The 46,196-nt window shown below is 59.3% G+C and carries 45 protein-coding genes (1 of these 45 only partly in view); 21 read left to right on the top strand and 24 right to left on the bottom strand.

The features are described 5' to 3' along the window. Positions 1–41 precede the first annotated feature (41 nt). Both mobB and mobA read right to left on the bottom strand, forming a co-directional pair. Positions 42–560 carry a molybdopterin-guanine dinucleotide biosynthesis protein MobB gene (mobB, locus tag ADK28_RS18430; protein ID WP_033639114.1) on the bottom strand — a complete coding sequence of 173 codons (519 nt, stop codon included), beginning with the start codon at positions 558–560 and terminating at the stop codon, positions 42–44. Beyond that, positions 557–1,147, bottom strand: coding sequence for a molybdenum cofactor guanylyltransferase MobA (gene mobA, locus ADK28_RS18425; RefSeq protein ID WP_033639115.1), 591 nt, complete (start codon positions 1,145–1,147; stop codon positions 557–559). Before mobA ends, mobB begins: the two co-directional genes overlap by 4 nt. A gap of 148 nt (positions 1,148–1,295) precedes the next feature. Here mobA and ADK28_RS18420 point away from each other — a divergent pair, with 148 nt between their 5' ends. The 3 genes from ADK28_RS18420 to dsbA all read left to right on the top strand — a co-directional run bounded on the left by ADK28_RS18420 (position 1,296) and on the right by dsbA (position 3,303). Beyond that, the gene (locus tag ADK28_RS18420) at positions 1,296–1,565 is read left to right on the top strand and encodes a YihD family protein (protein ID WP_004931268.1); all 270 of its coding nucleotides are present in this window, start codon (positions 1,296–1,298) and stop codon (positions 1,563–1,565) included. A gap of 98 nt (positions 1,566–1,663) precedes the next feature. Further along, entirely contained in the window at positions 1,664–2,650 is a 987-nt protein-coding gene (locus tag ADK28_RS18415) for a serine/threonine protein kinase (RefSeq protein ID WP_048796327.1), read from the top strand. Positions 2,651–2,679: 29 nt separating this feature from the next. Further along, complete coding sequence (gene dsbA / locus ADK28_RS18410) at positions 2,680–3,303, top strand: thiol:disulfide interchange protein DsbA (RefSeq protein ID WP_004931264.1); 624 nt, start codon at positions 2,680–2,682, stop codon at positions 3,301–3,303. A gap of 41 nt (positions 3,304–3,344) precedes the next feature. On the opposite strand, the gene ADK28_RS18405 is transcribed toward dsbA, so the two are convergent. After that, positions 3,345–4,241 (bottom strand): acyltransferase, encoded by an 897-nt coding sequence (locus ADK28_RS18405; RefSeq protein WP_033639117.1) that lies wholly within the window; start codon positions 4,239–4,241, stop codon positions 3,345–3,347. A gap of 497 nt (positions 4,242–4,738) precedes the next feature. On the opposite strand from ADK28_RS18405, the gene polA reads away from it, so the two are divergent. Then, on the top strand, positions 4,739–7,537 hold the full coding sequence (polA, locus tag ADK28_RS18400; RefSeq protein WP_033639118.1) for a DNA polymerase I: 2,799 nt from the start codon (positions 4,739–4,741) through the stop codon (positions 7,535–7,537). A gap of 517 nt (positions 7,538–8,054) precedes the next feature. Here the strand turns inward: polA and yihA are convergent. Further along, the gene (gene yihA / locus ADK28_RS18395; protein WP_004931258.1) at positions 8,055–8,699 is read right to left on the bottom strand and encodes a ribosome biogenesis GTP-binding protein YihA/YsxC; all 645 of its coding nucleotides are present in this window, start codon (positions 8,697–8,699) and stop codon (positions 8,055–8,057) included. 734 nt (positions 8,700–9,433) lie between these two features. Here yihA and yihI point away from each other — a divergent pair. Together yihI and hemN are read left to right on the top strand one after the other, a co-directional pair. Then, on the top strand, positions 9,434–9,976 hold the full coding sequence (gene yihI / locus ADK28_RS18385; protein ID WP_015379455.1) for a Der GTPase-activating protein YihI: 543 nt from the start codon (positions 9,434–9,436) through the stop codon (positions 9,974–9,976). A 182-nt stretch (positions 9,977–10,158) separates the two neighbouring features. Next, the gene (gene hemN / locus ADK28_RS18380; RefSeq protein WP_048796326.1) at positions 10,159–11,532 is read left to right on the top strand and encodes an oxygen-independent coproporphyrinogen III oxidase; all 1,374 of its coding nucleotides are present in this window, start codon (positions 10,159–10,161) and stop codon (positions 11,530–11,532) included. Between the two features lie 34 nt (positions 11,533–11,566). Here the strand turns inward: hemN and ADK28_RS31685 are convergent, their stop codons facing one another. The 4 genes from ADK28_RS31685 to glnA form a co-directional block, all read right to left on the bottom strand. After that, positions 11,567–11,689: a YshB family small membrane protein gene (locus ADK28_RS31685; RefSeq protein WP_004931250.1), complete on the bottom strand. Its 123-nt coding sequence runs from the start codon at positions 11,687–11,689 to the stop codon at positions 11,567–11,569. Between the two features lie 113 nt (positions 11,690–11,802). Further along, entirely contained in the window at positions 11,803–13,215 is a 1,413-nt protein-coding gene (glnG, locus tag ADK28_RS18375; RefSeq protein WP_015379452.1) for a nitrogen regulation protein NR(I), read from the bottom strand. A gap of 8 nt (positions 13,216–13,223) precedes the next feature. Further along, the gene (glnL, locus tag ADK28_RS18370; protein ID WP_048796325.1) at positions 13,224–14,273 is read right to left on the bottom strand and encodes a nitrogen regulation protein NR(II); all 1,050 of its coding nucleotides are present in this window, start codon (positions 14,271–14,273) and stop codon (positions 13,224–13,226) included. A 194-nt stretch (positions 14,274–14,467) separates the two neighbouring features. Continuing rightward, positions 14,468–15,877: a glutamate--ammonia ligase gene (gene glnA, locus ADK28_RS18365; RefSeq protein ID WP_004931244.1), complete on the bottom strand. Its 1,410-nt coding sequence runs from the start codon at positions 15,875–15,877 to the stop codon at positions 14,468–14,470. A 370-nt stretch (positions 15,878–16,247) separates the two neighbouring features. On the opposite strand from glnA, the gene typA reads away from it, so the two are divergent. The 5 genes from typA (at position 16,248) to fabY (ending at position 21,176) form a co-directional block, all read left to right on the top strand. Beyond that, entirely contained in the window at positions 16,248–18,071 is a 1,824-nt protein-coding gene (typA, locus tag ADK28_RS18360; RefSeq protein WP_004931243.1) for a ribosome-dependent GTPase TypA, read from the top strand. A 166-nt stretch (positions 18,072–18,237) separates the two neighbouring features. Next, positions 18,238–18,828 (top strand): glucose-1-phosphatase, encoded by a 591-nt coding sequence (gene yihX, locus ADK28_RS18355; RefSeq protein ID WP_004931242.1) that lies wholly within the window; start codon positions 18,238–18,240, stop codon positions 18,826–18,828. Positions 18,829–18,879: 51 nt separating this feature from the next. Beyond that, a complete protein-coding gene (locus tag ADK28_RS18350) occupies positions 18,880–19,773 on the top strand; it encodes a virulence factor BrkB family protein (protein WP_016929643.1) in 894 nt (297 codons plus the stop codon). Next, a complete protein-coding gene (gene dtd, locus ADK28_RS18345; RefSeq protein ID WP_016929644.1) occupies positions 19,770–20,207 on the top strand; it encodes a D-aminoacyl-tRNA deacylase in 438 nt (145 codons plus the stop codon). The genes ADK28_RS18350 and dtd overlap by 4 nt, the downstream gene beginning before the upstream one ends. Before the next feature lie 21 nt (positions 20,208–20,228). Beyond that, positions 20,229–21,176: a fatty acid biosynthesis protein FabY gene (gene fabY, locus ADK28_RS18340; protein WP_025304711.1), complete on the top strand. Its 948-nt coding sequence runs from the start codon at positions 20,229–20,231 to the stop codon at positions 21,174–21,176. A 38-nt stretch (positions 21,177–21,214) separates the two neighbouring features. Here the strand turns inward: fabY and ADK28_RS18335 are convergent, their stop codons facing one another. Together ADK28_RS18335 and ADK28_RS18330 are read right to left on the bottom strand one after the other, a co-directional pair. After that, positions 21,215–22,876 (bottom strand): AsmA family protein, encoded by a 1,662-nt coding sequence (locus tag ADK28_RS18335; RefSeq protein WP_048796324.1) that lies wholly within the window; start codon positions 22,874–22,876, stop codon positions 21,215–21,217. Between the two features lie 128 nt (positions 22,877–23,004). Further along, positions 23,005–24,405, bottom strand: a complete 1,401-nt coding sequence (locus tag ADK28_RS18330; protein ID WP_019452186.1) for a nucleobase:cation symporter-2 family protein — start codon at positions 24,403–24,405, stop codon at positions 23,005–23,007. Positions 24,406–24,645: 240 nt separating this feature from the next. On the opposite strand from ADK28_RS18330, the gene gltS reads away from it, so the two are divergent. Further along, positions 24,646–25,857: a sodium/glutamate symporter gene (gene gltS, locus ADK28_RS18325; protein ID WP_025304708.1), complete on the top strand. Its 1,212-nt coding sequence runs from the start codon at positions 24,646–24,648 to the stop codon at positions 25,855–25,857. A gap of 42 nt (positions 25,858–25,899) precedes the next feature. Here gltS and recG read toward each other — a convergent pair whose 3' ends face one another. The 6 genes from recG to ADK28_RS18295 all read right to left on the bottom strand — a co-directional run bounded on the left by recG (position 25,900) and on the right by ADK28_RS18295 (position 32,587). After that, positions 25,900–27,978 (bottom strand): ATP-dependent DNA helicase RecG, encoded by a 2,079-nt coding sequence (recG, locus tag ADK28_RS18320; protein ID WP_048796323.1) that lies wholly within the window; start codon positions 27,976–27,978, stop codon positions 25,900–25,902. Further along, the gene (gene trmH, locus ADK28_RS18315; protein ID WP_033639122.1) at positions 27,975–28,670 is read right to left on the bottom strand and encodes a tRNA (guanosine(18)-2'-O)-methyltransferase TrmH; all 696 of its coding nucleotides are present in this window, start codon (positions 28,668–28,670) and stop codon (positions 27,975–27,977) included. Before trmH ends, recG begins: the two co-directional genes overlap by 4 nt. 5 nt (positions 28,671–28,675) lie before the next feature. After that, positions 28,676–30,787 carry a bifunctional GTP diphosphokinase/guanosine-3',5'-bis pyrophosphate 3'-pyrophosphohydrolase gene (gene spoT, locus ADK28_RS18310; protein WP_015379445.1) on the bottom strand — a complete coding sequence of 704 codons (2,112 nt, stop codon included), beginning with the start codon at positions 30,785–30,787 and terminating at the stop codon, positions 28,676–28,678. Positions 30,788–30,805: 18 nt separating this feature from the next. Next, positions 30,806–31,081, bottom strand: a complete 276-nt coding sequence (rpoZ, locus tag ADK28_RS18305; protein WP_004931221.1) for a DNA-directed RNA polymerase subunit omega — start codon at positions 31,079–31,081, stop codon at positions 30,806–30,808. Positions 31,082–31,135: 54 nt separating this feature from the next. Then, complete coding sequence (gene gmk / locus ADK28_RS18300; RefSeq protein WP_004931218.1) at positions 31,136–31,759, bottom strand: guanylate kinase; 624 nt, start codon at positions 31,757–31,759, stop codon at positions 31,136–31,138. Positions 31,760–31,969: 210 nt separating this feature from the next. Beyond that, positions 31,970–32,587, bottom strand: a complete 618-nt coding sequence (locus ADK28_RS18295) for a trimeric intracellular cation channel family protein (RefSeq protein WP_025304704.1) — start codon at positions 32,585–32,587, stop codon at positions 31,970–31,972. Between the two features lie 253 nt (positions 32,588–32,840). Between ADK28_RS18295 and ADK28_RS18290 the strand changes: the two genes are divergently transcribed. Beyond that, the gene (locus ADK28_RS18290; RefSeq protein ID WP_048796322.1) at positions 32,841–33,275 is read left to right on the top strand and encodes a DUF3574 domain-containing protein; all 435 of its coding nucleotides are present in this window, start codon (positions 32,841–32,843) and stop codon (positions 33,273–33,275) included. A 34-nt stretch (positions 33,276–33,309) separates the two neighbouring features. Here ADK28_RS18290 and ADK28_RS18285 read toward each other — a convergent pair whose 3' ends face one another. Beyond that, positions 33,310–34,494 (bottom strand): NupC/NupG family nucleoside CNT transporter, encoded by a 1,185-nt coding sequence (locus tag ADK28_RS18285; RefSeq protein ID WP_004931212.1) that lies wholly within the window; start codon positions 34,492–34,494, stop codon positions 33,310–33,312. 371 nt (positions 34,495–34,865) lie between these two features. Between ADK28_RS18285 and ADK28_RS18280 the strand changes: the two genes are divergently transcribed. After that, the gene (locus ADK28_RS18280) at positions 34,866–35,255 is read left to right on the top strand and encodes a hypothetical protein (protein WP_048796321.1); all 390 of its coding nucleotides are present in this window, start codon (positions 34,866–34,868) and stop codon (positions 35,253–35,255) included. Positions 35,256–35,310: 55 nt separating this feature from the next. On the opposite strand, the gene ADK28_RS18275 is transcribed toward ADK28_RS18280, so the two are convergent. Continuing rightward, positions 35,311–36,174, bottom strand: coding sequence for a YicC/YloC family endoribonuclease (locus ADK28_RS18275; protein ID WP_015379441.1), 864 nt, complete (start codon positions 36,172–36,174; stop codon positions 35,311–35,313). Positions 36,175–36,300: 126 nt separating this feature from the next. Between ADK28_RS18275 and rph the strand changes: the two genes are divergently transcribed. Both rph and pyrE read left to right on the top strand, forming a co-directional pair. After that, entirely contained in the window at positions 36,301–37,017 is a 717-nt protein-coding gene (gene rph / locus ADK28_RS18270; protein ID WP_025160305.1) for a ribonuclease PH, read from the top strand. 96 nt (positions 37,018–37,113) lie between these two features. Beyond that, positions 37,114–37,755 carry an orotate phosphoribosyltransferase gene (gene pyrE, locus ADK28_RS18265; RefSeq protein ID WP_004931204.1) on the top strand — a complete coding sequence of 214 codons (642 nt, stop codon included), beginning with the start codon at positions 37,114–37,116 and terminating at the stop codon, positions 37,753–37,755. A gap of 31 nt (positions 37,756–37,786) precedes the next feature. Here pyrE and slmA read toward each other — a convergent pair whose 3' ends face one another. The 3 genes from slmA to coaBC form a co-directional block, all read right to left on the bottom strand. After that, positions 37,787–38,383 (bottom strand): nucleoid occlusion factor SlmA, encoded by a 597-nt coding sequence (gene slmA / locus ADK28_RS18260; protein WP_025304700.1) that lies wholly within the window; start codon positions 38,381–38,383, stop codon positions 37,787–37,789. A gap of 250 nt (positions 38,384–38,633) precedes the next feature. Then, positions 38,634–39,092 (bottom strand): dUTP diphosphatase, encoded by a 459-nt coding sequence (gene dut, locus ADK28_RS18255; RefSeq protein ID WP_016929680.1) that lies wholly within the window; start codon positions 39,090–39,092, stop codon positions 38,634–38,636. Continuing rightward, positions 39,070–40,287, bottom strand: coding sequence for a bifunctional phosphopantothenoylcysteine decarboxylase/phosphopantothenate--cysteine ligase CoaBC (gene coaBC / locus ADK28_RS18250; RefSeq protein ID WP_033641334.1), 1,218 nt, complete (start codon positions 40,285–40,287; stop codon positions 39,070–39,072). The genes dut and coaBC overlap by 23 nt, the downstream gene beginning before the upstream one ends. Before the next feature lie 183 nt (positions 40,288–40,470). Between coaBC and radC the strand changes: the two genes are divergently transcribed. The 4 genes from radC (at position 40,471) to mutM (ending at position 42,729) form a co-directional block, all read left to right on the top strand. Further along, positions 40,471–41,154 (top strand): RadC family protein, encoded by a 684-nt coding sequence (gene radC / locus ADK28_RS18245; protein ID WP_016929682.1) that lies wholly within the window; start codon positions 40,471–40,473, stop codon positions 41,152–41,154. A 262-nt stretch (positions 41,155–41,416) separates the two neighbouring features. Beyond that, a complete protein-coding gene (rpmB, locus tag ADK28_RS30290) occupies positions 41,417–41,653 on the top strand; it encodes a 50S ribosomal protein L28 (RefSeq protein ID WP_004931195.1) in 237 nt (78 codons plus the stop codon). Positions 41,654–41,664: 11 nt separating this feature from the next. Further along, positions 41,665–41,832, top strand: a complete 168-nt coding sequence (gene rpmG / locus ADK28_RS18240) for a 50S ribosomal protein L33 (RefSeq protein WP_002442576.1) — start codon at positions 41,665–41,667, stop codon at positions 41,830–41,832. Between the two features lie 81 nt (positions 41,833–41,913). Continuing rightward, on the top strand, positions 41,914–42,729 hold the full coding sequence (mutM, locus tag ADK28_RS18235) for a bifunctional DNA-formamidopyrimidine glycosylase/DNA-(apurinic or apyrimidinic site) lyase (RefSeq protein ID WP_048796320.1): 816 nt from the start codon (positions 41,914–41,916) through the stop codon (positions 42,727–42,729). Positions 42,730–42,732: 3 nt separating this feature from the next. Here mutM and coaD read toward each other — a convergent pair whose 3' ends face one another. From coaD to waaA, 3 genes are read right to left on the bottom strand one after another with little or no spacing between them, the layout of a single operon-like run. Beyond that, a complete protein-coding gene (gene coaD, locus ADK28_RS18230) occupies positions 42,733–43,218 on the bottom strand; it encodes a pantetheine-phosphate adenylyltransferase (RefSeq protein WP_004931181.1) in 486 nt (161 codons plus the stop codon). A 3-nt stretch (positions 43,219–43,221) separates the two neighbouring features. Continuing rightward, positions 43,222–43,995, bottom strand: coding sequence for a glycosyltransferase family 2 protein (locus tag ADK28_RS18225; RefSeq protein ID WP_016929684.1), 774 nt, complete (start codon positions 43,993–43,995; stop codon positions 43,222–43,224). Beyond that, complete coding sequence (gene waaA / locus ADK28_RS18220; RefSeq protein ID WP_016929685.1) at positions 43,996–45,273, bottom strand: lipid IV(A) 3-deoxy-D-manno-octulosonic acid transferase; 1,278 nt, start codon at positions 45,271–45,273, stop codon at positions 43,996–43,998. A gap of 125 nt (positions 45,274–45,398) precedes the next feature. Here waaA and ADK28_RS18215 point away from each other — a divergent pair, with 125 nt between their 5' ends. After that, positions 45,399–46,196 carry the 5' portion of a glycosyltransferase family 9 protein gene (locus ADK28_RS18215; protein WP_033639127.1) on the top strand. Its footprint extends 216 nt past the window's final position, so 798 of the gene's 1,014 nt are visible here — the first part of the coding sequence; its start codon is at positions 45,399–45,401; its stop codon lies off the right edge, out of view.

Here is a 46,196-nt window from a genome sequence, read left to right as displayed (position 1 = left end):
TCAGGGCTTTTTGCTATGTGCAATACATAAAAAAAGCGCAGCTACGCTGCGCCTTTCAACCATTCGACAATAAAGTCGGCGATGCTTTCCGGTCGGTTGAGATCCAGCTGCTTAGCCGAAATGGATAGCGGTCGGTCGCTGGCTACCGCCACCACAAACCGATCCAGCATGTCTTCCAACGGTCTGCCGATCTCGGCCCGATAAAGCAGGATTTTGCTGACCGGCTCATGTTTAAACCCTTCCACCAGAATCAAGTCGACCTTATCGGCGTCAAAACGCTCTGCCAGGTAGCGTAGATCCAAAGATTGTTGCTCCGGCGTTTCGGTCATCAATGCCCAGCGGCGATCGCTGGCGACCAGCGTTTGTTCGGCGCCTGCTTTACGCAGCTCATAGCTGTCTTTACCCGGCGTATCCACATCCATGTCGTGATGCGTATGTTTGATCAGTCCAATCCTTACCTGGCGTTGTTTCAGCAACGGGATCAGCTGTTTGAGCAGGGTCGTTTTCCCCGTTCCGCTGTAGGCGCCGATAGCCAGCAAGGGAGGCAATGAACGATTCATTTTTTGAGCTCTCGCGTTTGTTGCCAATTCAGGCAGTCAGCCGGCGTATTAAGGTTATGAAATGCCGCTTGCTGCCCGCTGAACACTACGCGTTGTGCGCCAATTTGATGCAAGAACAGCATCAGCTTGCGTTCACCGCGCGCCAGATAGTCGGCCAGCTGCGGCGCTATTTGGCTATGCAGTAACGCCAGGGTGGGGTGATCTCGTTCACCATCGCTGGCAAAGGCCGCCTGCGCCGCGCCTTTTTGCTGCCATAGCTGAGCGACTAAGTCGGCGGGAAAGTCGGGGACATCACAAGGGACGAAGGCCACCCATTCGCTGGAAGATTGCTTGAGCCCGGCCAGCATGCCGGCCAGCGGCCCGGCGAAATCGGGCGTCAGATCGCCAATCACCGGCAAACCGCTCGCCTGATAACATGCCTGATTGCGATTGGCGCTGATGACGATGGAAGTCACCTGCGGCCGTAACCGAGCCAATACGTGTTGATAGAGTGCGATCCCGCCAATCGACACCAGGCCTTTGTCTTCACCGCCCATGCGCGTGGCCCGTCCGCCGGCCAAAATGACGCCGCTGATTTCTTTATGCATCTCGTTTATCCCGCCTTGTCGATGGGCTGATTGTAGCGCTAAAGCAGACGTGACATCAGGATTTACCTTTATTGACAAGCCGGTTCTTTCACTGCGTGGGTAAGCCTGTTACTTTGTGAGTTTATTCATGCTATTGGACGATATTGAGATGAAAACGCATCGCGTAAACGAGTTGATCGAGCTGTTGCACCCGGCCTGGCAGGAAGATCCCGATCTCAATTTGATGCAGTTTTTGCAAAAGCTGGCGAAGGAAGCGGGCTTCCAGGGCGAGTTGTCCGAACTGAGCGACGATATTCTCATTTATCACCTGAAAATGCGCGGTAGCGCCGGCACGGATCAGATCCCGGGTCTGAAGAAAGATTACGAAGAAGATTTTAAAACGGCGCTGCTGCGCGCTCGCGGCGTTATCAAGGACTGATCCTCGTGCGGTGCGAGAAAGCATAGCGCGTGAAATGCGCCATTAATGCTACTATTTCTCATTCCCGGCACCGTGCTGTCAGCGATCAAACGAACGTTATGAATAACTCTGCTTTTAATTTCGACACCCTGTCGCCCGATTTGATTATGGACGCGCTAGAAGGAGTTGGCCTGCGCGTCGATTCCGGCCTGACGGCGCTGAACAGCTACGAGAACCGTGTCTATCAGTTTATGGACGAAGATCGCCGGCGCTACGTGGTGAAGTTTTACCGCCCGGAGCGCTGGAGCGCCGCACAGATCGGTGAGGAACATCAGTTCGCTCTGGATCTGGCCGGCGCGGAGATCCCGGCGGTGGCGCCGTTGGCGCTGCAAGGCGCTACGCTGCATACGCACGGCGGCTTTTTCTTTGCCCTGTTCCCCAGCGTGGGGGGCCGGCAATACGAGATAGACAATCTGGATCAGTTGGAATGGGTGGGCCGTTTTCTGGGGCGTATCCACCAGGTCGGCGGTGAGCGTTTGTTCGCCGAGCGGCCAACGATGGGGATTGAAGAGTACCTCACCGCCCCGCGCCAGGTGCTGGCCGATTGCGAGCTGCTACCGGCAACGCAGCGTGACGCGTTCCTGCAGGCGACGGATAATCTGATTGCGGCGATCAAGTCGCACTGGCATCTGAACTGGCAGCCGCGCCGTTTGCACGGTGATTGCCATCCGGGCAATATTCTGTGGCGCGATGGCCCGCTGTTCGTCGATCTTGATGATGCGCGCAACGGCCCGGCAGTGCAGGATCTGTGGATGTTGCTGCACGGCGAACGTCGCGATCAACTGATGCAGCTGGATGTCTTGCTGGAGGCGTATAGCGAATTTGCCGAGTTTGATCAGCGCGAGCTGGCGTTGATTGAACCACTGCGGGCGATGCGCATGGTGTATTACCTGGCCTGGGTCGCTCGCCGTTGGCAGGATCCGGCCTTCCCCAAGAGTTTTCCGTGGATGGCGGAGTCTGATTTCTGGTTGTCTCAGACTGCGGCCTTCACCGAACAGGTTAAGCTGTTGCAGGAGCCCCCTCTGCAGCTGACGCCAATGTATTGAAGCTTTAACACAATGGAGAGTTTAGTCTTATGAAAAAAATATGGTTGGCGCTCGTTGGCATGGTGATGGCATTCAGTGCCTCGGCAGCACAGTTTAGCGATGGCGCTCAGTATGTGACCCTGGACAAACCGGTGACTGGCGAGCCGCAGGTGTTGGAGTTCTTCTCCTTCTACTGCCCGCACTGCTACCAGTTCGAGCAGGTCTATCATGTGTCTGAGAACGTAAAGAAAGCGCTGCCTGCCGGCACCAAAATGACCAAGTACCACGTTGAATTCCTGGGGCCGTTGGGCAAACAGCTGACTCAGGCATGGGCGGTAGCGATGGCGCTGGGCGTGGAAGACAAGGTGAGCCCGCTGATGTTTGAAGCGGTGCAGAAAACCCAGACCGTGCAAACGCCGGATGATATCCGCAATGTCTTCGTGAAAGCGGGTGTGACCGCAGCAGATTATGATGCGGCCTGGAACAGCTTCGTGGTGAAATCTCTGGTGGTTCAGCAGGAGAAAGCCGCAGAAGATCTGCAGCTGCGCGGCGTGCCGGCGGTATTCGTCAACGGCAAATACATGGTTAAGAACGATGGCCTGGACACCAGCTCGATGGACGCTTACGTGAAGCAGTTCGCCGATGTGGTTAAATTCCTCAGCCAGCAGAAATAAGCCAGACCCCATGCGAAAACGCCGGCATCGCCGGCGTTTTTTTATCCATATTGCCGTTTCAATTTATCCAGCAACCGATCTTTTTCCTGCCATAGCGTATTCAGCCACAGCTGGAAGCGCCGCTTGAACTGCTTGTCGTTGAAGTAGTCCCCGTGCAGGGTTTCATCGATCGGCAGCGTCTCTATTCTCACCACGATACGCGTCAGCCGCCCGCACAGCATATCCCTAAAAGGCCGTTGGTTATTTTCCGGATAGAGCAGAGTAACGTTCAATATTTTGTCGAACTGATTGCCCAACGCGCTGAGCGTAAACGCGATGCCGGCGGCTTTAGGCGCCAGCAAATTGCGATACGGCGAATTGCTTTTAATTTTCTTGGCTTCGGTGAAGCGTGAACCCTCGACGAAATTGACGATGGTGGTTGGACGCTGGCGGAATTTTTCGCAGGAACGGCGCGTCGTTTCGATATCCTTGCCGCGCTTTTCCGGATGCTTGAGCAAATAGGCGCGGGAGTAACGCTTCATGAATGGCATATCCAGCGCCCAGCAGGCCAGGCCGACAAAAGGCACCCAGGCGAGCTGTTGCTTGAGAAAATACTTATTCATTGGAATATGATTTCTGAACAGCACGCACAGTACGACAATGTCCGACCAACTTTCGTGGTTGCTGATCAGCAGATACCAGTTTTTGCGGTCCAGCCCTTCCAGCCCTTCAATATCCCAACGCAATTGCCCGTTAATGCGCAATAACAGCGCCAGCCCTTGGCACCAACACCACATCATGAAATCGGCGAAAGCCGAGATATATCGCCAGACGGCGGGTATGGGCACCAGGAGTTTCACGATGCCGGCCAGCGTGATGGGGATGGAGCACAACACCGTCACCAGAATGGTAAGTATGACGGAAATGATAAAGATAACAGGCGTTAACAATCTTGGCATGATTATGGGCTGACGGTTGTTGGGAACATCGTTGCATGCCAAAACGCATGAACAAAAACGCATTTTAACAGAAATCGCCGGGGTAAAGCGCCGCTAAAAATCACTGTTTTTCGTCTCATCGGATAACCATTTGCTGAGTTTTCGTGCAACTTGTCCAGCTTGTGCTATGGTAATTGAGGCGCCGAATTTGATGAATAGTGCGATTAAAATCCGGCGAAAGTTATATCCACAAATCCAATAAAAGCCAATAATAAAGCGTCGCCGGAATTCGTTCTTTTAACGCGGTGATTTAAATAGGAATTTTATTCGCCGTTATAACGATAATCGCAGCGTTATAATTCGGTCTCTTTTCTATGCACAAAGTTATCCACAGGTAAGATCTTGCGGATCCTCGCACACAATCACATCATTTTCGTCCGCAATGCACGCTAAGGTTCGTCTCCGACGGCCAGCTATGGCATGCTTACCCCTATGTCCGATCACGATAAAGAAACGCTATGGCCCAGATTGCAGAAAACCCACTAATCCTGGTTGACGGTTCCTCCTACCTCTACCGCGCTTATCACGCCTTCCCGCCGCTGACCAACTCGGCGGGCGAGCCGACCGGCGCGATGTACGGCGTGCTGAATATGCTGCGCAGCCTGCTGCTGCAGTATCAACCGAGCCACGTTGCCGTGGTGTTTGATGCCAAAGGGAAGACCTTCCGCGATGATCTCTTCGCTGAATATAAGTCACACCGGCCGCCGATGCCGGACGATCTGCGCGCGCAGATCGAGCCGCTGCACAGCATGGTCAAGGCGATGGGCCTGCCGCTGCTGGTGACGCCCGGCGTTGAGGCGGACGACGTTATCGGTACGCTGGCGCTGGAGGCCGAAAAGGCCGGCCATGCGGTGCTGATCAGCACCGGCGACAAAGACATGGCGCAGCTGGTGACGCCGAACGTCACCCTGATCAACACCATGAACAACACGATCCTCGGTCCGCAGGAAGTGTGCGACAAGTACGGCATTCCGCCGGAGTTGATCATCGACTTCCTGGCGCTGATGGGCGATTCATCGGACAACATTCCCGGCGTACCGGGCGTGGGCGAGAAAACCGCCCAGGCGTTGCTGCAGGGTATCGGCGGGCTGGATGCGCTGTACGGTAATCTGGAGAACATCGCCACGCTGAGCTTCCGCGGCGCCAAAACCATGGCGGCCAAGCTGGAACAGAATAAAGAGGTCGCGTACCTCTCCTATAAGCTGGCGACGATCAAAACCGACGTCGAGCTGGATCTGACCTGCGCGGACCTGACGGTCTCCGCGCCGGATGTCGACACGTTGCAACAGCTGTTCAAACAGTACGAGTTCAAACGCTGGCTGGCGGACGTGGAAGCCGGCGTCTGGCTGGAACACAAGAAAGGCGCGGGCGCGAAAGCTGCCGGCGCCGCCAAACCGGCTGCCGCCGTGGAAGCGCCGAAAGCCTTGGCGGAAGCCAAGCTGTCCCAGGACGGGTATGTCACTATCCTGGACGAAGCGACCTTTACCGACTGGCTGGCGCGGCTGAAAAAGGCCGACGTGTTTGCCTTCGATACCGAAACCGACGGTCTGGATACCCTGACCGCCAACCTGATCGGCCTGTCCTTCGCGATCGCGCCGGGCGAAGCGGCTTATTTGCCGGTGGCGCACGATTATCTGGATGCGCCGGCGCAGCTGGATCGCGCTTATGTGCTGGAGGCGCTCAAGCCGCTGCTGGAAGACGAGAAGGCGCTCAAGGTCGGGCAAAACCTGAAGTTCGACATGAGCCTGCTGGCGCGCTATGGCATCGAGATGCGCGGCATCGCCTACGACACCATGCTGGAGTCCTATGTGCTGGACAGCGTCGGCGGCCGTCACGATATGGACAGCCTGGCCGATCGCTATCTGGGCCACAAAACCATCACCTTTGAAGAGATCGCCGGCAAGGGCAAAAACCAGCTGACGTTCAACCAGATCGCGCTGGAGCAGGCGGCGCCTTACGCCGCCGAAGACGCCGATGTCACGCTGCAGCTGCATCTGGCGATGTGGCCGCAGCTGAAACAGAGCGCGGAACTGCTGACGGTATTCAATGAGATTGAAATGCCGCTGCTGCCGGTGCTGTCACATATCGAACGCACCGGGGTACTGATCGATCCGGCCATTTTGTCGGCCCACTCCCAAGAGCTGGCCAAGCGTCTGGCTGAGCTGGAAGCGCAGGCCCACGAGCTGGCGGAAGAGCCGTTCAACCTGGCGTCGACCAAGCAACTGCAGGCGATCCTGTACGAAAAACAAAAGCTGCCGGTGCTGAAGAAAACCCCGGGCGGGGCGCCGTCCACTAACGAAGAGGTGCTGGCCGAGCTGGCGCTGGACTACCCGCTGCCGAAGGTGATCCTGGAATACCGCGGCCTGGCGAAGCTGAAGACCACCTATACCGACAAGCTGCCGCTGATGATCAATCCGGTCAGCGGGCGGGTGCATACCTCGTACCATCAGGCGGTGACCGCCACCGGCCGCCTCTCCTCGAGCGATCCGAACCTGCAGAACATCCCGGTGCGCAACGAAGAAGGGCGGCGTATTCGCCAGGCCTTTATTGCGCCGGAAGGTTACCGCATCGTCGCGGCCGACTACTCGCAGATCGAGCTGCGCATCATGGCGCATCTGTCACAGGATGAAGGGCTGCTGAAGGCCTTTGCCGAAGGGAAAGACATTCACCGCGCCACGGCGTCGGAAGTCTTCGGCGTGCCGCTGGATAAAGTGACCGGCGAGCAGCGCCGCAGCGCCAAGGCGATTAACTTTGGTTTGATTTACGGCATGAGCGCTTTCGGACTGGCGCGTCAGCTGGGGATCCCGCGTGGGGAAGCCCAGCGCTATATGGATCTCTACTTCGAGCGTTACCCGGGCGTGCTGGATTACATGGAGCGCACCCGTCAGCAGGCTTCCGAACAGGGCTATGTCAGCACGCTGGACGGCCGCCGTCTGTATCTGCCGGACGTCCGCTCCAGTAACGCCATGCGCCGCAAGGCGGCCGAGCGCGCCGCCATCAACGCCCCGATGCAGGGCACGGCGGCCGATATCATCAAGCGTGCGATGATCGAGGTCGACGCCTGGCTGCAGGGGCAGGAGAAGCCGTTGGTGCGCGCGATCATGCAGGTGCACGATGAATTGGTGTTCGAGGTGCATGAATCGGTGATCGACGAAGCCAGCCAGCGTATCCGCCAACTGATGGAAGGCAGCATGACGCTGGCGGTGCCGCTGAAGGTCGATGTGGGCGTCGGCATGAACTGGGATGAGGCGCACTGATCGCCGGGTTATCGCCGTATGCGCTAACTGGCGATAACCTAAGCACTTTTCGTAATTAAGCTACAAGATGCGGCGATAGTTTCCCCAACTTCGCCGTTCTTGCGCCGCAAATTGTGTAAGTAAACTACAAAAAATTCTTTTGCCCTGCGAAAAAATGATGTAGAGTTACAGGCGTAGGGTACAGAGGTAAGATGTTCTATCTTTCAGACCTTTTACTTCACGTAATCGGATTTGGCTGAATATTTAGCCGCCCCAGTCAGTATTGACTGGGGCGTTTTTTATTGTAAAAACAGCAGCAAACCATACGTTTTTCCTATCGCTCGGCTCCGCTTTTCATTTCAGCTTCCGCTCCCTCAATCCGCGTAATTCGGCGAAACAAGCCCGTTTTGGCGATAAGTCTTTATGATGGCTTTATTTCAAAAATGTAATTAGATAACGAAAAATCCCGCCTGCGGCCGATCTGCGGGCATAAAAAAGCCGATGCGGCGAGGCATCGGCTCAAACGTGCGATCAGGGCTTATTCGCCGATGTCCTCTTCCGGCAGCACTTCCGGCGGGATCTCGTTAAACCAGGTGTCCAGCTTCTGGCGCAGCTTGTCGACGCCGATCTTTTTCAGCGATGAGAAGGCTTCGACTTGGATATCCCCCATAAACGGCAGCACCGCTTCACGCACCATGTTGAGCTGCGCCTTGCGTGCGCCGGAGGCCAGCTTGTCGGCCTTGGTCAGCAACACCAGCACCGGCGTGCCGACGTCGACCGCCCACTGGATCATCTGCTGGTCGAGATCTTTCAGCGGATGGCGGATATCCATCAGCACCACCAGCCCTTTCAGGCTGTTGCGCATCTGCAGGTATTCGCCCAGCGCGCGTTGCCATTTGCGCTTCATTTCTTCCGGCACTTCGGCGTAGCCATAACCCGGCAGGTCGACCAGACGAATGCCGTCTTCCACTTCGAACAGGTTGATCAGCTGGGTGCGCCCCGGCGTCTTACTGGTGCGCGCCAGGCTTTTTTGATTGGTCAGCGTATTCAGCGCGCTGGATTTACCGGCGTTGGAACGGCCGGCAAAGGCGACTTCAATTCCTGCATCCCCCGGCAGATGGCGAATATCGGGTGCGCTGGTGACGAAATGGGTCACATGATAGTTGTAGTTCTTGCTGGTCAAAATTTTTCGTCTCCGTGAGGATGGCTAACTGGTTGGCGATTATAACTGCATCAGCGGTAAAAATGGCGTGTTTCTCCGTTTTTAAGCGGCGGGGCGCGATAAAACGGCAGTTATGCCGACCGTACGTTGTGAGACATTTGCCATTCGAATCGCGGGTAATGTCGCTTTATTCGAAAGCGATATTTCTGTTTCTATTTTAAAAACAATGTGTTGTTTTTTCGTTGTGTGGAAATGTCAGTCAAATCGGCGTCAGGTGCCTTGAGCCTTCGCAACAATAACGTAAAGTACTCGTTAACGCAGGGTTGCGCAGGATTAGGGAACATCCGGGAAGGATGACAAATCTCAGGGAATGCACAGGGCGTGCAATGAGTGCCAGGATGAACGCAAAAGGAAGTGACCCTTTCGCACCGGAATAGGCGGCAGGCACATCGGATGGTGAAGTATTGGCAGTTTGGATGCCCGCAGGAAGCACGCTCGGGAAGAGCGGATGCGAATGGATTGCGCCATGGACGATTTTCCTTTCAGGATGAAGGACGTAGTGGCAGGGAATGCGGTTATAGCAGAAGGAAAAACCGGGATGTTGCATGTACGCAAGGAGCGCGTAACAGGAATACCCTTCGCAAGAAGGTGCGAAATAGGCGGCAGGTTTAACCTGCCGCCTTTTTTCTTTGTCCGCTTTCTGCTAGATTCCGCCGCAATTCTATACTGAATCTACATACCTAAGAGCACACGCTATGAACCAGCCATCAAAAGCACCTCGCGGCAGCGCGGCGAAGTCAAAAACGAAAAAGAAAAGCCGTATGGAGCTCGATCAGGAAGCGCGCGAGCGCAAACGCCTGAAAAAGCGCCGCGGCCACGCTTCCGGTTCACGCACCCAGGTTGAGTCCGGCAGCCAAAAAAACAAATCGGCGGCGGAAGCCAAAGATCCGCGTATCGGCAGTAAAGTGCCGGTTGCGCTGGTGGTCGACGAAACCAAAGTGAAGGCCAAACCGCAGCCGAAGCCAAAGGCCGAAGCGAAACCGCGCCTGTCGCCGGAAGAAGAGCTGGCGAAGCTCGAAAATGACGAACGCCTGAACGCGCTGCTGGATCGCATCGACGATGGCGAAACGCTGAACGCGCAAGAACAGGCGTATGTCGATAAGACGCTGGATCGTATCGATGTGCTGATGGACGTGCTGGGCATCGAGCTGGGCGATGAAGACGACGAGGAAGAAGAAGAGAAGCAGGAAGATATTCTGAAGCTGCTGAAAGGCGGCAACCCGAAAGACGCCTTTTAACGCGCCATGTGGCTGATCCCGACAATAGCCCTACTCTTGATGTGTTATCTGCTGTGGTTATTCGGTAAACTATGGCGGCTGTCTAAGCGCAAAGCGCGTTTTCGCAGCGCTTCCGTGGCCAGACAGCGCAGACAACCGCCCCTCTCCCGGCCCGGTAGAAAAAGATATCGGAAGGAGTGAGCATGTCAGAGCAGACGATTGTCTGGGATTTGGCCCTGATCCAAAAATATAACTACTCAGGGCCGCGTTATACCTCATACCCCACGGCGCTGGAGTTTAACCAGCGCTACGACGAAGCGGCGTTTCAATGCGCCGCTGCGCGCTACCCTGAGCGGCCGCTGTCGCTGTACGTGCATATCCCTTTCTGCCATAAGCTGTGCTATTTCTGTGGCTGCAACAAGCTGGTGACGCGCCAGACGCACAAGGCCGACGAATACCTGAACGTTTTGGCGCAAGAGATCGCCAGCCGTGCGCCGCTGTTCGCCGGCCGCAAGGTTGGCCAGATGCACTGGGGCGGCGGTACGCCAACCTACCTGGACAAAGCGCAAATCAGCCGGCTGGTGGCGCTGCTGCGCGAACATTTTGATTTTCTGCCCGATGCGGAGATGTCGATCGAAGTCGATCCGCGCGAGATTGAGCTGGATGTGCTCGATCATTTACGTGCCGAAGGCTTTAACCGTTTGAGCATGGGGGTGCAGGATTTCAACAAGCAGGTGCAGCAGTTGGTCAACCGCGAGCAGGACGAAGCCTTCATCTTCGCTCTGATCGAACGGGCCAAAGCGCTGGGCTTCCGCTCAACCAATATCGATCTGATCTACGGCCTGCCGAAACAGACGCCGGAAAGCTTCGCTTTCACGCTGCAGCGGGTGGCCGAACTGAATCCCGATCGCCTCAGCGTGTTCAACTACGCGCATATGCCGAATTTGTTCGCCGCCCAGCGCAAAATCAAAGACGCCGATCTGCCCAGCGCGCAGCAGAAGTTGGATATCTTGCAGCAAAGCATCGCGTTCCTGACTGACGCCGGCTATCAGTTCATCGGTATGGATCACTTTGCGCATCCGGACGACGAGCTGGCGATCGCCCAACGCGAAGGCAAACTGCACCGCAATTTCCAGGGCTACACCACTCAGGGCGACAGCGATCTGCTGGGGTTGGGCGTGTCGGCTATCAGCATGCTCGGCGACAGCTATGCGCAGAATCAGAAAGAGCTGAAGCATTACTATGACAGCGTGCAAGCGCAGGGCAACGCGCTGTGGCGCGGGCTGGCGCTGACGGACGACGATTGCCTGCGGCGCGATCTGATCAAAACCCTGATCTGCAACTTCCGGTTGGCGTATCAGCCGCTCGAACGGCAATACGGCATCGATTTTACCGCCTATTTCGCCGAAGACCTGCAGCTGCTGGCGCCGTTTGAACGCGATGGGCTGGTGGAGCGCGATGAGCAGGGCATTCGTGTTACGCCGCGCGGGCGCCTGCTGATCCGCAATATCTGCATGTGTTTCGACCGCTATCTGCGGCAACAGGCGCGCAGCCAGCAGTTCTCTCGGGTGATCTGAGGATGAAAAAACAGCCGCTGATGCGGCTGTTTTTTTAACTGAAGAAGTTAATCAGCGCGGCGCACAGCACCGCGGCGACCGCCGCCTGCGGAGTGTGGCTGGCGGCGGAGCCCAGCTCCGCGCCCTGAGAAATGAATGCGATGAATGAGTCCAGCATCGTCAACCTCCAGAGTGTGCGACACGATCATACTGCGCCCGCACCGGCTGTAAAGCCTGCGGTTGGCGTTTTTTTGTGCGCCGGACTGCGTTTTTCATCATCCATCCCCGTTCCTATTCCATACCCAGCTCTTTAAGCTTGCGGGTGAGGGTATTGCGCCCCCAGCCCAGCAGGCGCGCGGCTTCCTGTTTGTGCCCCTGGGTATGGCGCAGGGCGGTGGTGAGCAGCGTGCGCTCCATTTCCGGCTGGGCTTCCGACAGCAGGTTTTGATGACCGGAACGCAGCGCGCGATCGGCCCACTGCGCCAGCAGCGTGGCCCAGCTGTCCGGCAGACTGTGGCTGGGGCTCTCCGGCGCGGCGGTTTCGAACAGCTCACCCGGCAGATCCTGAATCAGCACTTCCTGGCCGGCGGCCATCACCGTCAGCCAGCGGCAGGTGTTCTCCAGCTGGCGCACGTTGCCCGGCCAGGGCAGGCGGGTCAGCGCAGTTTCGGTTTCCGGATGCAGGTTCTTGGCCTCGACGCCCAGCTCTTTGGCGGCGATCTGCAGGAAGTGGCGCGCCAGCCGCGGGATGTCTTCACGGCGCTCGCGCAGCGGCGGCAGGTGTACGCGGATCACGTTCAGGCGGTGGAACAGATCCTCGCGGAACTTGCCTTCCTGTACCCGCAGCTCCAGGTTCTGGTGCGTGGCGGCGATGATGCGCACGTCGACCTTCACCGGCGCATAGCCGCCGACCCGGTAGAACTGGCCGTCCGCCAGCACCCGCAGCAGGCGCGTTTGCACGTCGAGCGGCATATCGCCGATCTCGTCGAGGAACAGCGTGCCGCCGTCGGCCTGTTCAAAGCGCCCCTGGCGGATTTGGTTAGCGCCGGTGAAGGCGCCTTTCTCGTGGCCGAACAGCTCCGATTCGATCAGATCCTTGGGGATGGCAGCCATGTTCAGGGCGATGAACGGCGACTTGGCGCGCGGGCTGTGGCGGTGCAGCGCATGCGCCACCAGCTCCTTGCCGGTGCCGGATTCGCCGTTGATCAGCACGCTGATCGACGAACGCGACAGCCGGCCGATGATGCGAAACACGTCCTGCATCGCCGGCGCCTCGCCGATGATGTCCGCCGCCGGATCGCTGGCCGGCTGGCTGCGCACCGGCTGCTGCTGCTCCTGATAATGGCTGATGGCGCGCTCGACCAGCGCCACCGCTTCGTCGATGTCGAACGGCTTCGGCAGGTAGTCGAAGGCCCCTTGCTGATAAGCGCTGACGGCGGCGTCCAAATCCGAATGCGCGGTCATGATGATCACCGGCAGCATCGGATGGCGCTGTTTGATCTGCTTGAGCAGCGCCAGACCATCAATGCCCGGCATGCGGATATCGGACAGCAGCACGTCGGGGGTTTGCGTGGCCAAGGCTTCCAGCACGTCATTGCCGCCTTCGAAGGTGGCGCAGCTCAGGCCCGCGCCGGTGAGCGCGCGCTCAAGCACCCAGCGGATGGAGCTATCGTCATCGACGATCCAGACTATCCCTCGTTGCATTGCAAACCTCACTGACGAATGGGCAGGTAGACCGAGAATTCGGTATGACCTGGCCAACTGTTGAATTCAATTTTTCCGCAATGCTGATCGATCAGATTGCGGGCGATGGATAATCCCAGGCCGGTACCGCCTTCACGGCCGCTGACCATCGGGTAGAACAGCGTGTCCTGCAGCTGCGCCGGCACGCCGGGGCCGTCGTCTTCGACGTCGATGCGCGCCGCCAGTCGGTAGCGGGTGCCGTGCAACGTAATCTGAAACGCGGTGCGGGTGCGCAGCGTGATGGTGCCGCCCGCCTCGCCCAGCGCCTGCAGCGCATTGCGGGTGATGTTCAGCAGCACCTGTTCTATCTGATCCGGGTCGTGGGCCATTTCCGGCAGGCTCGGATCGTAGTCGCGCACCAGCGTGACGTTATCCTGCATTTCCAGCGACACCAGTTGGCAGACGCGCTCCGCGACCTGATGGATGCTTTGGGTGATGTGCTGGCCGGGCCGTTGCGGCCCGAGCAGGCGATCCACCAGATTGCGCAGCCGATCGGCCTGCTCAATGATCACCTTGGTGTATTCGGTCAGCGCCGGATCGGGCAGCGCCTTGGCCAGCAGCTGCGCCGCGCCCCGCAGGCCGCCCAGCGGGTTTTTGATTTCGTGCGCCAAACCGCGCACCAGATCGCGGGCCGCCACCTGTTGGGCATGCTGCAGCTGTTCCTGGCTCAGGCGGCGCTGATTGTCCATCGGCGCCAGCTCGACCAGGATATAGCCTTCCGGCAGCGCCTGAGCGGTCAGGGAAAGGATATGCGCGCGGCCGTCGACCACCAGGGTCACTTCGTTATCGGTGAAGCCCTGCCCGGCGCGCAGGCTTTCGCGCATCAAAGAGACGTTCAGCGAAAAATAACCGAGCAAATCGGGCAGCGGCGTACCGAACAGCTTGCGGGAGCTTTGCGCCAGCAGCTGCTGTGCCGCCGGGTTGGCGTAGTGAACCGCCAGTGAGTCATCCAACAGCAGGATGCTGTTGATGAGTGAATTGAGGATCTGCCCAGCATCGGGCAGCTTGCCAGTTGCCATACAGCAGACTCCTGCACCTTTTTAGTGCATCTATCCTACTCCATCCGGGATCGACACGGTATGGAATAGTTTTGCAGAAAATACGGTGGAGAAAAAAACCCATCCGAAGATGGGCTGAAAGTTTCCACGGCAACAAAAAAGCGATAACAAAAATTGTGGGCGCCGTCCGCCAGGGCAGACGGCGCGGGTAGAACTTAGACGCTGTAGTACAGTTCGAACTCGACCGGGTGTGGCGTCATGCGAATGCGGTCCATCTCTTCTTTGCGCAGTTCGATGTAGGCATCGATCGCATCGTCGGTGAACACGCCGCCGCGGGTCAGGAACTCGCGGTCTTCGTTCAGTGCGGCCATCGCCTCGTCCAGCGAGCCGGCCACTTTTGGGATCTCGGCTTCTTCTTCCGGCGGCAGGTCGTACAGGTTTTTGTCCATGGCGTCGCCAGGGTGGATCTTGTTGATGATGCCGTCCAGGCCGGCCATCAGCAGCGCGGCGAAGCACAGGTATGGGTTAGCCGCCGGATCCGGGAAGCGGGCTTCGATGCGGCGCGCTTTCGGGCTGGCGACTACCGGGATACGGATGGACGCGGAGCGGTTACGGGCGGAGTAAGCCAGCATCACCGGCGCTTCGTAGCCCGGCACCAGACGTTTGTACGAGTTGGTGGTCGGGTTGGCCAGCGCGTTGATCGCCTTGGCGTGCTTGATGATGCCGCCGATGTAGAACAGCGCGGTTTCAGACAGGCCGCCGTATTTGTCGCCGGCGAACAGGTTGGTGCCGTTCTTGGACAGCGACATGTGGCAGTGCATGCCGGAACCGTTGTCGCCGAACATAGGCTTCGGCATGAAGGTTGCGGTTTTACCAAAGGCGTGCGCCACGTTGTGCACTACGTACTTGTAGATCTGAATTTCGTCGGCTTTCTTGGTCATGGTGTTGAAGCGGGTCGCCACTTCGTTCTGACCGGCGGTCGCCACTTCGTGGTGGTGCGCTTCAACCACCAGGCCCATCTCTTCCATGGTCAGACACATGGTGGAACGCAGATCCTGCGAAGAGTCGACCGGTGGAACCGGGAAGTAACCGCCTTTCACCGCCGGACGGTGGCCTTTGTTGCCGCCGTCGTATTTTGTGCCGGAGTTCCAGGCGCCTTCGATATCGTCGATCGCCACGTGGGAACCGCGGATGCTGCTGCCGAAGCGGATGTCGTCGAACAGGAAGAACTCAGGCTCTGGCCCGAACAGCACAGTGTCCGCGATGCCGGAGGAGCGCAGGAAGTCTTCGGCGCGTTTGGAAATGGAGCGCGGGTCGCGATCGTAGCCTTGCATGGTGCCCGGCTCGAGAATGTCGCAGCGAATGATCAGCGTAGGTTCTTCGAAGAATGGATCCAGAACCGCCGTGCTGGCGTCCGGCATCAGCACCATGTCAGATTCGTTGATGCCCTTCCAACCACCGATAGAGGAGCCGTCAAACATTTTACCTTCTTCGAAGAAGTCGGCGTTTACCTGGTGAGCCGGGATAGTCACGTGCTGTTCCTTACCCTTGGTGTCAGTGAAACGCAGGTCTACGAATTTCACTTCATGCTCATTCAGCATCGTCAAAACGTGTTCAGCGGACATACTTAACTCTCCCGGTTTATCATTGTCGTCGTCGTGGAACGAATCTGTGGAACTGGCTTTTTTTCGCCTTGAAAAGACTAAAGCGAAAAGCGTGCCAACTTTTAAAAAAGGCTTTCATCGCCTTTCTGCGCGGGTTTTACCCAACCCCAGTATGCACCATCAGTGATAAATTGCACCGAAGTGGTGCAATCGGAGTGAGTGAGGGCACTGAAATGGTGCAAAAGTGCAACGATTGCGGCTTTTTGCACCGTGAAAGGGATCACAAACTGACCGGTACGCGGTTGTTTATAAGAGATGGTTGTGATCTTGTTTAGTCCCTCGCTTAATACGTGTACAATAGCGCGCTATTTCTAATGCCCGAGGCAAAGCTGTGATCGAAAATTTGCGTAACATCGCCATTATTGCCCACGTTGACCATGGTAAAACCACCCTGGTTGATAAGCTGCTGCAACAATCCGGTACTTTCGGAGAGCGTGCGGAAGCCACCGAACGCGTAATGGACTCCAACGATTTGGAGAAAGAGCGTGGGATTACCATCCTCGCAAAAAACACCGCCATTAATTGGAACGGTTACCGCATCAACATCGTGGATACCCCAGGACACGCCGACTTCGGCGGCGAGGTAGAGCGCGTGATGTCGATGGTTGACTCGGTGCTGCTGGTTGTGGATGCAATGGATGGCCCTATGCCGCAAACCCGCTTCGTGACCAAGAAGGCCTTCGCCAATGGTCTGAAGCCGATCGTGGTCATCAACAAGGTTGACCGCCCTGGCGCGCGCCCTGACTGGGTTGTGGATCAGGTGTTCGACCTGTTCGTGAACCTCGATGCGACCGACGAGCAGCTCGACTTCCCGATCATCTACGCTTCTGCGCTGAACGGCATCGCCGGCGTCGACCACACCGACATGGCGGAAGACATGACCCCGCTGTATCAGGCGATCGTCGACCACGTGTCTGCGCCGCAGGTTGAGCTGGAAGCGCCATTCCAGATGCAGATCTCCCAGTTGGACTACAACAACTACCTGGGCGTTATCGGCATCGGCCGCATCAAGCGCGGTAAAGTGAAGCCGAACCAGCAGGTCACCATCATCGACAGCGAAGGCAAAACTCGCAACGGTAAAGTGGGTAAAGTGCTGGGTCACCTGGGTCTGGAGCGTATCGACAGCACCCTGGCGGAAGCGGGCGACATCATCGCCATCACCGGCCTGGGCGAGCTGAACATCTCCGACACCATCTGCGACACCAACGCCGTAGAAGCGCTGCCGGCGCTGTCCGTCGACGAACCGACCGTCACCATGTTCTTCAACGTCAACACCTCGCCGTTCTGCGGTAAAGAAGGCAAGTACGTGACGTCGCGTCAGATCCTTGACCGTCTGAACAAAGAGCTGGTGCACAACGTGGCGCTGCGCGTTGAAGAAACCGACGATGCGGACGCCTTCCGCGTATCCGGTCGTGGCGAGCTGCACCTGTCGGTGCTGATCGAAAACATGCGCCGTGAAGGTTTCGAGCTGGCGGTTTCCCGTCCGAAAGTTATCTTCCGCGAAATCGATGGCCGCAAGCAGGAGCCATTCGAGAACGTGACGCTGGATATCGAAGAGCAGCATCAGGGTTCCGTGATGCAGGCGATGGGCGAGCGTAAAGCCGACCTGAAAAACATGGATCCGGACGGTAAGGGCCGCGTGCGTCTCGACTACGTGATCCCAAGCCGCGGTCTGATCGGCTTCCGTAACGAATTCATGACCATGACTTCGGGTACCGGTCTGCTGTACTCCACCTTCAGCCACTACGACGACGTGCGTCCGGGCGAAGTGGGCCAGCGTCAGAACGGCGTGCTGATCTCCAACGGCCAGGGCAAAGCGGTCGCGTTCGCGCTGTTCGGCCTGCAGGATCGCGGCAAGCTGTTCCTGGGCCACGGTGCGGAAGTGTATGAAGGCCAGATCATCGGTATTCACTCACGTTCCAACGACCTGACCGTAAACTGCCTGACCGGTAAGAAGCTGACCAACATGCGTGCTTCCGGTACTGACGAAGCGACTACCCTGGTTCCGGCCATCAAAATGACCCTGGAGCAAGCTCTGGAGTTCATCGATGACGACGAACTGGTAGAAGTGACGCCAACCTCGATCCGTATCCGTAAGCGTCACCTGACGGAAAACGATCGTAAGCGTGCCAGCCGCGGTCCAAAAGACGCTTAATCGCTGATTGAGTGTCTCATGCTTAGGGCGCGGTTCTCGCGCCCTGAGTTTTTTCCTCTGTTGTTCCCCGTTTGTGCGGCGCGCTATGCGCTTTTCCGTTCGCTCCCTGTTCAGCTGTTCCTTTTCCCGCTACAGTGAAATCTCACCGGCCCATCAGGAGAGGACTATGCTGTATATCTTTGATTTAGGTAATGTGATCGTCGATATCGATTTCAAGCGTGTGCTGGGCGTGTGGAGCAATTTGAGCGGCACGCCGTTGGCGGTGCTGTCCGATCGTTTCGCCATGGGTGAGGTGTTCCAGCAACATGAGCGCGGTGAAATCAGCGACGAAGACTTCGCCGGCAAGCTGTGCGATGAAATGGGCATCGCGCTCAGCTTCGAACAATTCGCCACCGGCTGGCAGGCGGTATTCGTCGCGCTGCGCCCGGAAGTGATCGACATCATGCAGCGCCTGCGCAACGAAGGCCACCGGGTGGTGGTGCTGTCGAACACCAACCGTCTGCACTGCAACTACTGGCCGCAGCACTATCCTGAAGTGGCCGCCGCCGCCGATCATCTCTATTTGTCGCAAGATCTTGGCATGCGCAAGCCGGAGGCCGATATCTATCAACATGTGCTGGCCGCGGAAAACACCGCCGCCGCAGACGCGGTGTTCTTCGACGATCACCCGGCGAACGTCCTCGCCGCGCAGGCGTTGGGGATCAAGACGGTGCACGTCACCGATCGCGACGTGGTGCCGGCCTATTTTGCCCAATGAGCGCAGGGCGCGTTAAGCTTAAGGCGTATCAACGGACATCAAGGAGTGACCATGTCGTTTTTCCGCCGCAAGAAGCTGCCCCCTGCGATTAAGCCCGGCGTTACTTTTGGGCGTTTGCTGTACCAGCGCATCGACAACGATGGCCTGACGATGCTGGCGGGCCATCTCGCCTATGTTTCTCTGCTGTCGCTGGTGCCGTTGGTCACCGTGGTGTTCGCGCTGTTCGCCGCTTTCCCGATGTTTGCCGACATCAGCGAACAGCTGAAGCGCTTTGTTTTTGCCAATTTCGTGCCGGCCGCCGGCAATGTGATCCAGAACTACCTGGAGCAGTTCGTCGCCAACTCCAACAAGATGACCGCCGTCGGCACCTGCGGGCTGATTGTCACCGCGCTATTGTTGATCTCCTCGGTGGACAGCGTGCTGAACACCATCTGGCGCAGCAAGAACAAACGGCCGATCGTCTTCTCCTTCGCCGTGTACTGGATGGTGCTGACGCTGGGGCCGCTGCTGGTGGGCGCCAGCATGGCCATCAGCTCCTACCTGCTGTCGCTCAACTGGCTGGCGCAGACCGGGGTTAACGGGCTGGTGGATCAGGTGCTACGCATTTTCCCGCTGATTTTGTCGTGCATCTCCTTCTGGCTGCTGTATTGCATCGTGCCGACGGTGCGCGTGCCGCCCAAAGACGCGCTGATCGGCGCGGTGGTGGCCGGATTGCTGTTCGAGCTGGGCAAGAAGGGATTCGCGCTGTACGTCACCATGTTCCCTTCCTATCAGCTGATTTACGGCGTGCTGGCGGTGATCCCGATTTTATTCCTGTGGGTCTACTGGAGCTGGTGTATCGTGTTACTCGGCGCGGAAATCACCGTGACCATCGGCGAATACCGCGACTACCGCCGGCAGAAGGCGGAGCAACAGGAACCAAAACCAGAAGGGCAGCAGGAATGATTGCGTTGATTCAACGGGTGTTAAACGCCAGCGTCACGGTAGGTGGCGAGACGGTAGGCAAAATTGGCCCCGGTTTGTTAGTGTTATTGGGCGTGGAGCAGGGCGATAACGAGCAAAAAGCGCAGCGCCTGTGCGAACGCGTGTTGGGATACCGCATTTTCGGCGACGAGAACGACAAGATGAACCTCAACGTCCAGCAGGCCGGGGGCAGCGTGCTGGTCGTTTCGCAGTTCACCCTGGCGGCGGACACCCAGAAGGGCATGCGGCCCAGCTTCTCGCGCGGCGCCGCGCCTTTGGTCGCCGATCGGTTGTATCAATATTTTGTTGGCCAATGCCGCGAACGCGGCGTAGAGACCCAGACCGGCGAGTTCGCCGCCGACATGCAGGTGGCGCTGGTCAACGATGGTCCGGTGACATTCTGGCTACAGGTCTAAGCATTCGGAGAACAGGCGTCTATGTATCACCTACGAGTACCCGTAACAGAGCAAGAACTGAAGGAATATTACCAGTTTCGCTGGGAAATGCTGCGCAAGCCGCTGCACCAGCCGGTGGGTTCGGAAAAGGATGCCTATGACGCCATGGCCCATCACCAAATGGTGGTGGACGAGGCCGGTAAAATCGTCGCCATTGGGCGGCTGTACATCAATGCCGACAACGAGGCGGCGATCCGTTTTCTGGCGGTAGACCCGACGTTGCAGGATAAAGGGCTCGGGACGCTGGTAGCGATAACGCTGGAGTCCGTCGCGCGGCAGGAAGGCGTGAAGCGGGTGGTATGCAGCGCCCGTGAAGACGCGGTGGATTTCTTCGCCAAGCTGGGGTTCGTCAATCAGGGCGAGATCACCGCGCCGCAGACCACCCCGATCCGTCACTTCTTGATGATTAAACCGGTAGCGACGCTGGACGATATCCTGCATCGCCCCGACTGGTGCGGCCAATTGCAGCAGGCCTGGTATGAACATATCCCGCTGAGCGAAAAGATGGGCGTGCGCATCAGCCAATACACCGGCCAGCGCTTCGTCACCACCATGCCGGAGATCGGCAACCAGAATCCGCACCATACGCTGTTTGCCGGCAGCCTGTTCTCACTGGCGACGCTGACCGCCTGGGGGCTGATTTGGCTGCTGTTGCGCGAGCGCCATCTCGGCGGCACCATCATTCTGGCGGACGCGCACATTCGCTACAGCAAACCGATCACCGGCAGGCCGCGGGCGGTGGCGGATCTTGGTTCGCTGAGCGGCGACTTGGCGCGTCTGGCGCGTGGCCGCCGCGCGCGCGTGCACGCCGAAGTGCATCTGTTCGGCGATGAGGATAAGGGCGCGGTGTTCGAAGGCACTTACATGGTGTTGCCGGCCGAGCCGGATGTGCCGCTGGATCAGGGCGGCTCTGAAGCGCTGGAGGAGTAAGGCGGCGGCCCTGCCCTGAGGGCGGGCCGCGCAGTGCATTACGGCAGCTGTTGGTTCACCGTCTGGCCGTCGCCGGCGGTGGCTTGCAGAGTCCCCTTCAATGAAGCTTTGAACGGCCCGTCGCTGTTCAGCAGCCCTTTCAACTGCAGCTCAAGGTTGCCGTCGCCCGTCAGCGGCACCGGCTGCCATCCCCATTGCTGCAAGGTATTGAGCGGTACCGAGCGGCCGTGCAGCATCAGCTGGAACGGCTTGCCCGGCAACTGATCGACGGTCGCTTTGGCCTCAAGCAACCCATTAGGCATGAAGGCGCTGAGTTCGGTGACGGCGATCTGGCTGGCGTCGGCGTTCAGCGCCAGCGAAGGGCGCCGCACGTCGATCTTGTTGAAGGTCGCCTCGCTGCCGTTCAGGTTCAGCGAACCGGACCATATGCCCCACTGGTGGTCGCGCGCCAGCAGCAGGTTGCTGCCGTAACCGTCCAGCGCGGTGATCTGGAACGGGAATGCCGGGTTGATATCGATAATCAGATTGCGGTTGGTGGTCAGCTTGGTGACGTACACCTCGGCCAGCCAGTCCGGCAGCGGTTTCAGCCACAGCTCGCGCCAGTCGATAGGCAGGGTGTACTCCAGCGCCGCCATGGCCACTTCATCCAGCTGCAGGCGTTTGCCGGCGCGCAGCCAATTGCCGGAGGTGCGCAGCAGCCCGCCTTCCCAACGGGTGGTGAACTGCTGAATGGCGATGCCGGCGGAGGAGAGGCGCAGGGTGGCGATCGGGTCGATCAGATGGAAACCGCCGTTGATCACATCACTGGCGTTGACGTTGAGTGAGCCGTCTTCGCTGCGCCAATCGCCTTTTTCGATGCTGACGTTTTGCAGCGACAGATCGAGATCGTTAAACGCCCACGCCTTGCCTTCCAGGCGCGCGTCGATCAGATCGAAACGCTTGAGGGTGACCGGCGGCAGGGCGGTAAAGCGCCGCATGAATTCCGCCAACGTCATCGGGGTCTGCAGGCGCACGCCGCTCAGCCGCAGGCGATCCACCTGCCAACTGCCGTCGGCGGCGCGGCTGGCTACGCCGGTCAGGTCGCCCTGCGCCAGATCGGCGCCGAAATTGTTCAACAGCAGCTGACCCTGCTTTTGCTCCCCCTGCACCAACACCTTCGAAGCGGGGATGCCGTTCAGCGTCATCGAACCGGCGCTGAACTGGAACTGATTGTTGTCCCCCAGCAGATGGCCGGCCAGCGGGCGCCACGGCGTGATGCCGGCATTGACCTGCTGCGCGTTGAGCTGCCACGCGTTATCGTTGGATTGCAGCGCCATGTTGCTCAGTTGCAGCACGTCGGCCTGTACAGGCAGCGCCGCAGTCTGCGGCTGCACGTTCAGCGTGCCGTCACGCAGCGTGACGCTGTGGAAATAGCGCGGTTCGGTGATTTGGCGCAGGCTGAGGCCGAGATCGACGCGTTTGGCGACCAGCGCCTGCGGCTGGCCGCTGCGCGCCAGCTGCACGTCTTCCAGAGCGATCTGGTCCGGTTGGCGCCACGAATGGGTGATTTTTCCTATCGACAGGCGGTATTCGCTGTTGTCGCTGATCCAGGCGCTCAGGCGGCCTGCCGCCCAGCGGGTTTGCCCGACCAGGTACAGCAGCACCACCGCCAGCACGATCAGCAGCAGCAACGTCAGCAACAGCTTTCCGATAAATTTCATCGTCTACATCCGCATCGGTCAAAAAAGATACCCTGTTTATGCCGCAATTGGCTGGGCATCTCAAGGGCAATGGTCTGATAGACAATAAAAAACGGCCGCAAGCGGCCGTTTGAACGCCAATGGGCGGGTTACTTTTTCTCGTGTTCCTGCGGAAACACCAGGTTCAGCACGATGGCGGTAATGCCGCCGGCGGCGATGCCGGAAGAGAGCAGGGTTTTCAGCCAGTCCGGCGCGAACTGCAGGATCAGCGGCTGCTGGGAGACGCCCATGCCGACGGCCAGCGACAGCGCCATGATCATGATGGCGCGGCGGTTCAGGCGCTCGCGCGACACGATGCGCACGCCGGAGGCGGCGATGGTGCCGAACATCACGATGGTCGCGCCGCCCAGTACCGGCTCGGGGATGTGCTGCACGAAGCCGGCCACCGCCGGGAACAGCCCCAGCGCGATCAGCATCAGCGCCACCACGAAGCCGACATAGCGGCTGGCGACGCCGGTCAGCTGGATCACGCCGTTGTTCTGGCCGAAGCAGGAGTTGGGGAAGGTGTTGAACACCGCCGACAGCATCGAGTTCAGGCCGTTGGCCAGTACGCCGCCCTTCAGGCGCTTCATGTACAGCGGCCCGCTGACAGGCTGTTCGGAGACGTCGGAAGTGGCGGTGATGTCGCCGATGGTTTCCAGCGAAGTGACCATAAAGATCAGCATCAGCGGCAGCAGCAGGTTCCAGTCGAAGCCCAGGCCGTAATAGAGCGGCGTGGGGATGGTGATCGCCGCCGTTGGAGCTGCCGGTGCGTCGGCGGGCAGCATGTCCATCGCCCAGGCCAACAGATAGCCGACCGCCATGGCGATCACCAGCGAAGCGACGCGCAGGTAAGGGTTGCGCTGGCGGTTCAGCAGGATGATGACCGCCAGCACCGCGCCGGCCAGCAGCAGGTTTTTCGGTGAGCCGAAGCTGTGATCGTTCATCGCGGCATAACCGCCGCCGATCGAGGTCAGACCGACCTGAATCAGCGACAGGCCAATGATCATCACCACGATGCCGGAAACCAGCGGGGTGATGATGCGGCGCGCCAGATGCAGCACGCGCGACAGTAAAATTTCGGTGCAAGAAGCGACCATCAGGGTGCCGAACAGCGCGGCCATCATGGTCGGCACGTCGGCGCCGCCGTTTTTCAGCGCCAGACCGCCCATGATCAGCGGCGAAACGAAATTGAAGCTGGTGCCCTGAATCGACAACAGCCCGGAACCCACCGGTCCCCAGGTTTTGATTTGCAGAATGGAAGCCAGACCGGAGGCGAACAGCGACATGCTGATGATGTGCTGGGTATCCTGTGCCGGCAGGCCCAGCGCCTGGCAGATCAGCAGAGCCGGTGTGATCACCGCGACGAACATCGCCAGCAGATGCTGGCCGGCGGCAAACAGCGTTTGCGGCAGCGGCGGGCGATCTTCCAGGCGATAAATCAGTTCACTGGCGCGGGGTTCTGAGGCGGCTTGGCGCGCGGCATCAAGCTCGGAGGATGACATGCTCATGGTGTGGCGTTTCCAGATACGGCAAAGCAGGCATTTTAATGCCCCGCCCCGCAAAAGCAAACGGTTGCGCGCAAATATTATGTTGCCGACTTTCTCGTTTATGTCGCATTTTCATTCATTTTTTCTTGTCATCTCAGCGTTTTTTACTTCTAATCCTGCACTCATCAAGTTTAAAAACTAAGTGGTTTTCTATAACTTATTATTTTTATTTGGATCTTTTCCCTTACATGGAGTACCTGGATGTTTCATCTTGATACTTATGGCACGTTAGTCGCGGCGACGCTGGTTTTGCTTCTCGGAGGCAAGTGCGTCAGAAGCATTCCCCTGCTGCGAAAATATACCATTCCCGCTCCCGTCGCCGGCGGTTTGCTGGTGGCCCTCCTGCTGTTAGCCCTGAAAAAGTTCGCCAACTGGGAAATCAGCTTTGACATGTCGCTGAAGGATCCGCTGATGCTGGCCTTCTTCGCCACCATCGGCCTGAACGCCAACCTGGCGCGGTTGCGCGCCGGCGGCAAGGCGCTGATGGTATTCCTGTTCGTGGTGCTGGGGCTGCTGCTGGTGCAGAACGCCATCGGCATCGGCATGGCGAAAATGCTGGGGTTGGATCCGCTGATGGGCCTGATCGCCGGGTCGATAACCCTGTCGGGCGGCCACGGCACCGGGGCGGCCTGGAGCAAGCTGTTCATCGAGCGCTACGGCTTTGAAAACGCGACGGAAGTCGCCATGGCCTGCGCCACCTTCGGCCTGGTGCTGGGCGGCCTGATCGGCGGCCCGGTGGCGCGCTATCTGGTCAAACACTCCTCTACGCCGGAAGGCACCCCGGAAGACAGCGTGCAGCCGAGCGGTTTCGAGAAGCCGGAAAGCGGCCGCCTGATCACCTCGCTGGTGATGATCGAAACCATCGCCATGATCGCCATCTGTCTGAGCCTGGGGCAGCTGATTGCCGGCCTGCTGAACGGTACGGTGTTTGAGCTGCCTAACTTCGTTTGCGTGCTGTTCGTCGGGGTGATCCTCAGCAACACCCTGGCCTTCACCGGTTTCTATACCGTGTTCGAACGGGCGGTATCGGTGCTGGGTAATGTCAGCCTGTCGCTGTTCCTGGCGATGGCGTTGATGAGCCTGCGCCTTTGGGAGCTGGCTTCGCTGGCGTTGCCGATGCTGGCGATCCTGGCGGTGCAGACGCTGGTGATGGCGCTGTACGCGATCTTTGTTACTTACCGGGTGATGGGCAAGAACTACGACGCGGCGGTGCTGGCCGCCGGCCACTGCGGCTTCGGCATGGGCGCCACGCCGACGGCGATCGCCAACATGCAGGCGATCACCGATCGCTTCGGCCCGTCGCATCTGGCGTTTCTGGTGGTGCCGATGGTGGGGGCGTTCTTTATCGATATCGCCAACGCCATCGTCATCAAGCTGTATCTGCTGCTGCCGGTGTTCCCGGCGGTGGGGTGATATCGCGAGTCATCACGAAAAGGGCGCCGCAGGCGCCCTTTTTTATGCGTTGGAGTAGCGCGCCTTCTCCGGCAGCCAGCGTTCGATCAGCGCCTGGGCGTGTTCCGGATAGTGCTGATGGAGATGGCGAGCGACGCGCTGCACTTCGGGGATCATCGCCTGGTCGCGCAGCAGATCCGCCACCTTGAATTCGGCGCTGCCGGTCTGGCGGGTGCCCAGCAGCTCGCCCGGGCCGCGGATCTCCAGATCGCGCTGCGCGATGACGAAGCCGTCGTTGCTGTCGCGCAGCACTTGCAGGCGCGTTTGCGCGGTTTTGCTCAGCGGCGTTTTGTACAGCAACACGCAGTGTGAGGCCACGGCGCCGCGCCCTACGCGGCCGCGCAGCTGGTGCAGTTGCGCCAGGCCCAGCCGTTCCGGGTTTTCGATGATCATCAGGCTGGCGTTCGGCACGTCGACGCCGACTTCGATCACCGTGGTGGCGACCAACAGCTGCAGCTCGCCCTGTTTAAACGCCTGCATCACCGCCTGCTTTTCCTGCGCTTTCATGCGGCCGTGCACCAGCGCCACCTTCAGCTCCGGCAGCGCGGCTTTCAATTCTTCCCAGGTGGCTTCCGCCGCCTGAGCTTCCAGCAGCTCGGACTCTTCGATCAGCGTGCACACCCAGTAAGCCTGTCGCCCCTCTTCCAGACAGGCGCTTTTCACCCGCTGAATGATGTCGGCGCGGCGGGTATCGGGAATGGCGACGGTGGTCACCGGCGTACGGCCCGGCGGCAGCTCGTCGATGACCGAGGTATCGAGATCGGCGTAGGCGGTCATCGCCAGCGTGCGCGGGATCGGCGTGGCGGTCATGATCAGCTGATGGGCGTGGAAGCCTTGCTCTTCGCCTTTCTCCCACAGCGCCAGCCGCTGATGCACCCCGAAGCGGTGCTGCTCATCGATGATCACCAGCGCCAGGCCGTTGAACTGCACCTGCTCCTGGAAGATGGCGTGGGTGCCGACCACCATCGACACCTGGCCGCTGGCGATGGCCTCCTGCTGTGCAATGCGCGCCTTGCCTTTCTGCTTGCCGGCCAGCCAGCCGACTTCCAACCCCAGCGGTTCGAACCACTGGCGGAAGTTGTTGGCATGCTGTTCGGCCAGCAGCTCGGTCGGCGCCATCAGCGCCACCTGCTTGCCGTGCGCGATGGCGCGAAGCGCCGCCAGCGCCGCCACCAGCGTTTTGCCGGAGCCGACGTCGCCCTGCACCAGCCGCATCATCGGGAAGTCTTTTTGCATATCGGCTTCGATGTCGGCCACCACGCGCGTTTGCGCGCCGGTCGGCGAGAACGGCAACTGGGCGAGAAAACGGTTTTTCAGCCGATCGTCCGGCAGCAGCGGCTGCGCATGATAGCTCTGCGCGCCGGCGCGCACCGCCAGCATGCTGAGGTTATGCGCCAGCAGCTCTTCGAGGATCAGACGCTTTTGTGCCGGGTGTTTGCCCAGCTCCAGATCCGCCAGCTGGATGTCCGGCGGCGGGCGGTGCAGGGTGTGCAGCGCCTGCGGCAGGCTCATCAGGCCGCCGCTTAGCTCCGGCGGCAGCAGCTCGGCGATGGCGCAGGTATCCAGCAGCGCCAGCGCCTGATCGGTCAGCTTGCGCAGCGTGGCCTGCCGCACCCCTTCGGTGGTGGGGTAAACCGGCGTTAGCGACTCCTGCAGCTCAACCTCGCTGGTTTCGCCCTGAATACGGTATTCCGGATGGATGATCTCCGCGCCGTGGTTGCCGCGTTTGATCTCGCCGTAGGCGGTCACGCGGCGGCCGGTGGCCAGGCTGTTTTTCATTGCGGCGTTGAAGTTGAAGAACCGCATGGTGAGGATGCCGGTGCCGTCGCTGATCTGGCAGGTCAGCATGCGGCGGCGGCCGAAGCTGATGTCGCTGCGCAGCACTTCCCCTTCTACCGTGGCGTAGATGCCCGGCAGCAGATCGTTGATCGGGTAGAGNGTGCGGTCTTCGTAGCGCAGCGGCAGGTGCAGCAGCAGATCCTGAATGGTGTCGAGGCCAAGCTTGGCCAGTTTGCCCGCCTGGCTGGCGCCAACCCCGGAAAGCGTGGTGAGTGGGACAGCATCCAGCAGGCGGCCTTTCATTTGCGCACCGTCGCCTGCATGGCCGCCCACCATTCGGCGCTGGCGACCACCTGGCCCTGTTCGTCGATCTGCGGACGCGGTAGCCCCTTGCGCTTGGCCACGTTGGCCAGCACCGGATAGCCGCCTTCGAACAGCAGACGCTGCTGCTCTTCTTCGTCCAGCATGCTGTTGTCGCGGCGATACAGACCGGCGTTCTGCCGCTGGCGCTGCGCCTCATACAGGATCAGCGCGGAGGCCACGGAGACGTTGAGCGATTGCACCATGCCGATCATCGGAATGACGATGTCTTGATCGGCCAGCGCCAGCGCTTCTTCGGTGATGCCGGTTTTTTCCTGGCCGAGCAGCACGCAGGTTGGCCGGGTGTAGTCCACCTCGCGGAAATCGACCGCGCGCGCAGACAGGTTGGTGGCCAGAATTTGCATGCCCTGCGCTTTCAGGTGACCGACCGCGTCGCCGATGGTGGGATGGGTTTTAACGCTGACCCAGCTGTTGCTGCCGGCGGCGGAGGAAACCAGGGTGCGCATGCGGGTGGTGGGCCACACGGCGTGGACCTGATGCACGCCGACGGCGTCGGCGGTGCGGATAATGGCGGAGACGTTATGCGGCTTGTGCACCTGCTCCAGGCAGACCGTCAGATCCGGCTGCCGGGTCGCAAGCATTTCACAAATCCGCGCATAGCGTTCAGGACTCATAAGCGCTAGTTTCGGTTGCGGTTAACTTTGATCACATCCGGCATGATACGGATTTTACGCATAATGTTTGCCAAATGGATGCGATCGCGGGTGGTCAAGCGGATAAAGGCGCTATAAACCCGACCGTCTTTCTCTTCGGTGTTCAGGCTCTGAATATTGGACTCGGCCGCGTTGATCGCCGCCGTCAGGTTGGCCAGCGCGCCCTGGTGGTTAAACATATCCACCTTGATCTCGGCGATGAACTCCTGCTCGGTCTCTTTATCCCACTCAACCGCCATGAACTTCTCAGGCTCTTTCTGATAGCCGCGAATATTGCGGCAAGATTCATGGTGGATCACCAGCCCTTTGCCCGGACTGACGTGAGCGATAATAGGGTCGCCCGGAATCGGACGGCAGCACTTGGCGAAGGTGATCAACACGCCGTCGGCGCCCTTGATGGCCAGGTTGCGCACGCCGGAGGTGGTGCCCAGGCTGGACTGATCGCCCTGCAGGTTCTTCGCCACCACCACGCTCATGGCGTTGCCCAGGCCGATTTCCGCCAGCAGATCGTCCAGCGTCGCCAGCTTCATGCGGTCCAGCTCGTGCTGAATGTTTTCCTGCGGAATTTCGGCCAGCTTGCGGCTGCCGCCCAGCGCATGGTTGAGCAGACGGCGGCCGAGGCCGACGGAGTCGTCGCGCTTGAGGTTCTTCAGCATCTGGCGAATTTTGGCGCGCGCTTTCGAGCTGACCACGAAGTTCAACCAGGCGGCGTTGGGCCGCGCGCCCGGCGCGGTGATGATCTCGACGGTCTGGCCGCTGGTCAGCGACTGCGACAGCGGGTACGGCTGACGATCGACGCGCGCGCCGACGCAGGCATGGCCGATATCGGTATGCACCGCATAGGCGAAGTCGACCGGCGTGGCGCCGGCGGGCAGCTCGACGATGCGGCCTTCCGGGGTGAAAACGTAAATCTCATCCGGGAACAGATCGGATTTGACGCTCTCGATAAATTCAAACGAACTGCCGGCGCTTTGCTGCAGCTCCAGCAGGCTTTGCATCCAGCGCTGGGCGCGGATCTGCGCCGTAGTGCCGGTTTCGCCCTGTTCTCTTTCCTTGTAAGCCCAGTGCGCGGCCACCCCCATCTCAGCCATCTGGTCCATGTCTTCGGTGCGGATCTGCACTTCGACCGGCACGCCGTGCGGGCCGATCAGCGAGGTATGCAGCGATTGATAGCCGTTGGCCTTGGGAATGGCGATGTAATCTTTCACCCGCCCCGGGCGCGGTTTATACAGGCTGTGCACCTGGCCGAGCACGCGGTAGCAGGTATCGACCTCTTTGACGATCACCCGGAACGCGTAGATATCCATGATGGAATGGAAACGCTGTTCTTTCAGGTGCATCTTGAGGTAGATGGAGTAAAGGTGTTTTTCCCTTCCGCTGACGCGGCAGGCGATGCCGGCCTCGGTCAGCCGCCCTTCGATCTCGGAGAGGATTTTTTGAATCATCTCTTTGCGATTGCCGCGCGCCGCTTTCACCACTTCCTTGATCACGCGATAGCGGTTTGGGTACAGCGCCTCGAAGCCCAGCTCTTCCAGCTCGGTTTTCAGGTGATGAATACCCAGACGGTGGGCGAGGGGGCTGTAGATTTCCAGGGTTTCACGCGCGATGCGCCGGCGTTTGTCGGGGCGCAGCGAACCGAGGGTGCGCATGTTGTGCGTACGGTCGGCCAGCTTGATCAGCACGACGCGGATATCCTGCACCATCGCCATGATCATCTTGCGGAAGTTTTCCGCCTGCGCTTCTTTCTTGTCCTGGAACTTCAGTTTGTCGAGCTTGGAGACGCCCTCAACCAGTTCGGCGACGCTCTTGCCGAACAGCTGTTCCATATCTTGATAGGTGGCCGGGGTGTCTTCGATGACGTCGTGCAACAACGCCGCCATCAGCGTCTCGTGGTCGAGACGCATTTCCGCCAGGATGCAGGCCACGGCGACCGGGTGAGTAATGTAGGGCTCACCGCTGGAGCGTGTCTGGCCCTCGTGCGCGTCGCGCGCGACGAGGTATGCCTGTTTGAGGCGCTTAATCTGCTCCTCGGGCAGGTAACGTTGAATCAGCAGATTCAGGCTTTCAAACAGGTACAAGGCGGACTCGCTGTCTAATTAACGACGACCTTCAGCAATCGCGGTAACCGCTTGAATCTCTGCGGCTTCCTGCTCTTGCTGCTCCTGGCGCTCACGCACGTCGAGGATCTGGCTGGTGATCAGGCCTTCTTCGATTTCGCGCAGGGCGATAACGGTGTACTTGTCGTTCTCTTCCGGAACCAGTGCATCTTTGCCGCCGGTCTGGATCTGACGCGCCCGACGAGCAGCGACCAACACCAGGTCAAAACGGTTACCAATTTTCTCTACAGCGTCTTGAACAGTTACGCGTGCCATATTTGTGCTACTCCACAGGTGACGAAAAGACTGGGCATGATACTGAAACTGCCTTCAGTCTGCCAATAGTTTGCTGATTAAAGCGTCATGCCGCAGCAACTGGCGGCCCAAACGCAGGCGTTCGGCGCGAATGATGGTCTTCAGATCGGACAGCGCCAGATCGAAGTCATCGTTCACGATCAGGTAATCGTACTCCGCGTAATGCGTCATTTCCGCCACGGCCTGAGCCATGCGTTTGGCGATCACCTCTTCGGAGTCCTGCCCGCGCCCCCGCAGGCGACGGCCCAGTTCCTCCTTCGACGGCGGCAGAATGAAGATGCTGCGCGCCTGCGGCATTTTGGCGCGGATTTGCTGCGCGCCCTGCCAGTCGATATCCAGAAACACGTCTACGCCGGTCGCCAACACTTGTTCGATGGCGGCGCGCGAGGTGCCGTAATAGTTGCCGAACACTTCGGCGTGCTCAAGAAACGCATCCTGCTCGATCATCCGGCGGAATTCGTCTTTCGAGACGAAGAAATAGTGCTCGCCGTGATTTTCACCCGGGCGGCTGTCGCGCGTGGTGTGCGAAACCGAAACCTGCGTGTCGTACAGCGGTTGCGTCTTTAACAAAGCCTGAATCAGACTTGATTTACCTGCGCCACTGGGAGCAGAGACAATATAAAGCGTGCCTTGAGCCATGATGATGTTCGTTGATAACGGTTGATATGCCAAAAACAGCGGATGTGTATTTTCTCCGCACAGTATACACGGCTAACGCGCCGGGTGCAGCGTTAGCTCGCATTTTGCCCGTGGCTTTGCGCGGAAAAAGCGTCGAATGAGCGAATATGCGCGCTGAAGAGCGACATTTTGGCGGTTTTGGCCCAGCGGCGGCGCGCTGCCGCCCCGGGATCAGTGATCCGGATGCTGGTAGTTGAACACCGGCAGACCGAGGCGGAAGCGCAGGGCGATCAGACGCGCGCTCAGGCCGGCGACCAGCGTGAGGATCACCACCAGATTGTGCGGCAGGCTGAGGTGCTGCAGGCCGATATACAGCCAGGCGGCGCTGAAGGAGATGCCGGCGTAGATCTCTTTCTGGAAAACCAGCGGGATACGGTTGCAGAACATATCGCGCAGCACCCCGCCGAAGACGCCGGTGATCACTGCGGCGATGGCGGCGATAATCGCGCTGTGCCCCATATCCAGCGCCACCTGGGCGCCGATGATCGAGAAAACGATCAGTCCGACGGCGTCGAGCACCAGGAACAGGCGGCGCAGATGGCGCATCAGGGGAGCCACCCAGGTGGTGACGATCGCCGCTATCGCGACGATGACGATGTATTCCGGGTGTTTGACCCAGCCCAATGGAAAATGCCCGAGCAACATATCGCGCACCGACCCGCCGCCGATTGCGGTGACAGAGGCGATGATGATCACGCCGAACATGTCCATTTGGCGGCGGCCGGCCGCCAGCGCGCCGGTCATGGCTTCGGCGGTGATGCCGATGATATAAAGGATGCTCAGTAACATAAGGGATTCACAGCGTACTTGCGTCAGAATGATGGCCGGCAGGGTAATCGCCGCCGAGGACGCGCGCCACTGAGTTTTTTTCACCGATGGCATTTCGGATTAATTTAGCTAATCCAAATTCCGTTTTTATTGCCGATAACCAGCCTTTTTTAACATCTGGATGTTGATAAAAGCATTAGAAATTTCGCGCTGGTTTCCATCGCTGACTATGCTTTTTGCAGCTAATCCTTCAACCGAGAAACCGAGACTGCTGATGAAAAACTCCCCGAGACTGGCCGCCGGCGCCGTGGTGGCCGCCCTGCTGCTGAGCGGCTGCGTGGCGCCAGGCCACCAGGCAACGTCACCCGCCCCGGTTTGCCGCACCGGTGATCCGCTGGTGCAAACAACGCTCTACTTCGGCCTGAACCGCCCTGCGGGGCCGGCGATCACCGCCGCCGAGTGGCAAACCTTCGTCGATAGCCAGGTGACGCCGCGCTTTAAAGACGGGCTGACGGTGCTTGATGCCAAAGGCCAGTGGCTGGGCCACGACGGCAAACTGGCGCGCGAGAACAGCAAGGCGCTGCTGTTGATCCATGCGCCGGGCAAAGAGAGCGAGGCGAATATCGAGGCGCTGCGCAGCGGTTATAAGCAGCAGTTTGCGCAGGATTCGGTGATGCGGGTGGATGCGCCGGTGTGCGTGGCGTTTTAAAACGAACTCCCGGCCCTGTGGCCGGGAGTGGGGATTACAGCACCAGGCCGGCGATGGCCGCCGACAACAGGCTCACCAGCGTCGAGCCGTAAACCAGCTTCAGGCCAAAACGGGAAACCACGTTGCCTTGCTGCTCGTTCAGCCCCTTGATGGCGCCGGCGACGATGCCGATGGAGGCGAAGTTGGCGAACGACACCAGGAACACCGACAGAATGCCCAACCCGCGCGGCGACAGCTCCGCCGCGATCTTCTTCAGCTCAATCATCGCCACGAATTCGTTGGCCACCAGTTTGGTCGCCATGATGCTGCCCGCCTTCAGGGCCTCCTCCGCCGGGATGCCGATCAGCCAGGCCAGCGGATAGAACACATAGCCGAGGATCTGCTGGAAGCTGATGCCAAGCACCGCGGAGAACAGCGCATTGACGGCGGAGATCAGCGCGATAAAGCCGATCAGCATCGCCGCGATGATCATCGCAATCTTGAAGCCGGCCAGAATGTACTCGCCCAGCATTTCGAAGAAGCTCTGATCTTCATGCAGTTTGTTCAGCTTCAGCTCCGGCTCGTCTTCGACCTGATACGGGTTGATGATCGACAGGATGATGAAGGTGCTGAACATATTAAGGATCAATGCCGCCACCACGTACTGCGCGTCGATCATCGACATGTAGGCGCCGACGATGGAGAGCGAAACCGTCGACATGGCGGTCGCGGCCATGGTGTACATGCGGCGCGGCGAGATGTCGCCGATGATGCCCTTGTAGGCGATGAAGTTCTCTGACTGCCCCAGCACCAGCGTGCTGACGGCGTTGAACGATTCCAGCTTGCCCATGCCGTTGACCTTGGACAGCAGGGTGCCCACCAGACGGATGATCAGCGGCAGGATGCGGAAATGCTGCAAAATGCCGATCAGGGCGGAAATAAAGATGATAGGGCACAAAACGCCGAGGAAGATAAACGCTAGGCCATCCTTGCTCATGCCGCCGAACACGAACTCCGACCCTTGGGCGGCGTAGGCGAGCAGGGTGTCGAAGAAGCCGGCGACGTGCTTGATCACGCTGAGCCCGCTGGCGGAGTGCAGGAAGAAGTAGGCCAGCGCGCCTTCGATCACTAACAGCTGGATGATATAGCGCAGGCGGATTTTCTTGCGATTATTGCTGACCAGCAGCGCCAGGGCGATGATCACCACCAGGGCCATAATAAATTGCAGAATTTGTGGCATAAACGGTCCGTACGGTTCACGGGCAGGAAAAAAACACATTTAGCCACAGCATCGCCGTCCTTTCATTACCTTGCGTGATAATTAGAACAAAATACTTATGGCATGCGGGATATCTTGCCGATTGTCATCCGCACGCGCTGCTCGGCAGTTTTTCATAAGCCCCCGAAGTGCCTTAGTGGGCTGTCTTCCATGATGCCTGCCGGCTCGCAGCCTGATGCAACCACCGTCCCGCACGTTCAGGCGCCTGGAATCTGGCTCGCAATGGGCGATTTTTCCCGGCGCAAAGCGTGGTTTTCTCGGCTAAGGCGGAGAAACATGTTTGGGCAAGGCGCCGCGACTGGCGCGCATTTTCTCAAACCAGGAGGCGAACGATGAATACCGGCACGTTGCTCAGGGCGCTGGCCAACGGCGTTAATCCCGACACCGGCGAGCTGTTGAAACCGGCTTCAGCGGCCTGCGCGCCGGAGGCTATCCGGCTGCTGTTCGCATTGGCCAGCGAGTTCGACGGCGAATCCGAACTGCAGAAAAAAGCCCGGCTGACGCCGGAGGAGAAGCGGCAGAAGAATCTGGCCGAGGGCCGGCCGGCCAATGCCTACTTCCCCTGGCCGGAAGAGGAAAAGCTGCGGCTGCGCGAGAGCCATGCGGCTGGGGCGACGCTGGAAGCGCTGAGCGATGAGTTTGAGCGCTCAACCTGGAGCATTGCGGTGCAGCTGCAGAAAATGGGGCTGATGGAGGAAGAGCAGGCGGCCGCCTATCGCTGATCTGCAGCCATAAAAAAGCCCGCTTGACGCGGGCTTGATGGCATGCGGAGCGGGATCACTCGATGTTCTGGATCTGCTCGCGCATCTGCTCGATCAGCACCTTCAGCTCGATGGCGGAGGCGGTGACGTCGGCATTGATCGACTTGGAGGCCAGGGTGTTCGATTCGCGGTTGAACTCCTGCATCATAAAGTCGAGGCGGCGGCCGACGGCTTCTTTCTTTTTCAGGATGTTGTGCGTCTCTTTCACGTGCGCTTCCAGACGATCCAGCTCTTCGGCGACGTCGATGCGCTGCGCCATCAGCACCAGCTCTTGCTCCAGGCGGGTGTTTTCCAGCTGCACCTGCGCCTCTTCCAGCTTGCTGACCAGGCGCTCGCGCTGCCATTGCAGGATGTTCGGCATCTGGGCGCGCACTTTAACCACTTCGGCGCTGACGCCGTCGAGGCGCTGTTCGATCAGCGTTTTCAGTGCGGCGCCTTCGCTTTCGCGTGCGACGATAAAGTCATCCAGCGCGCCGTCCAGCGCCTGCATCAGCTCGGCGCTGATGGCGTCCAGATCCTGCTCCTGCGCGGACATCACGCCCGGCCAGCGCAGCACGTCGATCGGGTTGATTTCCCCTTCGTCGCTCTGCATTTTCACCCAGTTGGCGGCTTCGACCAGCTGTTTGGCCAGTTTTTCGTTCAGGATCAGCGAGCTTTGCGCGCTTGGATCCAGTTCGAAACGCAGGTTGCATTCGACTTTGCCGCGGGTCAGGCGGCCACGGATACGTTCACGGATCACCGGCTCCAGGCTGCGGAATTGTTCCGGCAGGCGGATGTAGGTTTCTAAGTAGCGCTGGTTAACGGAACGCAGCTCCCAGGCTGCGCTGCCCCATTCACCCTTGATTTCACGCCGGGCGTAGGCGGTCATGCTGCGGATCATTGATGCGTACCCGTAATAGGAAAAGATGGGGCGATTATAGCGTCGCGGCTGCGGGCAGGATAGGCATTACGTCACGAAGCCCGTATAATGCGCAGCCAATAGTTGATTTGAAGCCGGAGAGAGCCCATGCGTCCTGCAGGCAGAGCACCACAGCAAGTTCGCCCCCTGACACTGACCCGTCACTATACCAAACACGCTGAAGGTTCAGTGCTGGTTGAGTTTGGCGATACCAAAGTCTTGTGCACCGCCACGGTAGAAGAGGGCGTTCCGCGCTTCCTGAAAGGCCAGGGGCAAGGTTGGATCACCGCCGAGTACGGCATGCTGCCGCGCTCCACCCACAGCCGCAACGCCCGTGAAGCCGCCAAAGGCAAACAGGGTGGCCGCACGCTGGAGATCCAGCGCCTGATCGCTCGCTCGCTGCGCGCCGCAGTGGATCTGAAAAAGCTCGGTGAATTCACCATCACCCTCGACTGCGACGTACTGCAGGCCGACGGCGGCACCCGCACCGCTTCCATCTCCGGCGCCTGCGTGGCGCTGGCCGACGCGCTGAACACGCTGGTGGCCAACGGCAAGCTGAAAGCCAATCCGATGAAGGGCATGGTGGCGGCGGTTTCCGTCGGCATCGTCAATGGCGAAGCGCTGTGCGATCTGGAGTATGTGGAAGATTCCGCGGCGGAAACCGACATGAACGTAGTGATGATGGAAGACGGCCGCATGATTGAAGTGCAGGGCACCGCCGAAGGCGAGCCGTTCAGCCACGATGAGCTGTTGGCGCTGTTGGCGTTGGCCCGAGGGGGCATCGAAACCATCTTCCAGGCGCAGAAAGCGGCGCTGGCGGACTGATTTTTCAAGGCGACTGAGAAGTCGCCTTTTTTATGCCCGGCGATCGGGCGGCAGTAATGACAAGACCCAAGCAGATTCAGACGAGGAGAAGCAGTAATGAAAGCCTATCAGCGCCAGTTTATCGAGTTCGCGCTTAACAAGCAGGTATTGAAATTCGGCGAGTTCACCCTGAAATCCGGCCGCACCAGCCCGTATTTCTTCAACGCCGGCCTGTTTAATACCGGGCGCGATCTTGCGCTGTTGGGGCGCTTCTACGCCGAAGCCCTGATGGATTCCGGCATCGATTTCGATCTGCTGTTTGGCCCGGCCTATAAAGGCATTCCTATCGCCACCACCACGGCGGTGGCGCTGGCGGAACACCATGAGCGCGATGTGCCTTACTGCTTTAACCGCAAGGAGGCCAAGACGCACGGCGAAGGCGGTTCGCTGGTGGGCAGCCCGCTGCAGGGGCGCGTGATGCTGGTGGACGATGTGATCACCGCCGGCACCGCGATCCGCGAATCGATGGAAATCATCGGCGCCAGCGGCGCTTCGCTGGCGGGCGTGCTGATCTCCCTCGACCGTCAGGAACGCGGCCGCGCGGATATCTCCGCCATTCAGGAAGTGGAGCGCGACTATCACTGCAAGGTGATTTCAATCGTCACGCTGAAGGATCTGATCGCCTATCTGGAAGAGAAACCGGAGATGGCGGACCACCTGGCGGCGGTGCGCGCTTACCGCGAGCAGTACGGGGTATAAATAACAACGCCGGGCATGCCCGGCGTGTTCGTTATTGCAGCTGTGCCGCCAACAGCGGCCAGCGGGCGTCGAATTCCTGTGTGGGGCGATAGCGGAATTCCGAACGCACATAGCGCGACAACATGCCTTCGCAGAAGGCCAGCAGCTGGCTGGCCAACAGCGTTTCATCGACGATAAAGCCTTTGCCTTCGCGCAATTTGCGCTCTTTCAGCACCTGACGCAGCTGCGCCTCGATGCGTTCGAACAGTTGGTTGATGCGGCCCTGCAGGCGATCCTGTTCAAACATCAGCGCGTGGCCTGTCATGATGCGCGTCAGCCCCGGGTTGCGTTCCGCAAAGCCCAGAATCAGCAGTAAAATCAGGCGCAGACGATTGAACGTCTCTTTCTCGTCCTGCAAGATCAGGTTGATGCGGGTGATCAGGCTGTCTTCGATAAACTCGATCAGACTGTCGAACATCCGTGTCTTGCTGGGGAAATGCCGGTACAGCGCAGCTTCAGAAACACCCACGTTTGCGGCGAGCTTGGCGGTGGTGATGCGTTGGCTGCCGTCGCTGGATTCCAGCATCTGGGCTAACGCCTGCAATATTTCCTCGCGCCTATTCCTTTTCGTATTTTCTTTTTCTGCCATGTCTGATTAGACCCTTGCTAAAACTTAACTGACGGAAACCCGGGCACCGGCCGCTGCAGAGCAGGCTCTGTGCGGCTTATGTGATAGCTTTTTTACGATGCTGGGGTCAGCGGCCTTAACGGCCTTTTTCCGCGCTGCCTGGTGTGCGCTGCAATTGTCGCGGTAAAACCTTGCCGCAGAGACATCCCTCTCCCCGGAAAGCAAGGTTCAGGCGACGTTTCCCTGCCGGCCCTCGTGCATTGGGTGGCGCTTAGTGGCGCCCCGAGTGGCCGAAGCCGCCTTCGCCGCGTTCGCTGCTGTCGAACTCTTCCACCAGGTTGAATTCGGCCTGCACCACCGGCACGAAGACCATCTGCGCGATGCGTTCGCCCGGCTCGATGGTGAAGTGCTTCTGGCCGCGGTTCCAAACGGACACCATCAGCTGGCCCTGATAATCGGAGTCGATCAGGCCGACCAGGTTGCCCAGCACGACGCCGTGCTTATGGCCCAGGCCTGAGCGCGGCAGGATCACCGCCGCCAGGCCGGCGTCGGCGATGTGGATCGCGAGGCCGGTAGGCAGCAGCGTGGTTTCACCCGGCGCCAGCTCTACCGCGCTATCCAGACAGGCGCGCAGGTCGAGACCGGCGGAGCCCGGCGTAGCGTAGGTCGGTAGCGGGAAATCCTGACCGATGCGCGGGTCGAGGATCTTAACGTCGATTTTTTTCATCATAACGGCTGACTATCTCGTCTATTAAACGTTGGCCAAGGAGTGCCTTGTCGCTCAGCGCCAGGCGCTTTTCTCCATCCTGCCAAAAAAGGTGCAGGGCATTGGTGTCGCTGTTGAACCCGTGCTCTGCAAGCGAAACATCGTTAGCGCAAATCAAATCCAGCTTCTTACGCGCCAGTTTTTGCCGCGCGTATTCTTCCACATTCTGGGTTTCGGCGGCAAACCCCACGACAAACGGTCGATTTTTGGTCATCGCCGCCACGCCGGCGACGATATCGGGGTTTTTTACCATCTTGAGGACGATTTCATCACCCTGTTTTTTTATTTTTTCATCGGCGATCCGCTCGGGACGGTAGTCAGCCACGGCGGCGCAGGAGATGAAAATCTGCTGCTGCGCGGCGCGCTGTTGCACCGCCTGTTCCATCTCCAGCGCGCTGGTGACGTCCACGCGTGCGACCCTCGGCGGCGTCGGCAGGCTCACCGGCCCGGCGATCAGCGTCACCTGCGCGCCGCGGGCGGCGGCGGCGCGGGCGATGGCGAAGCCCATTTTGCCGGAGCTGTGATTGCTGATGAAACGCACCGGATCCAGCGCTTCGCGCGTCGGGCCGGCGGTGATCATAACCTGCAAATGTTGCAGATCCTGCGGGGCGGAGAAATGACCGTTCGCCAGCTCGACGATGTCCAGCGGATCCAGCATGCGGCCCGGGCCGACGTCGCCGCAGGCCTGGCTGCCGCTGTCCGGCCCCCAGAGCAGCATGCCGCGCGCCTGCAGCGTTTGCAGGTTGGCCTGCGTGGCGGCGGCGCGATACATCTGCTGGTTCATGGCGGGGGCGGCGGCGATGGGGGCGTCGGTCGCCAGGCAGACGGTGGTCAGCAGATCGTTGGCCATGCCGGCGGCGACGCGCGCCAGCAGATCGGCGGTCGCCGGCGCCAGAATCACCAGATCCGCCCATTTGCCGAGTTCGATGTGGCCCATGGCGGCCTCGGCGGCGGGATCCAACAGATCGTCGGACACCGGGTGGCCGGAAACGGCCTGCAGCGTCAGCGGCGTAATGAACGCCTTGGCGGCGTGGGTCATCACCACGCGCACTTCTGCGCCCCTGTCGCGCAGGCGGCGCACCAGCTCTGGGCATTTGTAGGCGGCGATGCCGCCGCTGATGCCAAGCACAATATGTTTGCCGGAAAGTCCCGTCATCATCATTGTCCGATTGAAAGCCGAAAGATGCGCCATTTTAGCATATCCGCCGTTCAGGTGAGTGATTCCGCAATGGCTGCAGGGCGTTACATTGTGCTTTGCGAAACACTTCGCAATGTTATCAAACACCTGTCGAACGCGCCGGGCGGCGCGTGGCATGCTGTAGCCCTTTCAGGGAGGAACACGATGAGCAACCCGACTGTGGCGTGCTGGCCGGGCGCACTGGCGCCGCGTGAAAAGCTGTTGATGCAGGGGGCCGCGGCGCTGTCCGACGCGGAGCTGTTGGCCATTTTCTTGCGCACCGGGTTGCCCGGCGTGCACGTGATGCAGCTGGCGGAGCAGCTGCTGCGCCGGTTCGGCTCGCTTTACCACCTGATGTCGGCCGATCATCAGGCGTTTTGCAGTCAAAAAGGCCTGGGCGACGCCAGCTATACGCAGCTGCAGGCGATTGCCGAGCTGGCGCTGCGCTTCTTTTCCAGCCATTTGTCGCAGGAAAACGCCATGCTCAATCCGCGCGTCACCCAGCATTATCTGCAAAGCCTGCTGGCGCATCGCGAGCGAGAGGTCTTTTTGGTATTGTTTTTAGACAATCAGCACCGGGTTATTCGCCATCAGGAGATGTTTGCTGGTACCATCAGCAGCGTCGTCGTCTACCCGAGAGAAATTGTGCGTGAAGCGTTGAAGGCTAATGCCGCCGCGCTGATTCTCGCGCATAATCACCCTTCGGGTAAGGCTGAACCCAGTCATGCCGACCGTTTAATAACGGAACAGGTGGTGAAAGCCTGTCAGTTATTGGAGATCCGAGTGCTTGATCATTTGGTGATCGGTCGGGGTGAATGCGTCTCTTTTGCCGAGCGCGGATGGCTTTAAGCGATTTTTTCGCGATCCTTGTGGGATCTTTAGCTGTTCGGGACTTGAGCACTTACGCTTCAGAGCGTATACTACGCCACCTTTGAGAATCTTGGGTTTGGCGCAAGAGCCTATCTCAGCAGGTTTCTGACCTGATGTGTGGTTTCTACCTGATGACGAGAGTCTCCTCAGTATGAAGTTTGCTGAGATGGGCTCTAAAAGCCTGACGAGGCGGCCATACCCTATACGAAGCTCGAGCTGATTTGATTTTTGGAGAATAGACATGTCCCGAGTCTGCCAAGTTACTGGCAAGCGCCCGGTGAGCGGTAACAACCGTTCCCACGCAATGAACGCGACCAAACGCCGTTTTCTGCCTAACCTGCACTCACACCGTTTTTGGGTTGAGGCTGAGAAGCGCTTTGTAACTCTGCGTGTATCTGCTAAAGGTATGCGTGTTATCGATAAGAAGGGTATTGAGACGGTTCTGGCCGATCTGCGTGCCCGTGGTGAGAAGTATTAAGGAACTGAATCATGGCTAAAGGTGTTCGCGAGAAGATCAAGCTGGTTTCTTCTGCTGGTACTGGTCACTTCTATACCACCACGAAGAACAAGCGTACTAAGCCGGAAAAATTGGAACTGAAGAAATTCGATCCAGTTGTCCGTCAGCACGTAGTATACAAAGAAGCTAAAATTAAATAATTTTAGTGGATTAATGAAAAACCCGGCCTTGGCCGGGTTTTTTGTTTTATAAAGGGTAGAAAACGTCGGAGGGGAAGCCAGATGCCTGAATTACCGGAAGTTGAGACGAGCAGACGCGGTATAGAGCCTTATCTTGTCGGCCACAGCATTCAGTATGCGGTGGTGCGCAACGCGCGCCTGCGCTGGCCGGTTTCCGAACAGATCCTGACGCTGAGCGATCGGCCGGTGCTCAGCGTGCAGCGCCGGGCCAAATACCTGCTGATCGAGCTGGAGAACGGTTGGATTATCGTGCACCTGGGCATGTCGGGCAGCCTGCGCATGCTGCACGAGGAAAACGAAGACGAGGCCGGCAAACACGACCACGTCGATCTGGTGATCAGCAACGGCATGATCCTGCGCTATACCGATCCGCGCCGTTTCGGCGCCTGGCTGTGGTGCGAAGACCTGGCGACCAGCAGCGTGTTGGCGCATCTGGGGCCGGAACCGCTGAGCGAAGCGTTCAACGGCGACTACCTGTATGAAAAATCACGCAATAAGCGCACGCTGATCAAACCGTGGCTGATGGATAACAAGCTGGTGGTCGGCGTCGGTAACATTTACGCCAGCGAATCGCTGTTCAGCGCCGGGATCCTGCCCGATCGTCCGGCGGGATCGTTGAGCAAAGCCGAAGCGGAACTGCTGGCGAAGACCATCAAGGCGGTGTTGCAGCGCTCTATCGAGCAGGGTGGCACGACATTGCGCGACTTTTTGCAGTCGGACGGCAAACCGGGGTATTTCGCGCAGGAGTTGCAGGTTTACGGGCGGGCGGGAGAACCTTGCCGCGCGTGCGGCACGCCGATCGAATCCGCCAAGCACGGGCAGCGCAGCACCTTCTTTTGCCGGCGCTGCCAGCGCTGAGCATCACTCGGCGGCGAGCTTCGCCATCAGCGCTTGCGTCACCACATCAGGCAGGAAAGGCGCAATATCGCCGCCGTGACGCGCGACCTCCTTCACCAGTGAGGAGGAGATGAACGACCACTCTTCGGAAGGCATCAGGAACACGCTTTCCAGCGTCGGCATCAAATGGCGGTTCATGTTCGCCAGCTGCAGTTCGTATTCAAAGTCAGACACCGCACGCAGGCCGCGCACCAGGATGTTGGCATTCTGGTGAGCGGCAAAATGCGCCATCAGCTCGCTGAAGCCCAGTACTTCCACATTGTCCAGATGCGAGGTGACCTGCGTCGCCAACGCCACGCGCTCATCCAGGCTAAACAGCGGCTTTTTGCTTGGGCTGGCGGCGATGGCCAGAATCACGTGATCGAACATCAGCGACGCGCGCGTCACTAAATCCAGGTGGCCGTTGGTCATGGGATCGAACGTCCCGGGATAGATGGCTTTGCTGGTCATGATTCACTTCTCTGAGTAGTTGCGGCCCAATGCCCATAATGCGGCATATTTATTGAAGGTATATTGCGCGTTGACCACCGCCAACAGCAACCCCTGTTTGCCATCCAGGAAGCCGGCGCGCAGCAGCCAGGTTTTGACGAAGGCGCCGAGCGTGTGGGTCAGGATAGACAGATAGCCGCAACGCTTGCCGGCTCGATGACGCTGTGTGGCCCACTCTTCGGCATAGCGCAGCTGTTTGCGCTGGAAGGCGAAGAAGTCGCGGCAGGTCAGGTGCAGCATATCGCCGCTGAGGGGGATGACTTTGGCGTCGCCGATGTTCAGCGACTCGTGCACCAGATCGTCGTTATAGCGATAGCGTGGGTTGGCGTACAGGCGGTTGACGCGGTCGGGATACCAGCCGCTGTGGCGCATGAAGCGGCCAAGGAACAGGTTGCGCCGCGCACAGCTGTAGACGGCGCCGTCGTCCGGTGCGTTCAACACCCGTTCGATGGATTGCCGCAGTTCGGGCGTGACGCGTTCGTCGGCGTCGATCATCAAAACGTAGTCATGGCTGGCGTAGCTTTGCGCCAGCTGACGCTGCTTGCCGAATCCTTGCCAGTCGGTGTGCGTGAAGACTTTGGCGCCCAGGCTTTCGGCGACGGCGACGCTGTCGTCCTCGCTGCCGGAGTCCAGCACGATGATTTCATCGGCCCACTCGACCGAGCGCAGACAGTCCGGCAACAGCCCGGCTTCGTTTTTGGCGATCATCACCACCGACAGGCTTTTGCGGCTGCTCATTCAGTGGCTCCGGGGCGGCAGATGTGGTTCAAGCAGCTGCAGCAGGCGCTGCAACGCTCCCTGATTCTGATACAGCACTTCCACCGCATGGCGGCCGTAGTAGCGACGGTAATCTTCGTCAGTCAACAGGGTTTCCACTTCCTTCACCAGCGAATCCACGTCGGCCACGGTGATCAGGCCTTCGGCCTGCGAGAGCTTGGCGCAGATGTCTTTAAAGTTGAAGGTATGCGGGCCCATCAGCACCGGGATGGCGTGCGCGGCGGCTTCCAGCGGGTTGTGCCCGCCGCGTTCCACCAGGCTGCCGCCGACAAAGGCCAGATCGGCGATGCCGTACAGCAGCATCAGTTCGCCCATGGTATCGCCGATCACCACTTGGGTGCTGCCAGACGGGATTTCGCCGCTGCTGCGCAGGGTGTAGCTGAAGCCGGCTTTCTGCACCAGCTCCTTGGCGGTCGGGAAGCGTTCCGGGTGACGCGGCACCAGGATCAGCAGCAGGTCGGGGTGTTTTTCCAGCAGCTTGCGGTGCGCTTCCAGCAGGATGGTTTCTTCACCGTCATGGGTGCTGGTGGCGATCCACACCGGGCGGCGCGGCGCCCATTGGCGGCGCAGCGTAACGGCGCGGGCGGCCAGTTCCGGGGTGACGGAGATATCGAATTTCAGGCTGCCGGTTACGGCCAGCTGCGAGCGTTTCAGGCCCAGTTCGATAAACCGATCGCCGTCTTCCTGGTTCTGTGCGGCGATCAGCGTAATGCGGCGCAGCATATCGCGCATGAATCCGCCAATTTTCTTATAGCCGGCGGCGGAGCGGGCCGACAGGCGCGCATTGGCGATCACCAGGGGGATTTGCCGCTGATGCAGCGCGTTGATCAGGTTAGGCCACAGCTCGGTTTCCATGATGATCACCAGCTTGGGATTCACCTGGTCGAGGAAGCGGTTCATGGAACCGGGCAGATCGTAGGGCAGATAGACATGATGCACGTCTTTGCCGAAAGCGGACTGGACGCGTTCTGAACCTGTCGGGGTCATTGTGGTCACAGTTATCGGCAAAGCGGGGTAACGATGGCGCAGCGCCCGCACCAGCGGGATGGCCGCCAGCGTTTCGCCGACGGAGACGGAATGCAGCATGATGCCGCCCGGCACGACTTTCCCGGCGCAGAAGCCATAGCGTTCCGCCCAGCGTTTACGGTAGGCTGGAGCTTTGCGGCTGCGCAGCAGTAAGCGGAGCCAGATCAGGGGTTGGATGAGGTAGAGTAGTACCTGATATAAACGCAGCAACATTCTATCAATTTCATTTATATGGGTTATTCGGAATAGTACCATAACTGGAAGGGAAAGGCGCTAATTTGGTAACCTTGGGTGTCAGTTTCAGACAACCGGCGAGCGATTTCGCCGATAGGCTCGGAATGAAGAATATTTTAATTATTCGCCGCGACAACATCGGCGATCTTGTTTGCACCACGCCTCTGATTGAAGGGGTGAAAATTGCCTATCCAGACGCAAAAGTTTATCTGCTGATCAATAAAGTCAGCCAGGACGTTGTTAAAAACAACCCTCATCTCGAGAAAGTCTTTGTCTATAAAAAGGCCAAACACAAGGCGAAAAATGAAACGACGTTGGGCGTTTATTTCGAACGTCTGATGATCTTCCTGAAGCTGCGCAAAATAAAGTTCGATGCGGTCATTCTGGCCAACCCGGTGCCATGCAAATACAGCCTGCGTTTAGCGAAAATGGCCGGCGCCACCCATATCATCGGCGCCGATCTGGGCACGAAAGATATTCATCGCCCGTTCCGCAAGGACGATTTCCGCGGCCTCCATCAGGTCGAACACACCTACAGCTATTTATCGGCGATCACCGATCAATCCATTCCGATCCCGCCGGTGCGGGTATTCCTGACGCCTGAAGAGCGGCAATTGGCGGCGCAGCGGCTGCAGGAACGTCTGCCGTCGGTCGAACGGGTATGCGCCGTGCATATCAGCAGCCGCAGCCCGAAAAGACGCTGGCCGGTTGAACGCTATGCCGAAATCATCAACCGTCTGACCGCCGATCCCCACACCGGCGTGCTGATCTTTTGGTCGCCGCAGGGCACGCTGGCGCCGGATGACGTCGGCGATCAGCAGCGCGCCGAACAGCTGCTGGCGCTGTGCCAAAACGAACGCGTCGCGCTTTATCCGACGGCGTCGGTGCGCGAGCTGTTGGGC

The organism is Serratia sp. 506_PEND (assembly GCF_001076875.1).
In the GTDB taxonomy this organism is placed as follows: domain Bacteria; phylum Pseudomonadota; class Gammaproteobacteria; order Enterobacterales; family Enterobacteriaceae; genus Serratia; species Serratia marcescens.
Note: the sequence above shows the minus strand (reverse complement) of the source record. Positions and strands in the feature narration are given on the sequence as shown.

Coding starts and splice junctions, on each gene's coding strand:
- mobB (WP_033639114.1), bottom strand. CDS start 560: ATGAATCGTTCATTGCCTCCCTTGCTGGCTATCGGCGCCTACAGCGGA.
- mobA (WP_033639115.1), bottom strand. CDS start 1,147: ATGCATAAAGAAATCAGCGGCGTCATTTTGGCCGGCGGACGGGCCACG.
- ADK28_RS18420 (WP_004931268.1), top strand. CDS start 1,296: ATGAAAACGCATCGCGTAAACGAGTTGATCGAGCTGTTGCACCCGGCC.
- ADK28_RS18415 (WP_048796327.1), top strand. CDS start 1,664: ATGAATAACTCTGCTTTTAATTTCGACACCCTGTCGCCCGATTTGATT.
- dsbA (WP_004931264.1), top strand. CDS start 2,680: ATGAAAAAAATATGGTTGGCGCTCGTTGGCATGGTGATGGCATTCAGT.
- ADK28_RS18405 (WP_033639117.1), bottom strand. CDS start 4,241: ATGCCAAGATTGTTAACGCCTGTTATCTTTATCATTTCCGTCATACTT.
- polA (WP_033639118.1), top strand. CDS start 4,739: ATGGCCCAGATTGCAGAAAACCCACTAATCCTGGTTGACGGTTCCTCC.
- yihI (WP_015379455.1), top strand. CDS start 9,434: ATGAACCAGCCATCAAAAGCACCTCGCGGCAGCGCGGCGAAGTCAAAA.
- hemN (WP_048796326.1), top strand. CDS start 10,159: ATGTCAGAGCAGACGATTGTCTGGGATTTGGCCCTGATCCAAAAATAT.
- ADK28_RS31685 (WP_004931250.1), bottom strand. CDS start 11,689: ATGCTGGACTCATTCATCGCATTCATTTCTCAGGGCGCGGAGCTGGGC.
- glnG (WP_015379452.1), bottom strand. CDS start 13,215: ATGCAACGAGGGATAGTCTGGATCGTCGATGACGATAGCTCCATCCGC.
- glnL (WP_048796325.1), bottom strand. CDS start 14,273: ATGGCAACTGGCAAGCTGCCCGATGCTGGGCAGATCCTCAATTCACTC.
- glnA (WP_004931244.1), bottom strand. CDS start 15,877: ATGTCCGCTGAACACGTTTTGACGATGCTGAATGAGCATGAAGTGAAA.
- yihX (WP_004931242.1), top strand. CDS start 18,238: ATGCTGTATATCTTTGATTTAGGTAATGTGATCGTCGATATCGATTTC.
- ADK28_RS18350 (WP_016929643.1), top strand. CDS start 18,880: ATGTCGTTTTTCCGCCGCAAGAAGCTGCCCCCTGCGATTAAGCCCGGC.
- dtd (WP_016929644.1), top strand. CDS start 19,770: ATGATTGCGTTGATTCAACGGGTGTTAAACGCCAGCGTCACGGTAGGT.
- fabY (WP_025304711.1), top strand. CDS start 20,229: ATGTATCACCTACGAGTACCCGTAACAGAGCAAGAACTGAAGGAATAT.
- ADK28_RS18335 (WP_048796324.1), bottom strand. CDS start 22,876: ATGAAATTTATCGGAAAGCTGTTGCTGACGTTGCTGCTGCTGATCGTG.
- ADK28_RS18330 (WP_019452186.1), bottom strand. CDS start 24,405: ATGAGCATGTCATCCTCCGAGCTTGATGCCGCGCGCCAAGCCGCCTCA.
- gltS (WP_025304708.1), top strand. CDS start 24,646: ATGTTTCATCTTGATACTTATGGCACGTTAGTCGCGGCGACGCTGGTT.
- trmH (WP_033639122.1), bottom strand. CDS start 28,670: ATGAGTCCTGAACGCTATGCGCGGATTTGTGAAATGCTTGCGACCCGG.
- rpoZ (WP_004931221.1), bottom strand. CDS start 31,081: ATGGCACGCGTAACTGTTCAAGACGCTGTAGAGAAAATTGGTAACCGT.
- gmk (WP_004931218.1), bottom strand. CDS start 31,759: ATGGCTCAAGGCACGCTTTATATTGTCTCTGCTCCCAGTGGCGCAGGT.
- ADK28_RS18295 (WP_025304704.1), bottom strand. CDS start 32,587: ATGTTACTGAGCATCCTTTATATCATCGGCATCACCGCCGAAGCCATG.
- ADK28_RS18290 (WP_048796322.1), top strand. CDS start 32,841: ATGAAAAACTCCCCGAGACTGGCCGCCGGCGCCGTGGTGGCCGCCCTG.
- ADK28_RS18285 (WP_004931212.1), bottom strand. CDS start 34,494: ATGCCACAAATTCTGCAATTTATTATGGCCCTGGTGGTGATCATCGCC.
- ADK28_RS18280 (WP_048796321.1), top strand. CDS start 34,866: ATGAATACCGGCACGTTGCTCAGGGCGCTGGCCAACGGCGTTAATCCC.
- ADK28_RS18275 (WP_015379441.1), bottom strand. CDS start 36,174: ATGATCCGCAGCATGACCGCCTACGCCCGGCGTGAAATCAAGGGTGAA.
- rph (WP_025160305.1), top strand. CDS start 36,301: ATGCGTCCTGCAGGCAGAGCACCACAGCAAGTTCGCCCCCTGACACTG.
- pyrE (WP_004931204.1), top strand. CDS start 37,114: ATGAAAGCCTATCAGCGCCAGTTTATCGAGTTCGCGCTTAACAAGCAG.
- slmA (WP_025304700.1), bottom strand. CDS start 38,383: ATGGCAGAAAAAGAAAATACGAAAAGGAATAGGCGCGAGGAAATATTG.
- dut (WP_016929680.1), bottom strand. CDS start 39,092: ATGATGAAAAAAATCGACGTTAAGATCCTCGACCCGCGCATCGGTCAG.
- coaBC (WP_033641334.1), bottom strand. CDS start 40,287: ATGATGACGGGACTTTCCGGCAAACATATTGTGCTTGGCATCAGCGGC.
- radC (WP_016929682.1), top strand. CDS start 40,471: ATGAGCAACCCGACTGTGGCGTGCTGGCCGGGCGCACTGGCGCCGCGT.
- rpmB (WP_004931195.1), top strand. CDS start 41,417: ATGTCCCGAGTCTGCCAAGTTACTGGCAAGCGCCCGGTGAGCGGTAAC.
- rpmG (WP_002442576.1), top strand. CDS start 41,665: ATGGCTAAAGGTGTTCGCGAGAAGATCAAGCTGGTTTCTTCTGCTGGT.
- mutM (WP_048796320.1), top strand. CDS start 41,914: ATGCCTGAATTACCGGAAGTTGAGACGAGCAGACGCGGTATAGAGCCT.
- coaD (WP_004931181.1), bottom strand. CDS start 43,218: ATGACCAGCAAAGCCATCTATCCCGGGACGTTCGATCCCATGACCAAC.
- ADK28_RS18225 (WP_016929684.1), bottom strand. CDS start 43,995: ATGAGCAGCCGCAAAAGCCTGTCGGTGGTGATGATCGCCAAAAACGAA.
- waaA (WP_016929685.1), bottom strand. CDS start 45,273: ATGTTGCTGCGTTTATATCAGGTACTACTCTACCTCATCCAACCCCTG.